At 71.6% G+C, this 56,640-nt stretch carries 53 protein-coding genes (1 of these 53 cut by a window edge); 23 read left to right on the forward strand and 30 right to left on the reverse strand.

What is annotated here, in order from left to right:
- The 7 genes from AB0L21_RS19675 to AB0L21_RS19705 form a co-directional block, all read left to right on the forward strand.
- On the forward strand, nt 1–101 hold the final stretch of the coding sequence (locus tag AB0L21_RS19675) for an extracellular solute-binding protein (RefSeq protein ID WP_365785345.1). Its footprint begins 1,168 nt before the window's first position; only the last 101 of its 1,269 coding nucleotides appear in the window; its start codon lies beyond the left edge, outside the window; its stop codon occupies nt 99–101.
- Between the two features lie 105 nt (nt 102–206).
- The gene (locus AB0L21_RS19680) at nt 207–1,211 is read left to right on the forward strand and encodes a sugar ABC transporter permease (protein WP_365785347.1); all 1,005 of its coding nucleotides are present in this window, start codon (nt 207–209) and stop codon (nt 1,209–1,211) included.
- Between the two features lie 19 nt (nt 1,212–1,230).
- A complete protein-coding gene (locus AB0L21_RS19685) occupies nt 1,231–2,136 on the forward strand; it encodes an ABC transporter permease subunit (protein WP_365785348.1) in 906 nt (301 codons plus the stop codon).
- Between the two features lie 151 nt (nt 2,137–2,287).
- Entirely contained in the window at nt 2,288–3,955 is a 1,668-nt protein-coding gene (locus AB0L21_RS19690; RefSeq protein ID WP_365698540.1) for an alpha-amylase family glycosyl hydrolase, read from the forward strand.
- Nucleotides 3,956–4,132: 177 nt separating this feature from the next.
- Complete coding sequence (locus AB0L21_RS19695; RefSeq protein ID WP_365698541.1) at nt 4,133–5,509, forward strand: alpha-amylase family protein; 1,377 nt, start codon at nt 4,133–4,135, stop codon at nt 5,507–5,509.
- Nucleotides 5,510–5,600: 91 nt separating this feature from the next.
- Entirely contained in the window at nt 5,601–11,000 is a 5,400-nt protein-coding gene (pulA, locus tag AB0L21_RS19700; protein ID WP_365785350.1) for a pullulanase-type alpha-1,6-glucosidase, read from the forward strand.
- A gap of 32 nt (nt 11,001–11,032) precedes the next feature.
- The gene (locus AB0L21_RS19705) at nt 11,033–11,395 is read left to right on the forward strand and encodes an isomerase (protein ID WP_365698543.1); all 363 of its coding nucleotides are present in this window, start codon (nt 11,033–11,035) and stop codon (nt 11,393–11,395) included.
- 1 nt (nt 11,396) lies between these two features.
- Here the strand turns inward: AB0L21_RS19705 and AB0L21_RS19710 are convergent, their stop codons facing one another.
- From AB0L21_RS19710 to AB0L21_RS19720, 3 genes are all read right to left on the reverse strand, one after another.
- Entirely contained in the window at nt 11,397–12,086 is a 690-nt protein-coding gene (locus AB0L21_RS19710; protein ID WP_365698544.1) for a TetR/AcrR family transcriptional regulator, read from the reverse strand.
- Between the two features lie 106 nt (nt 12,087–12,192).
- Nucleotides 12,193–14,106: a hypothetical protein gene (locus AB0L21_RS19715; RefSeq protein WP_365785352.1), complete on the reverse strand. Its 1,914-nt coding sequence runs from the start codon at nt 14,104–14,106 to the stop codon at nt 12,193–12,195.
- Between the two features lie 46 nt (nt 14,107–14,152).
- Entirely contained in the window at nt 14,153–14,671 is a 519-nt protein-coding gene (locus tag AB0L21_RS19720) for a tetratricopeptide repeat protein (protein WP_365785420.1), read from the reverse strand.
- 96 nt (nt 14,672–14,767) lie between these two features.
- On the opposite strand from AB0L21_RS19720, the gene AB0L21_RS19725 reads away from it, so the two are divergent.
- Nucleotides 14,768–15,160 (forward strand): hypothetical protein, encoded by a 393-nt coding sequence (locus tag AB0L21_RS19725; protein ID WP_365785354.1) that lies wholly within the window; start codon nt 14,768–14,770, stop codon nt 15,158–15,160.
- A gap of 99 nt (nt 15,161–15,259) precedes the next feature.
- Here AB0L21_RS19725 and AB0L21_RS19730 read toward each other — a convergent pair whose 3' ends face one another.
- From AB0L21_RS19730 to AB0L21_RS19750, 5 genes are all read right to left on the reverse strand, one after another.
- Nucleotides 15,260–16,780, reverse strand: coding sequence for a DUF1996 domain-containing protein (locus AB0L21_RS19730; RefSeq protein ID WP_365785356.1), 1,521 nt, complete (start codon nt 16,778–16,780; stop codon nt 15,260–15,262).
- A 373-nt stretch (nt 16,781–17,153) separates the two neighbouring features.
- Nucleotides 17,154–18,203, reverse strand: a complete 1,050-nt coding sequence (locus AB0L21_RS19735; protein WP_365698548.1) for an NAD-dependent epimerase/dehydratase family protein — start codon at nt 18,201–18,203, stop codon at nt 17,154–17,156.
- Between the two features lie 60 nt (nt 18,204–18,263).
- The gene (locus tag AB0L21_RS19740) at nt 18,264–18,839 is read right to left on the reverse strand and encodes a winged helix-turn-helix domain-containing protein (RefSeq protein ID WP_365698549.1); all 576 of its coding nucleotides are present in this window, start codon (nt 18,837–18,839) and stop codon (nt 18,264–18,266) included.
- A gap of 492 nt (nt 18,840–19,331) precedes the next feature.
- A complete protein-coding gene (glnII, locus tag AB0L21_RS19745; protein ID WP_365785358.1) occupies nt 19,332–20,363 on the reverse strand; it encodes a glutamine synthetase in 1,032 nt (343 codons plus the stop codon).
- Between the two features lie 135 nt (nt 20,364–20,498).
- Entirely contained in the window at nt 20,499–21,026 is a 528-nt protein-coding gene (locus tag AB0L21_RS19750) for a MarR family transcriptional regulator (protein WP_365785359.1), read from the reverse strand.
- Between the two features lie 68 nt (nt 21,027–21,094).
- Here AB0L21_RS19750 and AB0L21_RS19755 point away from each other — a divergent pair, with 68 nt between their 5' ends.
- Nucleotides 21,095–21,949 carry an alpha/beta fold hydrolase gene (locus AB0L21_RS19755; RefSeq protein ID WP_365785361.1) on the forward strand — a complete coding sequence of 285 codons (855 nt, stop codon included), beginning with the start codon at nt 21,095–21,097 and terminating at the stop codon, nt 21,947–21,949.
- A 3-nt stretch (nt 21,950–21,952) separates the two neighbouring features.
- Here AB0L21_RS19755 and AB0L21_RS19760 read toward each other — a convergent pair whose 3' ends face one another.
- Entirely contained in the window at nt 21,953–22,669 is a 717-nt protein-coding gene (locus AB0L21_RS19760; RefSeq protein ID WP_365785363.1) for a hypothetical protein, read from the reverse strand.
- A 119-nt stretch (nt 22,670–22,788) separates the two neighbouring features.
- Nucleotides 22,789–23,160 (reverse strand): arsenate reductase family protein, encoded by a 372-nt coding sequence (locus tag AB0L21_RS19765; protein ID WP_365785365.1) that lies wholly within the window; start codon nt 23,158–23,160, stop codon nt 22,789–22,791.
- A gap of 163 nt (nt 23,161–23,323) precedes the next feature.
- Here AB0L21_RS19765 and AB0L21_RS19770 point away from each other — a divergent pair, with 163 nt between their 5' ends.
- Nucleotides 23,324–23,638 (forward strand): hypothetical protein, encoded by a 315-nt coding sequence (locus AB0L21_RS19770; RefSeq protein WP_365785367.1) that lies wholly within the window; start codon nt 23,324–23,326, stop codon nt 23,636–23,638.
- Nucleotides 23,639–23,691: 53 nt separating this feature from the next.
- Here AB0L21_RS19770 and AB0L21_RS19775 read toward each other — a convergent pair whose 3' ends face one another.
- Nucleotides 23,692–24,873 carry a winged helix DNA-binding domain-containing protein gene (locus tag AB0L21_RS19775; RefSeq protein ID WP_365698556.1) on the reverse strand — a complete coding sequence of 394 codons (1,182 nt, stop codon included), beginning with the start codon at nt 24,871–24,873 and terminating at the stop codon, nt 23,692–23,694.
- Between the two features lie 338 nt (nt 24,874–25,211).
- On the opposite strand from AB0L21_RS19775, the gene AB0L21_RS19780 reads away from it, so the two are divergent.
- Entirely contained in the window at nt 25,212–25,487 is a 276-nt protein-coding gene (locus AB0L21_RS19780) for a hypothetical protein (RefSeq protein WP_365785369.1), read from the forward strand.
- A gap of 19 nt (nt 25,488–25,506) precedes the next feature.
- Here AB0L21_RS19780 and AB0L21_RS19785 read toward each other — a convergent pair whose 3' ends face one another.
- The 4 genes from AB0L21_RS19785 to AB0L21_RS19800 form a co-directional block, all read right to left on the reverse strand.
- A complete protein-coding gene (locus AB0L21_RS19785; RefSeq protein WP_365698558.1) occupies nt 25,507–26,091 on the reverse strand; it encodes a hypothetical protein in 585 nt (194 codons plus the stop codon).
- A 3-nt stretch (nt 26,092–26,094) separates the two neighbouring features.
- Nucleotides 26,095–27,015, reverse strand: coding sequence for a zinc metalloprotease HtpX (gene htpX / locus AB0L21_RS19790; RefSeq protein WP_365698559.1), 921 nt, complete (start codon nt 27,013–27,015; stop codon nt 26,095–26,097).
- Nucleotides 27,016–27,113: 98 nt separating this feature from the next.
- Nucleotides 27,114–27,368, reverse strand: a complete 255-nt coding sequence (locus tag AB0L21_RS19795) for a hypothetical protein (protein ID WP_365698560.1) — start codon at nt 27,366–27,368, stop codon at nt 27,114–27,116.
- Between the two features lie 99 nt (nt 27,369–27,467).
- A complete protein-coding gene (locus AB0L21_RS19800) occupies nt 27,468–28,457 on the reverse strand; it encodes a DJ-1/PfpI family protein (protein ID WP_365785371.1) in 990 nt (329 codons plus the stop codon).
- A 111-nt stretch (nt 28,458–28,568) separates the two neighbouring features.
- On the opposite strand from AB0L21_RS19800, the gene AB0L21_RS19805 reads away from it, so the two are divergent.
- Nucleotides 28,569–29,159 carry a cysteine hydrolase family protein gene (locus AB0L21_RS19805; protein ID WP_365785372.1) on the forward strand — a complete coding sequence of 197 codons (591 nt, stop codon included), beginning with the start codon at nt 28,569–28,571 and terminating at the stop codon, nt 29,157–29,159.
- A 147-nt stretch (nt 29,160–29,306) separates the two neighbouring features.
- Complete coding sequence (locus AB0L21_RS19810) at nt 29,307–29,930, forward strand: hypothetical protein (RefSeq protein WP_365785374.1); 624 nt, start codon at nt 29,307–29,309, stop codon at nt 29,928–29,930.
- Between the two features lie 268 nt (nt 29,931–30,198).
- Here AB0L21_RS19810 and glnA read toward each other — a convergent pair whose 3' ends face one another.
- Entirely contained in the window at nt 30,199–31,608 is a 1,410-nt protein-coding gene (glnA, locus tag AB0L21_RS19815; protein WP_361482329.1) for a type I glutamate--ammonia ligase, read from the reverse strand.
- A 210-nt stretch (nt 31,609–31,818) separates the two neighbouring features.
- Here glnA and AB0L21_RS19820 point away from each other — a divergent pair, with 210 nt between their 5' ends.
- Complete coding sequence (locus AB0L21_RS19820) at nt 31,819–32,289, forward strand: RDD family protein (RefSeq protein WP_365785376.1); 471 nt, start codon at nt 31,819–31,821, stop codon at nt 32,287–32,289.
- Between the two features lie 379 nt (nt 32,290–32,668).
- Here the strand turns inward: AB0L21_RS19820 and AB0L21_RS19825 are convergent, their stop codons facing one another.
- Nucleotides 32,669–34,327: an FAD-dependent monooxygenase gene (locus AB0L21_RS19825; protein ID WP_365698565.1), complete on the reverse strand. Its 1,659-nt coding sequence runs from the start codon at nt 34,325–34,327 to the stop codon at nt 32,669–32,671.
- A 199-nt stretch (nt 34,328–34,526) separates the two neighbouring features.
- On the opposite strand from AB0L21_RS19825, the gene AB0L21_RS19830 reads away from it, so the two are divergent.
- The 7 genes from AB0L21_RS19830 to AB0L21_RS19860 are packed head-to-tail and all read left to right on the forward strand — an operon-like array spanning nt 34,527 to nt 39,698.
- Nucleotides 34,527–35,609 (forward strand): SchA/CurD-like domain-containing protein, encoded by a 1,083-nt coding sequence (locus AB0L21_RS19830; protein ID WP_365785378.1) that lies wholly within the window; start codon nt 34,527–34,529, stop codon nt 35,607–35,609.
- 34 nt (nt 35,610–35,643) lie between these two features.
- Entirely contained in the window at nt 35,644–36,081 is a 438-nt protein-coding gene (locus AB0L21_RS19835) for a cupin domain-containing protein (protein ID WP_365698567.1), read from the forward strand.
- The gene (locus tag AB0L21_RS19840; protein WP_365698568.1) at nt 36,078–37,337 is read left to right on the forward strand and encodes a beta-ketoacyl-[acyl-carrier-protein] synthase family protein; all 1,260 of its coding nucleotides are present in this window, start codon (nt 36,078–36,080) and stop codon (nt 37,335–37,337) included. Before AB0L21_RS19835 ends, AB0L21_RS19840 begins: the two co-directional genes overlap by 4 nt.
- Before the next feature lie 7 nt (nt 37,338–37,344).
- Entirely contained in the window at nt 37,345–38,589 is a 1,245-nt protein-coding gene (locus AB0L21_RS19845) for a beta-ketoacyl synthase N-terminal-like domain-containing protein (protein WP_365698569.1), read from the forward strand.
- Nucleotides 38,590–38,611: 22 nt separating this feature from the next.
- Complete coding sequence (locus tag AB0L21_RS19850; RefSeq protein WP_030656657.1) at nt 38,612–38,866, forward strand: acyl carrier protein; 255 nt, start codon at nt 38,612–38,614, stop codon at nt 38,864–38,866.
- 1 nt (nt 38,867) lies between these two features.
- A complete protein-coding gene (locus tag AB0L21_RS19855; protein WP_365698570.1) occupies nt 38,868–39,347 on the forward strand; it encodes an SRPBCC family protein in 480 nt (159 codons plus the stop codon).
- A gap of 21 nt (nt 39,348–39,368) precedes the next feature.
- Nucleotides 39,369–39,698 (forward strand): TcmI family type II polyketide cyclase, encoded by a 330-nt coding sequence (locus AB0L21_RS19860; RefSeq protein WP_365698571.1) that lies wholly within the window; start codon nt 39,369–39,371, stop codon nt 39,696–39,698.
- Between the two features lie 62 nt (nt 39,699–39,760).
- On the opposite strand, the gene AB0L21_RS19865 is transcribed toward AB0L21_RS19860, so the two are convergent.
- The 6 genes from AB0L21_RS19865 to lipB all read right to left on the reverse strand — a co-directional run bounded on the left by AB0L21_RS19865 (nt 39,761) and on the right by lipB (nt 45,120).
- Complete coding sequence (locus AB0L21_RS19865) at nt 39,761–40,825, reverse strand: methyltransferase (protein ID WP_365785380.1); 1,065 nt, start codon at nt 40,823–40,825, stop codon at nt 39,761–39,763.
- A gap of 43 nt (nt 40,826–40,868) precedes the next feature.
- Entirely contained in the window at nt 40,869–41,957 is a 1,089-nt protein-coding gene (locus tag AB0L21_RS19870; RefSeq protein ID WP_365698573.1) for a right-handed parallel beta-helix repeat-containing protein, read from the reverse strand.
- A 77-nt stretch (nt 41,958–42,034) separates the two neighbouring features.
- Nucleotides 42,035–42,736: a DUF4191 domain-containing protein gene (locus AB0L21_RS19875; RefSeq protein ID WP_103817970.1), complete on the reverse strand. Its 702-nt coding sequence runs from the start codon at nt 42,734–42,736 to the stop codon at nt 42,035–42,037.
- Between the two features lie 77 nt (nt 42,737–42,813).
- Nucleotides 42,814–43,011 carry a hypothetical protein gene (locus tag AB0L21_RS19880; RefSeq protein ID WP_365698574.1) on the reverse strand — a complete coding sequence of 66 codons (198 nt, stop codon included), beginning with the start codon at nt 43,009–43,011 and terminating at the stop codon, nt 42,814–42,816.
- A gap of 229 nt (nt 43,012–43,240) precedes the next feature.
- Nucleotides 43,241–44,206, reverse strand: a complete 966-nt coding sequence (lipA, locus tag AB0L21_RS19885) for a lipoyl synthase (RefSeq protein WP_030656676.1) — start codon at nt 44,204–44,206, stop codon at nt 43,241–43,243.
- 116 nt (nt 44,207–44,322) lie between these two features.
- Nucleotides 44,323–45,120 carry a lipoyl(octanoyl) transferase LipB gene (lipB, locus tag AB0L21_RS19890; RefSeq protein WP_365785382.1) on the reverse strand — a complete coding sequence of 266 codons (798 nt, stop codon included), beginning with the start codon at nt 45,118–45,120 and terminating at the stop codon, nt 44,323–44,325.
- Nucleotides 45,121–45,360: 240 nt separating this feature from the next.
- On the opposite strand from lipB, the gene AB0L21_RS19895 reads away from it, so the two are divergent.
- The gene (locus AB0L21_RS19895; protein WP_365698576.1) at nt 45,361–46,827 is read left to right on the forward strand and encodes a regulator; all 1,467 of its coding nucleotides are present in this window, start codon (nt 45,361–45,363) and stop codon (nt 46,825–46,827) included.
- 31 nt (nt 46,828–46,858) lie between these two features.
- Here AB0L21_RS19895 and AB0L21_RS19900 read toward each other — a convergent pair whose 3' ends face one another.
- Both AB0L21_RS19900 and AB0L21_RS19905 read right to left on the reverse strand, forming a co-directional pair.
- A complete protein-coding gene (locus tag AB0L21_RS19900; protein WP_365698577.1) occupies nt 46,859–48,223 on the reverse strand; it encodes an NAD(P)/FAD-dependent oxidoreductase in 1,365 nt (454 codons plus the stop codon).
- A gap of 207 nt (nt 48,224–48,430) precedes the next feature.
- Nucleotides 48,431–49,324, reverse strand: a complete 894-nt coding sequence (locus tag AB0L21_RS19905; protein WP_365785384.1) for a TIGR01777 family oxidoreductase — start codon at nt 49,322–49,324, stop codon at nt 48,431–48,433.
- Nucleotides 49,325–49,398: 74 nt separating this feature from the next.
- Between AB0L21_RS19905 and AB0L21_RS19910 the strand changes: the two genes are divergently transcribed.
- Nucleotides 49,399–49,887: a GNAT family N-acetyltransferase gene (locus AB0L21_RS19910; protein ID WP_365785386.1), complete on the forward strand. Its 489-nt coding sequence runs from the start codon at nt 49,399–49,401 to the stop codon at nt 49,885–49,887.
- A gap of 12 nt (nt 49,888–49,899) precedes the next feature.
- On the opposite strand, the gene AB0L21_RS19915 is transcribed toward AB0L21_RS19910, so the two are convergent.
- The 5 genes from AB0L21_RS19915 to AB0L21_RS19935 form a co-directional block, all read right to left on the reverse strand.
- Nucleotides 49,900–51,084, reverse strand: a complete 1,185-nt coding sequence (locus AB0L21_RS19915; protein ID WP_365785388.1) for a MarP family serine protease — start codon at nt 51,082–51,084, stop codon at nt 49,900–49,902.
- Nucleotides 51,085–51,324: 240 nt separating this feature from the next.
- The gene (locus tag AB0L21_RS19920) at nt 51,325–51,843 is read right to left on the reverse strand and encodes a DUF4240 domain-containing protein (protein WP_365785422.1); all 519 of its coding nucleotides are present in this window, start codon (nt 51,841–51,843) and stop codon (nt 51,325–51,327) included.
- Between the two features lie 59 nt (nt 51,844–51,902).
- The gene (locus AB0L21_RS19925) at nt 51,903–52,886 is read right to left on the reverse strand and encodes a YafY family protein (protein ID WP_365785390.1); all 984 of its coding nucleotides are present in this window, start codon (nt 52,884–52,886) and stop codon (nt 51,903–51,905) included.
- Nucleotides 52,887–52,969: 83 nt separating this feature from the next.
- Complete coding sequence (gene aceE / locus AB0L21_RS19930; RefSeq protein ID WP_365785392.1) at nt 52,970–55,672, reverse strand: pyruvate dehydrogenase (acetyl-transferring), homodimeric type; 2,703 nt, start codon at nt 55,670–55,672, stop codon at nt 52,970–52,972.
- A gap of 260 nt (nt 55,673–55,932) precedes the next feature.
- The gene (locus AB0L21_RS19935; protein ID WP_030656699.1) at nt 55,933–56,556 is read right to left on the reverse strand and encodes a GntR family transcriptional regulator; all 624 of its coding nucleotides are present in this window, start codon (nt 56,554–56,556) and stop codon (nt 55,933–55,935) included.
- Between the last annotated feature and the right edge of the window lie 84 nt (nt 56,557–56,640).

Here is a 56,640-nt window from a genome sequence, read left to right on the forward strand (position 1 = left end):
CCGAGCTGCCCAAGGTCGCCAGCGGCAAGGAGTCGCTGGACAAGGGCCTGGGCAACGCCGAGCTGGCCATCTCCAAGCTGGTGAACGGCTTCAGCAAGTAAGCCCGCGTGGCCGTCGGATCCTTCCCGCGAGAACGGGGGGGAAGGATCCGACGGCCACCGCCCTGTGCCCGGCCCAACCCCTTGATCTTTTGAAGGTGTCGAACCATGACAGTCGCCATCGACCGCGCGACCGGCAAGCGCCGCGGTGACCGCGCGCCGCGGCCCGGGCTGGGGCAGCGCGTCAGGAACGGTTTCCAGAAGTACTGGTACGCCTACGCGATGATCGCACCGGTGGTCGTCGTGCTCGGCGTCCTCGTGGGCTACCCGCTGGTCCGGGGCTTCTACCTCACCCTCACCGACGCCAACAGCCTGAACTCGGCGCGCACGATCGGCGTCAACCACATCGACGCCACCTACAAGTTCATCGGCCTGGACAACTACCAGGACATCCTGTTCGGCCCGACGGCGTACGACCGGTTCTGGTCGCACTTCCTGTGGACCGTGTTCTGGACGGCCGCCTGCGTGGCCCTGCACTACGGCATCGGTCTCGGCCTCGCGCTCATGCTCAACCAGAAGCTGCGCGGCCGTACCGTCTACCGGCTGCTGCTCGTCCTGCCCTGGGCCGTGCCGACCTTCGTCACCGTCTTCTCCTGGCGGATCATGCTCGCCGACTCCGGCGTGCTCAACCAGATCCTCGGCGCCCTCCACCTGCCCCAGCCTCAGTGGCTGGAGGACACCTTCTGGCAGCGGTTCGCGGCGATCATGGTCAACACCTGGTGCGGTGTGCCGTTCATGATGCTGTCCCTGCTCGGCGGCCTGCAGTCCATCGACTCCTCGCTCTACGAGGCCGCCGAGATGGACGGCGCGAGCGCCTGGCAGCGGTTCCGGCACGTCACCCTGCCAGGCCTGCGCTCGGTCAGCTCCACCGTCGTGCTGCTCGGCATCATCTGGACCTTCAACCAGTTCGTCATCATCTTCCTGCTGTTCGGCAAGAACTCCGCCCCGGACGCCCAGATCCTCGTCACCTGGGCCTACCAGCTGGGCTTCGGCCAGCAGCCGCGCGACTTCGCCCAGTCCGCCGCGTACGGCGTGCTGCTGCTGTCGATCCTGACCGTCTTCACCTCCTTCTACTTCCGCTGGCTGAAGCGCAATGACCAGCTCGCCGTCTGACGCCGCAGGAGCCGCCGCCATGAGCACCCCGACCCTGGACAAGACCGACACCGCCCCGGCCCCCGCACCCGTGCCCCGGTTCCGCGTGCGCCGGCGCGGCGAGCGCGGCCCGGCCGGCGCCGCCCTGCTGCACGGCGGCCTCGCCGTGGCGAGCCTGATCGCCCTGGCCCCGGTGGCCTGGCTGTTCTACCTGTCCCTCGGCCCGGACAAGGAGGACTACCTCCACCCGGGCGGGATCGCGGGCAAGCTGACCTTCTCGAACTACAGCTTCGTGCTGGAGCACACCGGGTTCCTCGACTGGTTCAAGTCGACGATGATCGTGGCCCTCGGCACCACCTTCATCGGTGTCCTCGTCGCCGCCACCACCGGCTACGCGGTCTCCCGCATGCGCTTCCCCGGCTACAAGCAGCTGATGTGGGTCCTGCTGCTCACCCAGGCCTTCCCGATCGCCGTCCTCATCGTGCCGATGTACGAGATCTTCAGCGAGCTCGGCCTCATCGACACCTACGGGGCGCTGATCCTCGTCAACTGCACCACCGCCGTGCCGTACAGCGCCTGGCTGCTCAAGGGGTACTTCGACACCATCCCCTTCGAGATCGACGAGGCCGGCCGCGTGGACGGGCTCAGCCCCTTCGGCACCTTCTTCCGGCTCATCCTGCCGCTGGCCCGCCCGGGCCTGGCCGTGGCCGCGTTCTACAACTTCATCACCGCCGTCGGCGAGGTCGCCTTCGCTACCACCTTCCTGCTGGACGACTCCAAATACACCTTCGCCGTCGGCCTGCAGACCTTCGTCAGCGAGCACGACGCCCAGTGGAACTACATGGCCGCCACCGCGGTGCTGATCGCGATACCCGTGACCGTGTTCTTCTACCTCGTGCAGAAGAACCTCGTCACCGGTCTCACCGCCGGTGGCACCAAGGGCTGACGCCCGCACCGACCGGGCGGCCGCGGTGCCTCCCCCAGCTCTCGGCTTCGCTCGACCCGGGGGGACCCCCAGACCCCGCTGTCACCGCGGCCCGCCTCGCCGCCGCACCCACTGACTGCCCACCATGCCCCAGTTACGTATCAAGGACGCCATGAGCCAGCAGCACCCTGCCGCACCGGCCCGCCACTTCGCCGTCACCGTCGCCGACCGCCGCGACTGGTGGCGGGACGCGGTCATCTACCAGGTCTATCCGCGCAGCTTCGCCGACAGCAACGGTGACGGCATGGGCGACCTGGAGGGCGTACGCTCCCGCCTGCCCTATCTGCGTGACCTCGGCGTCGACGCCGTGTGGCTCAGCCCCTTCTACGCCTCCCCGCAGGCCGACGCCGGCTACGACGTCGCCGACTACCGTGCCGTGGACCCGATGTTCGGCTCCCTGCTGGACGCCGACGCGCTCATCCGCGACGCCCACGAGCTGGGCCTGCGCATCATCGTGGACCTCGTCCCGAACCACTCCTCCGACCAGCACGAGTGGTTCAAGCGTGCCCTCGCCGAGGGCCCCGGCTCCCCGCTCCGCGAGCGCTACCACTTCCGTCCCGGCAAGGGCAAGAACGGCGAACTCCCGCCCAACGACTGGGAGTCCATCTTCGGCGGCCCGGCCTGGACGCGCGTGGCCGACGGGGAGTGGTACCTGCACCTCTTCGCCCCCGAGCAGCCCGACTTCAACTGGAACCACCCGGCCGTCGGCGACGAGTTCCGCTCCATCCTCCGCTTCTGGCTGGACATGGGCGTGGACGGATTCCGCATCGACGTCGCCCACGGCCTGGTCAAGGCGGACGGCCTGCCCGACCTCGGCGCCCACGACCAGCTGAAGCTGCTGGGCAACGATGTCATGCCGTTCTTCGACCAGGACGGCGTGCACGAGATCTACCGCCAGTGGCGCAAGATCCTGGACGAGTACGCGGGGGAAAGGATCTTCGTCGCCGAGGCGTGGACCCCGACCGTCGAGCGCACCGCCAACTACGTCCGCCCCGACGAGCTGCACCAGGCCTTCAACTTCCAGTACCTGAGCACGGAGTGGGACGCGCAGGAGCTGCGGACGGTCATCGACCGCACCCTGGAGGCCATGCGCCCGGTCGGCGCCCCCGCCACCTGGGTGCTGTCCAACCACGACGTCACCCGGCACGCCACCCGCTTCGCCAACCCGCCCGGCCTCGGCACTCAGATCCGCACCGCCGGGGACCGGGAGCTGGGCCTGCGCCGCGCCCGCGCGGCCACCCTCCTGATGCTCGCCCTGCCCGGCTCGGCGTACATCTACCAGGGCGAGGAACTGGGCCTCCCGGACGTCGTGGACCTGCCCGACGAGGTGCGCCAGGACCCGGCGTACTTCCGGGGTGCCGGCCAGGACGGCTTCCGCGACGGCTGCCGGGTCCCGATCCCGTGGACCCGCGAGGGCTCCTCCTACGGCTTCGGCAGCGGCGGCAGCTGGCTCCCGCAGCCCGCCGAGTGGGCCGAGCTGAGCGTGGCGGCGCAGACCGGCGTCCCCGGCTCCACGCTGGAGCTGTACCGGGCCGCGCTGCGCGCGCGCCGCGCCCACCCGGACCTCGGCGCGGGGGAAGCGGTGCAGTGGCTGCGGGCGCCCGAGGGCGTCCTGGCCTTCCGGCGCGGCGACTTCGTGTGCGTCGCGAACACCACGGGTGAGTCGGTGACGACCCCGTCGTACGGCCGGGTCCTCCTCACCAGCGGTGAGGTGACCGAGGCGGACGGCGAGACGAAGGTGCCCGCCGACACCACGGTCTGGTGGACGACCGTGGACTGACACCCGGACGCGGGGCCCGGTCTGAGGCACCGTCTGAAAGTTCTTGCATCAAGTTCACAACGGCCCGCTGCCTTTCGGCCAGCGGGCCTTTAACATCTGCGTCACCGCAAGCTTGCTGAAATATTTCAGCAAGTGTCTTCAGCGGTTCAGTTGCCTTCAACGTCGAAGGAACCCCACATGGCACGCAGAACCCTCCCCGCGGCGGTCGCCCTCACGGCCGCCGCTCTGGTTGGCATGACCCCGACGGCCGCCGAGGCCTCCCCGCCCGGCACCAAGGACGTCACCGCCGTCCTCTTCGAGTGGAACTACGCCTCGGTGGCCAAGGAGTGCACCACCGCCCTCGGTCCCGCCGGCTACGGATACGTCCAGGTCTCCCCGCCCGCCGAGCACATACAGGGGGCGCAGTGGTGGACGTCGTACCAGCCCGTGTCGTACAAGATCGCGGGCCGCCTCGGCGACCGCACGGCGTTCCGGAACATGGTGAACACCTGCCACGCGGCGGGTGTGAAGGTCGTGGTCGACACCGTCATCAACCACATGTCGGCGGGCTCCGGCACCGGCACCGGCGGCTCGTCGTACACGAAGTACGACTACCCGGGCCTGTACTCGGTCTACGACTTCGACGACTGCACCTCCCAGGTGTCGAACTACTCCGACCGCTGGAACGTGCAGCACTGCGAACTCGTCGGCCTCGCCGACCTGGACACCGGCGAGGAGTACGTCCGCAAGACCATCGCCGGCTACCTGAACGACCTCCTCACCCTGGGCGTCGACGGCTTCCGCATCGACGCGGCCAAGCACATCCCCGCCGGGGACCTGGCGAACATCAAGAGCCGCCTGACCAACCCGTCCGCCTACTGGAAGCAGGAGGTCATCTACGGCGCGGGCGAGGCCGTCCAGCCCTCCGAGTACACCGGCAACGGAGACGTCCAGGAGTTCCGCTACGCCTACGACCTCAAGCGCGTCTTCACCAGCGAGAAGCTGGCCTACCTCACCAACTACGGCGAGGGCTGGGGCTATCTGAGCAGCTCGGTCGCGGGCGTCTTCGTCGACAACCACGACACCGAGCGCAACGGCAGCACGCTGAACTACAAGAGCGGCGCCGACTACACCCTGGCCAACGTCTTCATGCTCGCCTGGCCGTACGGCGCCCCGGACATCAACTCCGGCTACGAGTGGTCCGACGCCGATGCCGGCCCGCCCAACGGCGGCCAGGTGAACGCCTGCTGGCAGAACGGCTGGAAGTGCCAGCACGCCTGGCCGGAGATCAAGTCCATGGTCGCCTTCCGCAACGCGACCCGCGGCCAGGCGGTCACCAACTGGTGGGACAACGGCAACAACGCGATCGCGTTCGGCCGGGGCAGCAAGGGCTATGTGGCGATCAACCACGAGTCCTCCTCCCTGACCCGCACCTACCAGACGTCCCTCCCGGCCGGGACGTACTGCAACGTCCAGAACAACACCCCGGTGACCGTCAACTCCAGCGGACAGTTCACCGCCACCCTCGGCTCGAACACGGCCCTGGCGCTGTACGCCGGCAAGTCGAGCTGCTGAAAACCCGTCTGACGGGGCGTGAAACCTCTTACGGGAGGTTTCACGCACCTTGCTGCAAACCCTCAGCCACCCTCGCAAGGAGTCATCCCCTGTGATACCGAGATGGCCGGCGCCGCGCAGGCGCCGTACCCCGCACCGCGGACGGGCCGCGGCCGTCACCGCCACCGCCCTCGCCGCCGCACTGCTCCAGCCCCTGGCCGCCCACGCGGCCGGCCCGCCCGCGCCCCCCTCGGACGCCTCGCTCGCCGCCGTACCCGCCCGGCACGACGACACCCGCGAGCAGTTCTACTTCGTCATGCCGGACCGCTTCGCCAACGGGGACACCTCCAACGACAAGGGCGGCCTGACCGGCTCCCGCCTGTCCACCGGGTACGACCCCACCGACAAGGGCTTCTACCAGGGCGGCGACCTCAAGGGCCTGACGAAGCGGCTGGACTACATCAAGGGGCTCGGCACGACGGCCATCTGGCTGGCGCCGATCTTCAAGAACCGCCCCGTGCAGGGCACCGGCAGCAACGCCTCCGCCGGCTACCACGGTTACTGGATCACCGACTTCACCCGGGTCGACCCGCACTTCGGCACCAACGGCGACCTCAAGTCCCTCATCTCCAAGGCCCACGCCAAGGGCATGAAGGTCTTCTTCGACGTCATCACCAACCACACCGCCGACGTCGTGGACTACGAGGAGAAGTCCTACGACTACCTGTCCAAGGGTGCCTTCCCGTACCTGACCGAGGACGGCAAGCCGTTCGACGACGCCGACTACGCCGACGGCAGCCGGAAGTTCCCGGCCGTCTCCGGCGCCTCCTTCCCGTACACCCCGAAGGTCACGAGCAGGAGCAAGGTCCCGGCCTGGCTCAACGACCCGACGATGTACCACAACCGGGGCGACTCGACGTACGCCGGCGAGTCCACCACCTACGGCGACTTCTCCGGCCTTGACGACCTGTGGACCGAGCGTCCCGAGGTCGTCCACGGCATGGAGCGGATCTACGAGCGGTGGGTGCGGGACTTCGCCGTCGACGGCTTCCGGATCGACACCGTCAAGCACGTGAACATGGAGTTCTGGACCCAGTGGGCCACCGCCCTGGACCGGTACGCGGCCGGGCGCGGGCGGAAGAACTTCTTCATGTTCGGCGAGGTCTACTCCGCCGACACCGCCGTCACCTCCCCGTACGTCACCCAGGGCCGCCTCGACGCCACCCTCGACTTCCCCTTCCAGGACGCGGCCCGCGCCTACGCCTCCCAGGGCGGCAGCGCGCGGAAACTCGCGAGCGTCTTCGGTGACGACTACACGTACACGACCGACAAGGCCAACGCGTACGAGCAGGTCACCTTCCTCGGCAACCACGACATGGGCCGCATCGGGTACTTCCTGAAGCAGGACAACCCGAAGGCGACCGACGCCGAGATCCTGAAGAAGGACAGGCTCGCCAACGAGCTGATGTTCCTCAGCCGGGGCAACCCGGTCGTCTACTACGGCGACGAGCAGGGCTTCACCGGCTCCGGCGGCGACAAGGACGCCCGCCAGACCATGTTCGCCTCCCACGTCGCCGACTACCTGGACGACGACGAGATCGGCACCGACCGCACCCACGCGAGCGCCGCCTACGACACCAAGGCCCCGCTCTACCGGCGGATCGCCGCGCTCGCGAAGCTCCGCAAGGCCAACCCGGCCCTGACCGACGGAGTGCAGACCGAGCGGTACGCGGCCGACGGGCCCGGTGTCTACGCCTTCACGCGCACCGACGCCCGGACGGGCCAGGAGTACGTCGTCGCCTTCAACAACGCCGACACCGAGAAGACGGCGACCTTCGCGACCGGCTCCGCGGACATGTCGTACCGGGGTGTCTACGGCGCCGGCGGCTCGGTGACGTCCGACGGCGACAAGAAGGTCACCGTCACCGTCCCGGCCGGCTCCGCCGTCGTGTACAAGGCGACCGGGAAGCTCGACGCCCCCGCCGGCAAGCCGTCCCTCACCCTGACGGCGCCCGCTCCCGGCGCCACCGGCACCGTGGAGCTGAACGCGGACGTCACCGGCGGACAGCTCAACCGCGTCGTCTTCGCCGCCCAGGTGGGCAACGGCCCATGGAAGACGCTCGGCTCCGCCGACCACGCCCCCTACAAGGTCACCCAGACCCTCGGCAAGGACGTGCCCGCCGGCACCGCCCTGCGCTACAAGGCCGTCGTCATCGACTCGGCCGGGCACACCGCGAGCGCCACGGCGAGCAGCACCACCGGCACCCCGCCCGCACCCGAGGTCCCCACGGCCTCCTCCCGGGACTACGCGATCGTGCACTACCAGCGCCCGGACGGGGACTACGCCGACTGGGGTCTGTACGCCTGGGGCGACCTCGCCGACGGCGAGGCCACGAACTGGCCGGCCAGCCACCCCTTCGTGGGCCGGGACGCCTACGGCGCCTTCGCCTACGTCAAGCTGAAGCCCGGCGCCTCCACCGTCGGCTTCCTGGTCATCGACAAGGACGGCACCAAGGACGTCTCCGCCGACCGGTCCATCGACGTCACCAGGACGGGTGAGGTGTGGATCGAGCAGGGCAAGGCCGAGGTACGGACCGAACGGCCGGACTATCCCGACCAGGACAGGACCAAGGCGGTCCTGCACTACCACCGCGCCGACGGGAACTACGACGGCTGGGGCCTGCACGTCTGGACGGGTGCCGCGCACCCCACCGACTGGTCGGACCCGCTGGAGCCGGTGAAGACTGATGCCTATGGCGCGGTCTTCGAGGTACCGCTCACCGAGGGTGCCACCAGCCTCAGCTACATCCTCCACAAGGGCGACGAGAAGGATCTCCCGGCCGACCAGTCCCTGGACCTCAAGGCCGCCGGCAACGAGGTCTGGCTGGTGAACGGCCAGGAGCAGTACCTGCTGCCCCAGCCGGCCGGCAGTGCCGCCGCGCTGGACCCGACCACGTCCAAGGCGGTCTGGATCGACCGGAACACCCTCGCCTGGAACGGCGTCGACGGCGCCGCCTCCACCCAGCTGCTGTACTCCCGCGACGGCTCGATCACCGTCAAGGACGGGACGCTGACCAGCGACGACGAGCGCTGGATCCGGCTGGCGAAGACGGCCCTGACCGATGCGCAGAAGGCGAAGTTCCCGCATCTGAAGGACTACACCGCCTGGTCCGTCGACCCGCGCGACCGGGACCGGGTCCGTGCGGCGGTCAGGGGCCAGCTCGTGGCCTCGCAGCGCGCCGCCAACGGTGCCGTGCTCGCGGCGACCGGCGTGCAGATCGCCGGTGTGCTGGACGACCTCTACCCCGGCGCCACCCAGGCGAAGCTCGGCCCGGTCTTCCACGACGGCAGGCCCACGCTCTCCGTCTGGGCGCCGACGGCCCGGTCCGTACGCCTGGACCTGGACGGCAAGGCCGTGCCGATGCACCGGAACGACACCACCGGCGTCTGGTCCGTCACCGGCCCCGCCTCCTGGAAGGGCAAGCCCTACCGGTACGTCGTCACGGTGTGGGCGCCCAGCGTCCGCAAGCTGGTCACCAACAAGGTCACCGACCCGTACTCGGTCGCGCTCACCGCGAACTCCGAGCGCAGCCTGGTCGTGGACCTGAACGACCCGTCCCTCGCCCCGGCCGGCTGGTCGGCGCTGCGCAAGCCCAAGGCCGTACCGCTGAAGGACGCGCAGATCCAGGAGCTGCACATCCGGGACTTCTCCGTCGAGGACCGCACCGCGCGGCACCCGGGCACCTACCTGGCCTTCACCGACAGCGGCAGCGACGGCTCGAAGCACCTGCGGGCGCTGGCCCGGGCCGGGACGTCGTACGTCCACCTGCTGCCCGCGTTCGACATCGCCACGATCCCCGAGCGGAAGGCCGACCAGGCGAGCCCGGACTGCGACCTGGCCTCCTACCCGGCCGACTCCGACCAGCAGCAGGAGTGCGTGGCGAAGACCGCCGCCAAGGACGCCTACAACTGGGGCTACGACCCGTACCACTACACGGTCCCCGAGGGCTCGTACGCCACCGACCCGGACGGCACGGCCCGTACCGTCCAGTTCCGCAAGATGGTGCAGGGGCTCAACCAGGACGGGCTCAGGGTCGTCATGGACGTCGTCTACAACCACACGGCGGCCAGTGGGCAGGCGGACACCAGCGTCCTGGACAGGATCGTGCCGGGCTACTACCAGCGGCTCCTCGCCGACGGATCGGTGGCCACCAGCACCTGCTGCGCCAACACCGCGCCCGAGAACGCGATGATGGGCAAGCTGGTGGTGGACTCGATCGTCACCTGGGCGAAGCAGTACAAGGTCGACGGGTTCCGCTTCGACCTCATGGGCCACCACCCGAAGGCCAACATCCTGGCCGTCCGCCGGGCCCTGGACGCGCTGACGACGGAGAAGGACGGCGTCGACGGCAAGAAGATCATCCTGTACGGAGAGGGCTGGAACTTCGGCGAGGTCGCGAACGACGCCCGGTTCGTGCAGGCCACGCAGGCGAACATGGCCGGCACCGGCATCGCCACCTTCTCCGACCGCGCCCGTGACGCGGTGCGCGGCGGCGGCCCCTTCGACGAGGACCCCGGCGTCCAGGGCTTCGCGTCCGGGCTCTACACCGACCCCAACGCGTCCACGGCCAACGGCACGAAGGAGGAGCAGAAGGCACGCCTGCTGCACTACCAGGACCTGATCAAGGTCGGCCTGACCGGCAACCTGGCCGGGTACCGATTCACGGACACCGACGGCAAGGAGGTGACCGGCGCCGGGGTCGACTACAACGGCGCGCCCGCCGGGTACGCGGACGCGCCCGGCGACGCACTCGCCTATGCGGACGCGCACGACAACGAGTCTCTGTTCGACGCGCTGGCCTACAAGCTGCCGAAGGACACGACCGCGTCCGACCGGGCCCGGATGCAGGTCCTCGCGATGGCCACGGCCGCCCTCTCCCAGGGACCCGCCCTCTCCCAGGCGGGCACCGACCTGCTGCGCTCGAAGTCCCTGGACCGCAACTCCTTCGACAGCGGCGACTGGTTCAACGCCATCCACTGGAACTGCGCCGACGGCAACGGCTTCGGGCGCGGGCTGCCCCCGGCGGCCGACAACCGGTCCAAGTGGGACCATGCCAGGCCGCTGCTGAGCACGGTCAAGGTCGGCTGCGAGCAGATCACCGGTGCCTCGGCCGCCTACCGGGACCTGCTGAGGATCCGTACGACAGAGAAGGCGTTCTCGCTCGGAACGGCCGCGCGGGTGCAGGAGCAGCTGTCGTTCCCGCTGTCCGGGAAGGACGAGACGCCGGGCGTGATCACCATGCGCCTCGGTGACCTGGTCGTCGTCTTCAACGCCACCCCGCAGCGGCAGGAGCAGAAGATCGGCGCCCTCGCCGGGACGCCGTACCGGCTGCACCCGGTGCAGGCGGCGGGCACCGACGAGGTGGTGAAGACCGCCGCCTACGCGGCCGGCTCGGGCACGTTCACCGTGCCCGCGCGGACCGTCGCCGTGTTCACCCGGGCGGGGAACTAGGGTGAGGCCATTGCCGTAGAACAGGAGTGCGCATGCCGCAGATCACCATCGACTACTCCGCCACCATGGAGAACGCCTTCGACCGTGCCGGCTTCGCCCGGGCATTGCACGAGGCGACCGTGAAGATCGCGGCGGCGAAGCCGGAGGCCTGCAAGACGCAGTTCCGGCCGAGCGCGTACACGGTGTTCGGGTACGAGGATCCCGAGGCGCGCGGGCACGCCGTCGTGCACGTGACGATCGGGCTCCTCGCCGGACGCGGCGACGAGACGAAAGCGAAGCTGACGGAGACGGTTCTGGAGCTGCTCCGCGCGCATGTGGCGGACGCGGCGTTCACCCTGCACGCCTCCGCCGAGATCCGTGACCTCGACCCGTCGTACCGGAAGTTCGACCGGTAGGTCAGGGCGCCAGCGACAGCAGCCGGCCGACCAGCTCCGCGAAGGGGCCGTCGGCCGGCTCGTCCCGCACCATGGTGCGGAGCAGGACGGCCACGCCCTCGTCGTAGGCGGCGCTGACGGCGGCCAGCGCGGCGAAGTCGTGCACGAGCTGTTTCTCCAGCTCGGCGCGCGGGACGCGCCGGCCGTCCAGCCAGATCAGCGCCGTGGACTCGGCGAGCGAGATCCAGGAGCGGACGACCAGCTCCAGGCGCGGGGAGGCTTCGGTGACGCCCAGATGCGACAGGATCTGGTCGTACGCGGCCTGCCGGACGGAGTCGATGAGCGCGTTGGTCGTCGTGGAGCCGACCGCCGGGCCGCCGCGCATCAAGGCCGAGAAACCCGGGCCGTGCTCGTCCACGAAGTCGAAGAAGCGGCCCATCACGCGCAGCAGCCGCGCGCCCAGCGGACCCTCGTGGGGCTCGGCGAAACGGCTCGCGAGATCCTCCGAGGCACGCTTCAACGCCGCCTCGTACAGGCTGAGTTTGCCCGGGAAGTAGTGGTAGACGAGCGGCCGTGAGATGCCCGCCGCCGAGGCTATCTCGTCGATGGAGACCTCGTCGGGAGAGCGTCGGCTGAACAGGTCGAGGGCGACGCCGATCAGCTGCTGCCGACGCTCCTCGACGCCCATCCTGCGGCGAACCCCGGTACTCATGCGAACACTTTACCGATCGGTTCCGGCCGCCCATGATCACACGTCGAGCACCAGGCGGTCACTCCGCGCCCGGGAGACACAGATCGGCGCGGATCACTCCTGCCGGCTAGCGCAGCCCGCTGATCTGCCGACCGTCCGTCAGGGTCCCCTTCAGGTCCGCCCGCGCGCCCTGCTCGGCCTTGGCGGCGAGCAGCGGCCCCTGCCCGGACGCCGTGACCCCGCCCGTCGCGGTGACCGACGACGTCCCCTCGCTGCCCGCCGCCAGCAGGTACCAGCTCCCCGCCGCCGACTTCCACAGCACCCCGGCCAGCACATGAGGATCACGCGGCCCGCAGGCCGGCACATCCGTGCCCTTGGCGACGACCGCCCCGGCCGCCCCGTCCGGCGTAGCGAACTGGGCCAGTGCGGCCGTGCCGTCGCCGCGCCAGGTCTCCGCCCGGGTGCACACCCACGCACCGAGCCCGGTGCCTTCGGGCAGCGGTTGCTCGGCGTAGCCCCAGGCGTTGACGCTCCGGATGCCCGACGAGCGCTCGGCCGCCAGGGAGCAGGCGAACGGCGCCCAGGTGCGCAAGCCGCGCGCGCCGGACGCTTCCCCGACCGAGCCGGGCCGGCCGGCCGTGAGGTGGGCCGGGACCAGCTCGCCGAGGTCGGTGGTGAGCCGGGTGCCGGAGGCGTCGGTCAGCTGGAGCACGGTCCACGAGGTGCACCTGCCGGTCCGCACGGCGGGGCTGGCCAGCGGCGCGGTGACGCCGTCGGCGAGGGTGAGCGGCGTCGCGGCCGCGTCCGGCTTCGTCAGGTCCCGCTGCGCCGCCTTCGTCACCCAAGGGGCGGTCAGGTAGCGGACGTTGCCGTCGGAACGGCCCAGCACCAGCGCGCTCGCCCCGGCGCCCGACGCGCCGTCGACCCGGGCGAAGTCCAGCGCCGCGCCCTGCGTGCCGTTCTCCGGCTCGGCGTAGCGGGCGATGCGCAGGCCGTCGTAGAGGATCACCACCCGGGCGTCGTCGACCTCGCCCGCGTACAGCAGCTGGGGCGGGCCGGCCGGGCCGCCGGTCTGGGTGCCGGGGGTCGCCGAGACGCGGACCGTCTCCCCGGGGCGGGCCCAGACGGCGAGGGCGCGGCGCAGCAGGGCCTTGTCGCCGGTGAGCGGGCCGCGCGCGGGCCACACGGAGAAGTCGGTGCGGGCCGAGGTCCGCCAGGCGGTGGGGGAGACCCTGATAAGCCTGCCGGGGTCGAGGGCGGCCTCGGCGGCCGGGTTCCCGGCGTAGGCGGGCGCGGCGGCGCCGTCGGGGCCCCAGCCGCCGTCCGGCAGTGCGACCAGCGCGCCGCACACCGCGAGCGCCGCCGCGGCGGCGAGGGCGGCCTTGGTGTGCTGGCGGCGGCGCATCAGGTCGGTGGGCCGGGCCTGGAGCGAGCAGGGGTCGAACTCGGCGGAGGAGAGCAGTCCCGGCTGCATGGGCACGCTGTTCGCCGAGGCCAGCGCGTCGCCCGGGTCGGTCACCCCCGCGGCGTCGAGGAGATCGCGGATGTCCGGGTCGGGCAGCTTCTCCAGGCCGCGCAGGACGTAGGCGGCGCGGGCCGGGCCGGGCAGGGCGGACAGCCGCTGGTCCAGGGCGAGTTCGTCGGCGCCGCCGGAGCGCGGGAACAGCTTCAGGCCCCACACCTGGGGGAGCAGCGGCGGGGTGAGCCGGGGCAGGCCCTTGCGGGGGCGGGCCGCCTCCAGGGCCGTGCGCACGACCCGCTCGCGCAGGTAGGCGTACCCGGGGTCGCCGTCCCGGCCGGAGGCCTGGGCCGGGATCACGGACGGCTGTTTGCGGCCCCGGGGCAGGGCGCGCTGGGCGAGGGCGTGTGCGGTCAGGACCCGGCGGCTGCGGCCGAGGCCCGGCGGCAGCACCAGGTAGGCGAGCCGGACCAGCCGGGGGTAGTGCTCGACGAGTGCGGCCTCGGCCTGCTCGACGTCGACCGGGCGGTTACTCCCGGCGGGGGAGGGTGCGTGACGCTGGGATACATCCTGTGACTGCACGTCCGGGAGAACGAGCGAGCCGGCGGTTGGTCACCGGACGGGTGATTCACACCCGGGGTTCGACCAGGGCGCGCGCGTAGTTCGCCATCGACCGCTGGTAGCGCGGAAGATGGGGGGCGAGCGCGCCGAGCACCAGGGACAGGCCCTCGCGGTCGCGGCCGAGGCTGGACAGGCACAGGGCGAGACAGGCCCGTACCGCGTCGTCCAACTCGTCCGACGCGGCGTCCAGTTCGGGCGTGAGCAGCGTGACGCCCTCCTTCGCCTGCCCGGTGTTCCGGAGCGAACTCGCCAGCTGGATCTTCGCCCGGCGGCCCTTGTACCCGCCCAGTCCGCGGGCCAGTGCCTCCCGGTACAGCGGCACCGCCTGGTCCGAGTGTCCCGTCGAGTCCCAGGCGCAGGCCTGCTCGAAGGGTCCGAGCGGGCTGTCGTCCGGCAGTTCGGCGACGAGGGTGTCGATCAGGGCGCGGAACTCGTGGGCGCGTTCCTCCGGATACTCGTCGAAGGCGGCCCAGGCGGCGGTCACGCGGTCTTCCCAGTTCTGGTTCACCGCGTCACCTTCGCACAGCCGTGCGCGCCCGGTCACCGGATTTGAGCGCAGCGCGCGCGGCAGCCGTATCCGAAGGCGCTGAGGCATGCTTGGCACACCAGACCGGAGGAACAGATGAGGTTGACAGGACTGCTGCTCGGCGCCGCGGCCGTACTGACGCTGGCGGGCTGCGGCTCGGGCGACAAGACGGAGGCCGTGCCGCCCACCGCGACCGGCAGCCTGGAGCATCTGGCCGCCGAGGTGAAGTGCGAGCCGAACATGCAGACCGACGCGGACGAGATCCGCCAGGCCATCTGCCGCACCGGAGAGGGCAGGTTCATCCTCGCCACCTTCGCCACCGACCGCGGCCAGCGCGAGTGGATCAACGACGCGAAGGACTACGGCGGTCACTACCTGGTCGGCCGCAAGTGGGTCGCCGTCGGCGACGACGGGGTGGTCAAGGCGCTGCGCGGCACGCTCGGCGGCGACCTGGAGGACGGCGCCGACCACCACGCGCACAGCGGCTGACGAGCGTGCCCGGGCACGACGAAGGCCGGTGACGGGAGGGGGGTTCGTCACCGGCCTTCTGTCTTGCGCCCGTTGCGGGATCACGTGCCCGTTACGGGATCACGAGCAGTTCTGACCGCGGTTGATGCAGTTGGCGATCTTGTTGGCCAGACCGTTCTTCGTGACGCTGATGAAGTCGTCGTGGTCCGTGGACGCCTTGTGCAGCTGCTCCGGGAACCCGTCCACCGCGTAGGCGTTCTTCACCTGGCCGTTCTGGATGGTGGGCGGGTTGATGTTGTAGACGAGCCGCATGGTCAGCTGCGGGATGGCCTTGAACCCGTTCGGGCAGACACCGCTCGCCGGATCGGCGAACGCCACGTGGGTGCGGTGGTTGGCGCTGTCGATGTTCTTCCCGTCCCAGCAGCTCTGGAAGGCGAACGTGCGCACCACCTTGCTGCCCTGCGGGCAGATCGGGTACTGCTGCGTCAGCTGCACCTTGTTCTCGAAGCCGGTGCAGCTCCAGTGCGCGTTGGCGTTCGCCAGACCGTTGGTGGTGGTCTTGGCGTCACCGGTGATGATGCGCAGGAACTGCGGCATCGCGACGACCTTGGCGGCCGGGCTGCCCACGTACTTGATCTCGGCCTGGGCGGGGACCAGGATGCGGCCGACGTTGCCTTCCTTGCCACCGCCGTCGGCGTTCTGGTCGAAGTCCCGGGTGCCGTCCTGGACACGGACCACCGGCCAGTAGTACGACGACAGGTCGCTGCGGTTCTGGCAGCTGGTGCCGCCCTGCAGGAACGTGTTGTTGCTGGAGAACGCGTTGACCTTCTGGTTGCCGACGTAGTCGTGCAGGTGGTGCGCGCCGTTGGCCACGCCGGGCGCCACGATCACGTTGTCGGTGTTGTGGTTCTTGTTCGCGTTCACACCGCAGCGCGTGGTGAACGTACCGGTCGAGGCGTTGCCGGTCTTGCGCGGCTTGCCCTGGACGTTCGGCGCCACCTTGGTGATGTCGACGAAGTCCGCCGCGACCGGGCCGTTGCCGGCCTGTCCGCCGATGTTGCCCTGCTGACCGTTCTGGCCCTGCTGCTGGCCGCCGTTCTGCTGTTGCCCGCCGTTCTGCTGTTGCCCGCCGTTCTGCTGCTGGCCGCCGGCGTTCGTCTGGTTGGCGGTCTGCGTCGTGCAGGCGGCGAGCTGCTTGAGCGTGTTGTCGAAGGAACCGCCGACCCGCTGGATGTCGATGCGGATCCGGTCGATCGTCGCCGCCCGCTTCTCCTTGAGAGGGCCGACGATCGCGTTCTGTACGAAGCTCGCGTCCCTCGTCTGGACGTCCCGGGTGGAGGCGAGCCGGTTGTAGGCCTCGGTGATCTGCTTGTCGAGGTTCGCCAGCTCCGTCGCCACGCCCTGACGCGCCGCGTTCGGCACGTTCGTCAGCTTCTGGCCGACGTCCGGGCAGGAGATGGTCGCGACCTGCGCCGTCGCGGCCTTCGTCTGGTTGCCTCCCCACGACTGGTTGTTCGACTCGTGAGCCGAGGCGTAGAAGTTCGCCCAGATCAGCCCGCCCCCACCGAGCGCTAGGGCCGCCGATGCGGCTATGGCCTTGGTGGCCAGCGGCGTACGGCGTTTTCGTGTGTTGCGTCCCATGGAACTCCTCTGACTTCCTTGCGGGGCAGCATCGAGGCGCCCGACAGGAGTGAAGCGGCGCCCCTACATACGGACGCCGTCCCAGAGGTGTTCACCGGTCTCCCAAATTCCTCCAGGAACAGGGGAGTTGGCAGGTCAATCCGGGCCCAGCCCGGTGAAGAGGCTGGAGTGTGCGGGGAGAGAACCAGCACCGGCAGGCCCGGCCGCGCCCGCCGGGACGCGAGCCTCCTGCGGGCGTCCGACAGAGCCGTGAGGACCGCCGGGGGTGGTGACGAGCCCGATGCCGAGCGGGACGAGCGCGACGGAGAGACGGAAGGCGGCTCTGTCTGTGCCGGTGGTCATGCCGCCGGCCCTGCCGACGGCCGCGGGCGGGTCAGTCGTCCGAGGGCCCCTCTGGGGGGATGGTGCCGGGTACGTCCCCGGTCCGCGCCAGCAGCTTCGCCTCCACCTCCGGGTCCAGGCCCTTGCGGGTCCGGTCCGGGCGCTGAGGCGCGCTGCCGCCGATCTGCGTCAGCCACCGCCAGGTGTCCGCGACGGTCTCGCCCACCGGCCGGCACACCAGCCCCGTGGCGACCGCCCGCGACACGTCCGCGCGGTGCACGGCGTCGTACATCTCGCCGCCCGGCGGCACCCACACCGGCAGCTCGGTCCACGGCTCGATCCCGGCCTCCAGGATCGGCTCCGGGTCGGTCCAGCGCAGCTCCGCGTCCGCGCCGGTGACCCGCAGGCACGCCCGGAGCAGCTCGCCCATGGTGGTGTGGCCGGGCGGGCTCACCAGGTTGTACGGCCCGGACAGCCCGCGCTCCAGCGCGCCGAGCAGCCACTCGGCGAGGTCGCGCACGTCGACGTACTGCACCGGCAGTTCGCGCGGGCCGGGGGCCAGGACCGGGCCGCCGCGGGCGATCCGGGTCAGCCACCAGGGCAGCCGGCCGACGTTCTCGTACGGGCCGAGGATCAGCCCGGCCCGGACCAGCAGCGAGTCCGCCGCGCCGAAGGCCCCGACGGCGGCCAGTTCGCCGCCGCGCTTGTCCCGCGCGTAGTCCGTCGCCCCGGCGTCCGCGGCGGCGCCCTCCACCAGCGGGGCGTCCTCCGCGCCACCGCGCGGCCAGGGCCAGGCGTACACCGACCGGCTGGAGACGTACGCGTACCGCCCGGCCCGGCCGCGCAGCAGCCGGGCCGCCTCGTGCACCGCACGCGGGGCGGCCGACCAGGTGTCCACCACGGCGTCCCAGCCCTCGCCGCCGTCCGCCGCGAGGGCGGCGAGGCCGTCGGGCGCGGTGCGGTCGCCGTGCGACGACCGTGCCCCGGGCGGGGCTTGGTGCCGTCCCCGGTGGAAGACGGTCACCTCCCAGCCGCGCCCGAGCGCGGCCTCCACCACGGCCCGTCCCACGAACTCCGTTCCGCCCAGCACAAGAAGTCTCATGCCGGGATCGTGCCCGGTCCGGGGCCGTGGCGGCGCGGGGCTCTGCCGAGGGCAGAAGGGTCAGCGGCCGGTCGGCGGGGTGTACTTGTAGCCCACCCGGCGCACCGTCTGGATGGCCTGGCGGTGCTCGGCGCCCAGCTTGCGGCGCAGCCGCGCGATGTGGACGTCGACGGTGCGGCCGTCGCCGACATGGCCGTAGCCCCACACCGTGGTGACCAGCTGGTCGCGGGTGTGCACCCGGTGCGGGTGCGCCACCAGGTGGGCCAGCAGTTCGAACTCCAGGTAGGTGAGGTCGAGTTCGCGGCCGTCGACGCTGGCGGTGCGCCGCACGGGGTCGATCCGCACCAGCGGTCCGGTGCCGGGGTCCGCCTCGGCCTCCGGCTGGTCCGGGACCGCGACCGGCAGGAACGGGGGCCGCTGGTCGGCCGGGACGAGCACCAGGTAGCCGACCATCGGCGGCTGGCCCGGCAGGGTGGGCAGGGCGTGCTGCGGCGCGGGCAGCCAGGTCGCGCCGGGCGGCAGGAAGTCCGCGACGTCCACCACCTCGTCCCGGTCGACGGCGCGCAGCCGGTGCCGGGTGCCGTTCGCGGCGGGGGCGGTCAGGGTGGCGGTGGACAGGGAACGGGAGGTCGCCATGAGAGGTCAGCTCTTTCGCGCGAGGAGTTCGTCGGGAGGTGCGGCGGCCGCGATTCGTGGTCGGGCGCGCCGGAGGACGTACGTCGTTCCGCGCTGGCCGAAGGCCGGGGTGTACGGCTTTAGAGGGCCCGCGCGTTCCTCGCGCGGCAACACACACGGTCGAAGTCGTGGTGCTGACGGGAAGGCCAGAACGGCTCGAGGTCGTGGCGACCCGTCGCGGTGATCTGCTGGAAGCTGGCCATACGCCCATTGAAGCAGAGGCGTGCGCCGGGCAGGAGCCTTCTCTCACTGCTTGGACGCTTCCTTGGCGTGAAATTGACGTTGCGTCCACCTCGAACCCCGGCTTTCCGCCCTGGTCAGCGGCCTGCCTCGGCTCCTCGGTGGCCGGTTTGCCGTCTCACTTCGCGGACAACGGCGGGGTGCGGACGGGGCGCGACGCGTGCGAGGGGCGCCCGCCGTCACGGCGGGCGCCCCTCGGGTGCGGCGGACGGATCAGACCTGGCCGGCCTTCTCCAGCGCGGTGCAGCAGGTGTCCACCAGCAGGCGGGTCACCACGTACGGGTCGACGTTGGCGTTCGGACGGCGGTCCTCGATGTAGCCCTTGCCGTCCTTCTCGACCTGCCACGGGATACGGACCGAGGCGCCGCGGTCGGAGACGCCGTAGGAGAACTTGTCCCAGGGGGCGGTCTCGTGCAGGCCCGTCAACCGCTCGTCGATGCCGGCGCCGTAGCTCTTCACGTGGTCCAGCGGCTTCGAGCCCTCGCCGAGCGACTCGCACGCGGTGATGATGGCGTCGTAGCCCTCGCGCATCGCCTTGGTGGAGAAGTTGGTGTGCGCGCCCGCGCCGTTCCAGTCGCCCTTGACCGGCTTCGGGTCCAGGGTCGCGGAGATGCCGAAGTCCTCGGCGGTGCGGTACAGCAGCCAGCGGGCCACCCACAGCTGGTCGGAGACCTCCAGCGGGGCGAGCGGGCCGACCTGGAACTCCCACTGGCCCGGCATGACCTCGGCGTTGATGCCCGAGATGCCGAGACCGGCCTTCAGGCAGTTCTCCAGGTGGGCCTCGACGATCTCGCGGCCGAAGATCTCGTCGGCGCCGACACCGCAGTAGTAGCCGCCCTGCGGGGCCGGGAAGCCGCCCTCGGGGAAGCCCAGCGGGCGGGAGCCGTCGAAGAAGGTGTACTCCTGCTCGATGCCGAAGATCGGCTCCTGGGCCGCGAACCGCTCGGCTACCTCGGCCAGCGCGGCGCGGGTGTTGGACGGGTGCGGCTTCATGTCGGTGTCCAGCACCTCGCACAGCACCAGGATGTCGTCGCCGCCGCGGATCGGGTCCGGGCAGGTGAAGACCGGCTTGAGCACGCAGTCCGAGGAGTGGCCCTCGGCCTGGTTGGTGGAGGAGCCGTCGAAGCCCCAGATCGGCAGCGCGTCGAGACCGGCCGGAGCACCCGTGATGATCTTCGTCTTGGAACGCAGCTTGGCCGTCGGCTCGGTGCCGTCGATCCAGATGTACTCAGCCTTGAAGGTCACGGGGCCACATCCTTCGGGGGTGGGTCGGGTGCACGGGCGGGTGCTGCGGCGCTGCGGCACCGGTGCGCCGCTCGATCTGCCGGGCAGCCTGTCAACAGGCCGTTTCCCGGCCATTGCTCGTTTGTGAACCCCGTGTTACCTGGTCTTTCTGCGGCTGGGCTCACCTGGTGAGGTCGCGCCGGGTGATGTACGGGCCGCACCCTCCGCTGTGGCGGCGGCCTCCCGTACGCCGGTGAGGAAGCCCCGGATCGCCGCCAGCTGGTGGTCGTCGTAGCCGCGCAGCAGCTCCACCGACCGCTCGATGAGCGGCCCGAAGAAGGCCCAGCCGAGCTCCACCGCCCGCTCCTCCACCTCGATCACGACCCTGCGCCGGTCCCGCTCCCCGCGCACCCGGCGCGCCAGCCCGGCCCGCTCCAGCCGGTCGACGAGCGCGGTCGTACCCGCCGAGTTGAGCCCGAGCACGCCGCCGAGCCGCCCCGCGGTCATCTCCTCGCCCGCGCGCCGCACGTCCATGAGCGCGATCAGGGCGCGTACGTCCGTGGGGTGCATGCCGTTGCGGTGCGCGAACCGGGCGCTGTGCAGGCCGAGTTCGACGGAGGCGGCGCGCAGCAGGTGGACGATCTCCAGCTCGGGCCCCGGGGCGGGGCCGGGCGGGGTGGACACGTGGAGCCTCCCGGCTATCATCTCGCTCGGCGAATATCTTGCTGAGCGAGATGATAGGGGGTGGCGCCATGGCCGGATACGACCGTGCGGCGTACCGGGTTGCGTACGACAAGGTCATGGCGAAGTGGCCGGCCGACCGCGAGGCGCTGACGGTCGCCACGCCCTTCGGAGAGACCCACGTCAACGTCTGCGGCCCGCGCGACGCGCCGCCGCTGCTCCTGCTGCCGGGCGGCGGCGGAGCGACCTCCGCCTCCTGGTACGCGCAGGCCGCCGGACTCGCCCGGATCCGCCGGGTGCACGCCGTGGACCTGCCCGGCGCGCCCGGACTGAGCCGGGCCGGCGACCGCCACCCCCGTACGGTCGCCGACCTGGCCGACTGGCTGGACGCCGTCCTGGACGGCCTCGGCGTCACCGTGACCGACATCGGCGGCCACTCCTACGGCGGCTGGATCGCCCTGCACCACGCGCTGCGCGCGCGTACCCGGGTGCGCCGTCTGTTCCTCCTGGACCCGACCCAGTGCTTCGCCGGGTTCAAGACGGCGTACCTGCTGCACGCGCTGCCGATGCTGCTGCGGCCCGCACCCCGCCGGGTCCGCGCCTTCCTGGAGTGGGAGACCGGGGGAGCGGCGCCGGACCCCGACTGGCTGGCGCTCCAGGAGGCCGCCGCGGGCTTCCCGGCCGCGAAGCCGGTGACCGGCCCCCGGCCGGCGCCGGACGCGCTGCGCGCCCTCGGGGTGCCGGTCCTGCTGCTCGTGGCCGCGAACAGCAGGACCCATGACCCGCATGAGGTGGTGACGCGGGCCGGTGCGCTGCTGCCGCACGTGGAGACGGCCGTGCTGCCGGACGTCTCCCACCACGCGCTGCCGCAGACGGCACCGCCGGCCCTGATCCGCCACCTCACCGGTTTCCTGTCGGCTCCCTGAGCCTCACCCCACCTTCTCGATCACCGCGCGCCGGATGAGGAACTTGCCCGGTTCCCGGACCTGTTCGAAGGCGGCGTTGTTGAGAAGGACACAACTGCCGGAGACGGACGTCACCTTCACCGTGGTGGACTTGTTGTTGTCCAGGTTGGTGACCTTCAGGGTGGTCCCCGCCGGGAACTGGCTGCTGGACGCGGCAGGGGCGCCGCCCTCGCCGGAGAGCGTCACGGTGGAGCCCTTGCAGACCTGCTCACCGGCCGCCTGCTGACCGCCGCCCTGCTGGGCGTCCCCGGCCTGCTGACCGGCGCCCTGCTGGGCACCACCGGCCTGCTGGCCGCCGCCCTGCTGCTGGCCCGCGCCCTGCCCGGCGTCCCCGCCCTGCGCCGCCTGGGAGCCCTGAGCCGACTCCCCAACGGTGCAACCGGACGCCTTCTGCTGGACCTTGATCTGCTCGATGACCGCCTGCCGGTTGGCGATCCGGGCCGCCGACTGCGCGTCCGGTTTGGCCTTCTGGTCCGCGATGAACTTCTCGTTGTTGCCGAGGGCCGTGGCCAGCCCCTGGCAGACGGTCGAGTCCCCGGCGGACAGCGTCTTGGCGTTCTGCGGGCTCTGCGCGGCGTTCGAGGTGGACGCCAGGGCGAAGGCCCCGCCGCCCGCCACCGCCGCGGCGCTGACGAGCAGCGCGAGCTTCTTCTTCGTACCGAGAGTTCTCCTGCGCGACATGCGCGCCTCCTGAAGAGGTAGGGGAGCGTACGCCGCTATGTACGAGATACCGAACGGGGTTACTCAACGGTCACGGGAGTCAGTGAAGTGACCTGCGTCACGCCGGAACTGACCGGTCGTCAGCCCTTGCCGCTGTGGGAGATGGCCTCCCGTACGGCCTCCTCGCTGCGGGCCACCAGTGCCGTACCGTCGTCCGCGGTGATGATCGGGCGCTGGATCAGCTTGGGGTGCTCGGCGAGCGCCGTGATCCACCGGTCCCGCGTGCTCGCGTCCCGCGGCCACTCCTTGAGCCCCAGCTCCTTGGCGACCGGCTCCTGGGTGCGGGTGATGTCCCACGGTTCGAGGTGCAGCCGGTCGAGTACGGCCCTGATCTCGTCGGTGCTCGGCACGTCCTCCAGGTAACGCCGGACGGTGTACTCGGCCCCCTCGGCGTCGAGCAGGCTGATCGCGCTACGGCACTTGGAACAGGCGGGATTGATCCAGATCTCCATGCCGCACACGGTACGCGAAAACCGTTCTGCACCCCCGTCACTGGAGCCCCGAAAACCCTTGTGGCCAGGGGCTTTTGTCAGTGGTGGCCCGTAGAATAGAAGCAGTGTTCGAGGGTGCGCGCCGGACCCCGGTGTGTGCCCTGACCGCGACAGGAGGATGCCTGTGCCCGCTGCCGCCCTGAAGCCGAAGCCGTTGCCGACCCAGTCCACCGCCAAGCGTTCCGTGCTGTTCGACTCGCCCTACGAGCCCGTGGCGAAGCGACCGCTGCCGGCCGGACGGCCGCGCGAGTGGTACGTCACGCACAACCGGCGTCTGAAGGCCATGCGCCTGGCCATAGCCCTGCTCGACTCCGGGGTGTACCTGCCGGACCAGGCCCGGAACGAGACGATCCGCAGCACGGCGGAGCGGATCGGGACGCGCCCGCCGTCCGACACCACGTGCCACATGGTGCGGGCGCTGATGCGGTACTCGCGCTGAGCCGGCCGTGATCCCGGGTGCCCCGCGTCACCGGCGCGGGGCACCCGGCACCGTCACACCGTCAGCTCCCGCTCCAGCGGCGTCCTGAAGCGCGGGGTGATCCGGGCCGCGCCCAGCCAGTCACGCAGGCGTTCCGCCTCCGCCGTGACCTCCGCCGCGGCCTCCCGGCGGACGCCCTCCCCGGGGATCCGCCAGACGATCTCGCCGTCCGCGCGCTGGGCCCAGCCGCCCACCACGCGGCCGTTCCACCACACCGTCGGGCCCACGTTGCCGCTGCGGTCGAAGAGCAGGGGGCGCAGCGCCGGGTCCAGATACCAGTCGCGCTGCTGCCAGGCCATGGCCGTGGGGTCGAGGGCCGGCAGCAGCGCCGCCCAGGGCGCGCCGGGACCCGCCACCGGCTCCGCGTCCCCGGCACCGACGTACCCCGTGCCCTCGTCCAGGGAGACCTCCTCGGCGCCGATCGCCGCCAGCGCGCGGCGGACCTCCCTCACCGGCCAGCCCGTCCACCACTTCAGGTCCGCCTCGGTCGCCGGGCCGCACGCCCGTAGCCAGCGGCGCAGCAGGGCCGCCTGCGCCTCGGCCGCGTCCAGCTCGGGGTGGGGCGGCGCCGGCGCCCAGCGGAACTGGCTGGACGTCCAGGAGCCGAGCGGCCGGCCCCGGACCACCTTGCCCTCCACGCCCAGCACGCGCAGCAGGCGGGTCGAGACCGTGTGGACGCCCTCGTAGCTCTTCCCGGCCGAGTGGACGAACCGCTCGCGCAGACGGGGCTCGTCCGCCGCCAGCTCCGCCGCCGTCGCCTGGCCGCGCCGGGCCAGCGCGGCGAGCGTGGCCTCCTCGACCTCCGCCAGCCAGGCCGCGTCCGGGGCGCCCGCGCTCGCCATGTCCCGCAGCAGGGCCGCGCGCTCCCGGGCGGCCACCGTGAGGCCCGTCGAGGCGTGGACGACGGCCGTCAGGTCCGCCGGGAACACGAACACCGTGTGGCGCATGCCGTGCATCCGCACCAGCGTGCGGTCCTCGTACAACGCCCGCTCCGTCTCCGGCACCGCCTTCGCGGGGTCGGTCAGCCGGGCGGCCACCGCCAGGTGCACGGTCGCCGGGTCCGAGCCGTGCAGGGCGGTCAGCGAGGCCGCGACCTCCTCGGGCGTCGCCGCCCGTGCCGTCCCGGCCAGCCGATGCCGCACGGCCAGCCGGGCCCGCCGCTCCGCCACGCCGATGTACCGCCGTTCCTCCGCCATGCCGGCCTCCCCTTCGGCTCATGATGCGTTGTCGCCATGGTCGCCGGTGCCACTGACAATGCGCGCGGGGGAGCGAGGCCCGGTCGTCCGGTGCGCGTCGTCGAGGCTGGTCGCGCCCACGCGGTGGAGCCGCGTGCCGATACCGCCCCACGCCCCTCGGGGCGCCGCACCCGAGACCCAGCACATGGCCGGCGTCGGGGAGTTCGACCGTCGGCGGGACGACCGTGTCCGGGCCCGGGACCGCCGGCACCCGGAAAACGGGGTGCACCGGCCGTCACGGCCTCCCTACGCTGAGCAAACGGAAGCAATCCCCTCGACTCACCCCACGGAGGTCCGTCATGCGTGGCATTCTCGCGACCGGGACCGTCGTCCTGGTGATCCTCGGAAGCGGGAACCATCTCTGGTGGCTCGCCGCCGTCGCCCTGCTGTATCTGTACGCGACGCACGGCCGTGGCTCGCCCCGCACCACCCCGCAGGCCGGCACCGGCGCCCTGCCCGACAGCTACCGGGCGTACCGGGACCGCCGGGACCGGCAGGCCAAGTGGGAGCGCCGCTACCGCCGTGAGCGGCCCTTGGAGGCCCGGCGGCAGGAGCGGGAGAAGAGCAGGAAGTGAGCGGGGGCGCCCCCGGCCGTCAGAGGCCGGGGGCGCCCCACACCGGGAACCAGCGGCCGAGGTCCTGCTCGATCCGCAGGTCGTTCCCGAGCGTGGCCTTCAGCTGGAGTTCCAGCGCGGTGTCCCGCCGCTCGGCGGCGCCGGGCAGCGGGGCGAACGGATAGAACGTGCCGCGCTTGTAGAGGTAGACGAGCGCCAGCTTCCGGCCGGTGCCGTCCGTGAACCCGGCCAGCGAGCACAGCAGCTGCGGGCCGAAGCCGTTGACCTCCAGCGAACTGTTCACCGCGTGCAGATCGTTGACCAGCTCGGGCAGCTGGCCGGGGGAGCGCTGGGACATCAGCCAGGAGTAGCCGTAGGCGTCCCGGCGCAGCTCCACCGGCGGACCGGTCCGGCCGGTGTCCGCGTCCAGCAGCGCCTGCACCTCACGGTGCGTCTGCTCGAAGGCCGCGCCCTCCACCGTGGCGAAGCACACCGCCCCGCCCCCGGTCGGGGTGAAACCCGCCGCCGCCTCCAGCGTCACGGCCGCCGACGGCAGCGCGAACAGCCGGTCGAGATCGGGCGCGACCGGCTTCGTACGGCCCAGCAGGATGTCCAGCAGCCCCACCGGTCAGCCCGCCTTCCCCGGGGTGGCGGCCTCGCCCAGCTCCGCCGAGATCCGGCCCAGCTGCTCCAGCCGCTGCTCCAGGGTCGGGTGCGTGGAGAAGAACCGCTCGATGCCGGGCTCCCGGCCGGTCGCCGGGGTGAAGTAGAACGCGTTGAACGCCTGCGCCGTGCGCAGATCCTTGGTGGGGATCCGCGCGATCTCCCCGGAGACCTTGGTGAGCGCCGCCGCCAGCGCCGAGGGCCGGCCGGTCAGGTGTGCCGCGGCGCGGTCGGCCGCCAGCTCCCGGTACCGGGACAGCGAACGGATCAGCAGGAAGCTGATCGCGTACACGGCCGCCGAGACGCCCAGGACCGCGGCGAAGACGGCGGCGGTGTTCTGGTCCCGGCGGCCCGAGCCGAAGACCTGGGAGTAGAAGGCGAACCGCACGATCAGGCCCGCGAGCACCCCGAGGAACGACGCGATCGTGATCACGGCGACGTCCTTGTGCCGCACGTGCGACAGCTCGTGCGCGAGCACGCCCTCCAGCTCCGCCGGTTCCAGCCGGCGCAACAGCCCGGTGGTCACACAGACGACCGCGTGCTCGGGGCTGCGCCCGGTCGCGAACGCGTTCGGCATGTCCATCTGGGACACGGCGACCACCGGCTTGGGCAGGTCCGCGATCGCACACAGCCGGTCGACCACGGCGTGCAGCCCGGGATACTCCTCCCGCTCCACGACCCGCCCGCGCATGGCGAACATCGCGATCCGGTCGGAGAACCAGAACTGCGCCACGAACAGCGCCCCGATCAGGACGGCCACCAGCACCCAGGACTTCAGCAGCACGATCAGCGCTGCGACGAAGCCCACGTACAGCAGCCCGAGCAGGAACAGCGTGAGACCCATGCGCACGGTCAGCCGCCGATCGCTCCGGAACCGGCTCTGCATCTTGCATCACCCCGCAGTCAGGCACTCGTCCCGCTGTCCAGTGTGCACCTGCCGATTCCCATGAAGTGGTCCGGAACCGCCCTGGGCGGGGCAAAGGGTCAGTACGGAGAGCGCATCTGCGCGTACCCCAGCAGCACGATGACCACGGCGACGCAGCCGAGCACCACGGCGGTCGAGACCCAGGAGGACCGGCGCGGCGCCGGATCCGGGTCCGCGCGGAAGGGCGCCGGTTCCGGCGGGTTCTCCTTCCAGCGGGCGGCGAGCATCCGGGCCCGGGCGGAGGGCTCCTTGTGCTCGGCGGAGTTCGCCCAGGTGTGATCGAACTCGCGCTCCCAGTCGTTCTGTTCCGGCATCCCCGTTCAACCTCTCTCGTCCGACACGGTCCGGAGGGATGATCTCCCGACAATAGGAAGCCTGGGAAGCGGGAAAGGTTGCACGGACGCGCAAGCCGGTCAGCCGGAGCGGCGGAAGCGGCTCCGGTACTCCGTGGGTGTCGTGTCGAGCTTGCGGCGGAACGCCCGGATCAGCGTGTCGACCGAACCGAAGCCGCACGAGGAGGCTACGCGGTCCAGGGTGTCGTCCGTGGTTTCGAGCCGGTTCCGGGCCGCCTCGACGCGGGCCGCCTCGATGTAGGCGGCCGGGGTCATGCCGAGTTCCGCCTTGAAGATCCGGGCGAGCTGGCGTTCGCTGACGTGGGCGTGCCGGGCCAGGTCGGCGAGGGTCAGCGGCCCGGCGAGGTGCTCGGCGACGACATGGCGCAGCCCGGCCATGCGCGGGGTGGCCGAGACGGGCTCGACGGGCACGCTGAACTGGCTCTGCCCGCCCGGCCGTTTCAGGTACATGACCAGCTGCCGGGCGACCCGCAGGGCGACGGCCTCCCCGAAGTCCTCGGCGACCAGCGCGAGGGACAGGTCCAGGCAGGCGGTGATGCCCGCGCCGGTCCACACCCCGCCGTCGCGGATGAAGATCGGGTCGGCGTCGACCTCGACGGCGGGATGCTCCTCGGCGAGCTGCTGGGCGGTCGACCAGTGGGTGGTGGCGCGCCTGCCGTCCAGCAGACCGGCGGCGGCGAGCAGATGGGCGCCCACGCAGACGGACGCCACGCGACGGCTGCGGCCGGCGAGCGTCCGCACCCAGGCGACGACGGCGGGGTCGGTCAGGGCGCGCACCCGCCGCTCCTCGTCGACCCCGACCGAGCCGGGCACCAGCAGGGTGTCGACGGCCCTGCGGGAGGCCTCCGCGAAGGTCAGATCGGGCAGCACCCGCACCCCGGCGGCGGTGGTGACGGGATCCATGGCCTCGGCGGCCAGGACCACCTCGTAGCCGGTCTCCTCCCCGGTCTCCCGCCGGAGCAGGGCGAACACCTCCGGCGGGCCGGTGACGTCCAGCAGGTCGACGCCGTCGAACAACATGATCACGATGAACCGCCGGCCCACGCTCACACCCTCCCCCTCCGGATGTCCGGATCCGCAAGTTACCTGACATTGCTGCCATGCGGGGCCGGCTCCTAGCGTGATCGCCGTACCCACCACACCACCGAGGAGAGGGCGGTCATGCCCACCACGACGTTGCGCGAACTGAACGGCCTCGACCAGACCCCGGCCACGCTCGCCGGCTCCACGCTGATCCTGGTCGACTACCAGAACACCTACACGCGGGGCGTCATGGAGCTGGCGGGCTGGGACGCCGCCCTCGACGCCGGGGCCGGACTGCTGGCGAAGGCGCGGGCCGCGGGCACCCGGGTGATCCACGTCGTCCACGACGGCGGCCCGGGCACCCCGTACGACATCCGTGCCGAGATCGGTCACATCCACCCCCGGGTCGCCCCCGCCGACGGCGAAGCAGTCGTCGTCAAGACCGCCCCCGACGCGTTCCACGGCACCGACCTCGCCGAGCACGTGGACGCCGCCGGCCACAAGGACGTCCTGATCGCCGGCTTCATGACCCACATGTGCGTCCTGTTCACCGCCCAGGGCGCGTTCCTGCGCGGCAACCACCCCACCGTGGTGGCCGACGCCTGCGCGACCCGCCCGCTGCGCACGCCGCCGGCCGAGGTGACCGCGGACCAGCTCCACCACAGCGCCCTCGCCACCGTCGCCGACCTCTACGGCGTGGTCGTACCGTCGGCGTCCGCGCTGACCTGAGCCCGCGAACACCGAGGCCCCGCCGTTCCCGGGGGAGCGGCGGGGCCTCGGTCAGCGCTTCGGGGCGTCTTCCGATGCAGATACTGCTGCCGCTACTACTGCCGCGAACGTCGTCCGGACCGCGTGGCACGCGGGCAGAATGACCGCATGCCGGAGATCACCGCCGAGTCGCTGACCTGGGCGATCCAGAAGGCAGGCGAGTCCTTCGCCACGAACGAGTTGGCCTACCTCGCCCTCACGTCGAAGCCTGAGCACCCAGTCCGGGACCGTATGGCCTGGATCTTGCACAACGGTCTGCCCGGTTGCATAGCGGCCCGCGAGTGGAGCCCCAACGGCGACCGGGCTCGAAGCGACCTCGCCGTCCTCGATGCGAGCAGTCACAAGCCCTCGGCGGTGGTGGAACTGAAAGCCGCCTACACCTTCGACTTCGCGCACGACGGGCAACGGGCGGTCGACAAGTACGTGCGGATGGTGGGCAGCGACCTGCGTAAGGGCAGTGCCGTCGGAGGCAGTGGAACGCGAATCTTCAGTCTTCTGCTGCTGACTCATCCGATGAGTGCTCCCGTGCAGCCCACACCAGTGGTCAAGTACGGTCCCGAAATAGCCCGTTCCCTGTGCGAGCGCAGTGCTGCGGACCTGGCTCACGCCGCACGTGAGACTGCGGTCAGCCGTCTGAGCGAGATGGGTTCTGTAAGCGAGGGAACGCTTCGCGCGGGTACAGCCTTCGGCGTAGAGGTGGCCATCAAGTACTTCCTCGTCTCAGCGGACTAGAGGCGCCTGTCAAGTCGGCCTCGTCCGACGGCGAAAACCGTACGTGGACAAAAGACCAAGGCCCCGTCACTTACCGTAGTAAGCGGCGAGGCCTCGATGTGTCTGACGCCATATGGACGATCAGAATCCGGCAGCCGCACACGCGTTGCGCGTGCGGCTGCCGGACGTCGACCGACGTCCACGGCTGTTCGCGGCTGTTTCCGCAAGTCAGGGGGGCGATTCGGCGATCACTGACACAGGTCGGATTTTCACCGAATCACCCCGCCTGTCACACGTCGAAGTACAGCTCGAACTCGTGCGGGTGCGGGCGCAGCTGGAGCGGGGCGATCTCGTTGGTGCGCTTGAAGTCGATCCACGTCTCGATCAGGTCGGACGTGAACACGTCGCCCTGGAGGAGGAACTCGTGATCGGCCTCCAGCGCGTCGAGGACGGCGTTCAGCGAGGTCGGGACCTGGGCGACGTTCGCGTGCTCCTCGGGAGCCAGCTCGTACAGGTCCTTGTCGATCGGCTCGGCCGGCTCGATCTTGTTCTTGATGCCGTCCAGGCCCGCGAGGAGCAGGGCCGAGAAGGCCAGGTACGGGTTGCCGGAGGAGTCGGGCGCGCGGAACTCGACGCGCTTGGCCTTCGGGTTGGAGCCCGTGATCGGGATACGCATCGCGGCGGAGCGGTTGCGCTGCGAGTACACCAGGTTGATCGGCGCCTCGAAGCCCGGCACCAGACGGTGGTACGAGTTCACCGTCGGGTTGGTGAAGGCCAGCAGCGACGGGGCGTGCTTGAGGATGCCGCCGATGTAGTAGCGGGCGGTGTCCGACAGGCCCGCGTAACCGGCCTCGTCGTAGAACAGCGGGTCGCCGTTGCTCCACAGCGACTGGTGCACGTGCATGCCCGAGCCGTTGTCACCGAAGATCGGCTTCGGCATGAAGGTCGCGGTCTTGCCGTTGCGCCAGGCGACGTTCTTGACGATGTACTTGAAGAGCTGCAGGTCGTCGGCGGCGGCGAGCAGGGTGTTGAACTTGTAGTTGATCTCCGCCTGGCCGGCCGTGCCCACCTCGTGGTGCTGGCGCTCGACCTTCAGGCCGGACCGCTCCAGCTCCAGGGAGATCTCGGCGCGCAGGTCGGCGAAGTGGTCGACCGGGGCCACCGGGAAGTAGCCGCCCTTGTAGCGGACCTTGTAACCGCGGTTGTTCTCCACCGCACCGGTGTTCCAGGCGCCCGCCTCGGAGTCGATGTGGTAGAAGGACTCGTTCGCCGAGGTGGCGAAACGGACGCTGTCGAAGACGTAGAACTCGGCCTCGGGACCGAAGTACGCGGTGTCCGCGATCCCGGTCGACGCCAGGTACGCCTCCGCCTTCTTCGCCACGTTGCGCGGGTCACGGGAGTACTGCTCGCCCGTGATCGGGTCGTGGATGAAGAAGTTGATGTTGAGGGTCTTGTCGCGGCGGAACGGGTCCACACGGGCGGTGGACAGGTCGGCACGCAGAGCCATGTCGGACTCGTGGATGGCCTGGAAACCACGGATCGACGATCCGTCGAAGGCCAGCTCCTCGTCCGGGTCGAACGCCTCAACGGGCACCGTGAAGTGCTGCATGACGCCCGGCAGGTCGCAGAAGCGGACGTCGACGAACTTGACGTCCTCGTCCGCGATGAACTTCTTGGCCTCGTCGGCGTTCTGGAACATCCAGCTCCTCCTACTCCCGACCGTCCTCGCCGGGGTGGTAGATCGTTCGTGCGGCCAGTGCGGTGGCACACGCTGGTCTCGACCCTAGGGACGGGTGATTTCTCGGGCGTGACCCATTTGTTTCGCAGAAGTTAACCGGCCACGTGTCCACCGTAGCCCCGACGCACCCCTGTGCGTAGTGCCCGAAACCGGGCACAGTACCGTGGAGGCGTGGACAACAGGCAGGCAATCGGATCGTGGCTCTCCGGGCCGCGCGCGGCCATGGAAGAGGCGGGCGCCGACTTCGGATACCGGGGCGAACAGCTCGGTCTCCCGGAGCACGGGCCGAACTCGATCGCACGGCCCGGACGGCGCCTCGGCGCACTCGCCGTGGACTGGGCGCTGTGCGTCCTGATCGCATACGGCCTGATCACGGACGGCTACCGCGCCCCCGCCACGAGCAACTGGGCGCTCGCCGTCTTCTTCGTCCTGAGCGTCCTGACCGTCGGCACGGTCGGCTTCACCCCCGGAAAGCGCCTCTTCGGCATCCGGGTCGTGGCCCTCCGGACGGGCACGGTCCACCCGGGGCGCGCCCTGCTGCGCACCGTCCTGCTGTGCCTCGCGATCCCCGCCCTGATCTGGGACCGCGACGGCCGCGGCCTGCACGACCGGCTCGCGAAGACGGTCGAGGTACGCGTCTGACCGCGCGACCCCGGTGACCGCCGGCCACCGGGACCAGCCCCGCGCTCACCCCGTCCGCAGCACCGCCGCCAGTGCCTCCCGAGCGGTGCGCCGCGGTGGCTCTGGGCCGTGTGCCGGGTGCAGCTCGGCCGTGGCTGGTCGCGCCCCCGTGCCGGGGCGGCATCGGGACACGGCCCCGCGCCCGGCCACAGCGCCGGCCGCCGGCGGGAGCGTCCGGCGCCGTGCCTGGCAGTCACCCCCTCCGCTGCACCCGCCGTGTGCCGGGTGCAGCTCGGTCGTGGCTGGTCGCGCCCCCGTGCCGGGGCGGCATCGGGACACGGCCCCGCGCCCGGCCACAGCGCCGGGCGCCGGCGGGAGCGTCCGGCGCCGTGCCCGGCAGTCACCCCCTCCGCAGCACCGCCCCCAGCACCCGCCGCAGCTCCGCCTCCGGATCGCTCGCGGCGGCCGTCGTGCGCCAGGCCACGAAGCCGTCCGGGCGTACCAGCACCGCGCCGTCCGCCGTCGTGCCGTGGAGGGCCGCCCAGTCGGTGCCGCCTCCGGGGCCGTCCCCGTCGTAGGTGAGGTCGGCGTCCGCGCCCGCGCCGATCCGGTACGCCTCCAGTCGTACGCCGTCCGTGCGGGCGATCTGCCGGGCGGCGGCGTGCCAGGCCCCGCCCGCGGCCGACCCGGCGTCGCAGAGCAGCACCAGTGACCGCTCGTAGAGGTCGATCGTGGACAGCCGGTCGCCCGCGCGGCGCAGCCACAGGTGCGGGGCCCGGCTGCCCGGGTCCGCGGTCAGCCGCACCCCGTCGGGTACGACCGGCTGGGCGGGGTCGGCGCCGATGACGGCGCCCTCCAGGTAGCGGTAGGCGAGGACCACGGGGAGGATGCCGCTGCGCGGGCCGCCGCCGACGCCGGGCGTGGGTGCGAAGCCGGGGTGGCTGTGCTCCACCGAGCGGGCGGAGGCGCGGGCGCTGGTCGCCAGCGCGACGGGCCGGCGCTCGGTGTCGTAGGTCTCCAGCAGGCCGGGCCCGGCCCAGCCGCCGAGGACGGCGGACAGCTTCCAGGCCAGGTTGTGGGCGTCCTGGATGCCGGTGTTGGAGCCGAAGGCGCCGGTCGGGGACATCTCGTGGGCGGAGTCGCCGGCCAGCAGCACCCGGCCCGCCGTGTAGCGTTCGGCGACGCGTTCGGCGGCACGCCAGGACGCCTTGCCGGTGATCTCGACGTCCAGGTCGGGGACGCCGACGGCCAGCCGGATGTGCCGCTGCAGCCGCTCCTCGGTGAACTCCTCCAGCGTCTCGCCCTGCTCCGGGTGCCAGGGCGCGTGGAAGACCCAGTGTTCCTTGTTGTCGACCGGCAGCAGGGCGCCGTCGGCCTCCGGGTTGGTGAGGTAGCAGCAGATGAAGTGCCGGTCGCCGACCGTCTCGGCGAGCAGCTTGGACCGGAAGGTGACGCTCACGTTCGCGAAGAGGTCGCCGGGGCCGCTCTGCCCGATGCCGAGCCGCCGCCGGACGGGGCTGCGCGGGCCGTCGCACGCGACCAGGTAGTCCGCGCGGACCCTGTACAGCTCGTCGCTGTCCCGGTCCCGGACCAACGCCGTCACTCCTTCGGGGTCCTGCTCGAAGCCCTCCAACTCGTGGAAGTACCGCAGGTCCCCGCCGAGCGCGCGGGCTCCCTTCAGCAGCACCGGCTCCAGGTCGTTCTGGCTGCACAGGCACCAGGTCGTGGGACTGAACTTCGCCAGCCCGCCGCCCGGGTCGATGTGCTTGAACAGCCATTCGCCGGCGTCGCCGACCAGGGTCGGGGTCTGCAGGATGCCGTGGTTGGCCGCGAGGAGCGAGGCCGCCGCCTTGATGTCCGGCTCGATGCCGGCCACCCGGTACAGCTCCATCGTCCGCAGGTTGTTGCCGCGGCCACGCGGGTGGATCGAGGTCCCGGAGTGCCGCTCGACGAGCATGTGGGGTACGCCGAGACGGCCCAGGAACAGGGAGAGGGACAGGCCCACCAGCGAACCGCCCACGACGAGGACGGGCACCTGGTGATCGGCTTTCTGCTGCATCAAGGCTCCAGAGGCAGGGTCGGGGTGTGAGGCGCGTTGCTGTTTCTGTGCCCTCTGGGACGGCTTTCGCGTGCTCAATCACCCACGTGGTTCACGCGAGTCGCGCGTTGTGCGGGGAGCGGCACAGGATCAAGAAGCGCTGACGTCGCGTCATCGGCGGCCGGCGTTCGCCTCTGCCCCCGTGAAGGAGATGCGCAGCATGACCACCTTGTCGGAAAAGATGTCGGACCAGTCGACGCGCCAGGTGTCGAAGAGGGTCTCCCAGTCCGTGTTCGACGGCTCCCGTCTCCGGGTCGTCCTCCTCGTGGACGTCCACGACGGTGCCCAGCAGCAGTTCCTGGAGGCCTACGAGCAGCTGTGCAACCAGGTGGCGCAGGTGCCCGGCCACGTCAGCGACCAGCTGTGCCAGTCGATCGAGAACCCCTCCCAATGGCTCATCACCAGCGAGTGGGAGAGCGCCCCGCCGTTCCTCACCTGGGTGAACAGCGAGGAGCACGTGCGGATGGTGGAACCGCTGCACAGCTGCGTCCGGGACACCCGGTCGCTGCGGTTCCACATCGTCCGTGAGACCGGCAGCGAGCCGGCCGAGGCCGCGTCGCGGCGCCGGCTCCAGGCCTCCCCCCGGATCGGGGACGGCGTGATCCGGCACGCGCTGACCTTCACGGTCAAGCCGGGCAGCGAGGAGAAGGTCGCGAAGATCCTCGCGGACTACGCCTCGCCCCGGGCGCGGGTCGACGAGACCACCCGGCTGTGCCGCACCTCCCTGTTCATGCACGGCAACCGGGTCGTGCGGGCCATCGAGGTGCGCGGCGACCTGCTCGCGGCGCTGCGGCACGTCGCCCGGCAGCCCGAGGTACGGGCCGTCGAGGAGGCCATCAACCCCTACCTGGAGCAGGAGAGGGACCTCAATGACCAGGAGTCGGCTCGGGTGTTCTTCACCCGGGCGGCGCTGCCGGCCGTGCACCACGTCACCGCGGACGAACTCGCCGAGGGCGACCGGCAGGCGCTGTACTACCCGGCCCGGCCGGACTGCGGGATGCGGCTGGCGGAGCTGCTCGCCCAGCAGGACGAGGCGGCGGCGGCGGACCCGGACAGCCCGGTGCTGCGCAGCACGATCTTCCAGCGCGACGACGTCGTCGTCCGGCTGATCGACGTACGTCCCGGCGTGGGCGCCCGCGCCCTGCTGCCGGAGCCCGGCCGTCAGGCCGCGCTGAGCACCCTGCTGGACGGCGAGCCCGTCGGCATGGACCTCGTCACCGACCGCCGCTCGCCGGACGCCTGAGCCCGGCAGGCCAGCACACCAACGGAGGAATGTCGTGATCAAACCCCTTCCGAAGATCGTGGACCTCAGCGAGATCGAGCCCAACACGCGGCGCGGCGGCGATCTGCGCGCCATGCTCACCCCGGCGACGGTGGGCTCCACCAGTGGCTTCATGGGCGTGGCCATCGTGCAGCCCGGCGACCGCATCGGTGAGCACTACCACCCCTACTCCGAGGAGTTCGTCTACGTCCTGTGCGGACAGCTGGAGGTGGACCTGGACGGCGAGCCGCACCCGCTGCGGCCCGAGCAGGGGCTGATGATCCCCATGAACATGCGGCACCGCTTCCGCAACGTCGGCAACGTGGAGGCGCGGATCGTCTTCCACCTGGGCCCGCTGGCCCCCCGGCCGGCTCTCGGCCACGTCGACACCGAGGAGACGGAGGCCGTCGCCGTCGCCGCCGATCCGGCCGACCGGGCACAGGTCCGCTCATGAACCGGCGCGTGGCGGTCACCGGCATAGGCGTCGTCGCCCCGGGCGGGATCGGCGCACCGGCGTTCTGGGATCTGCTCGCCGAGGGCCGTACCGCGACGCGGGGCATCACGTTCTTCGACCCGACCGGGCTCAGGTCCCGGATCGCCGCCGAGTGCGACTTCGACCCCGCCGCGTACGGCCTGGACGCCGAGCAGGTCGAACGGGCGGACCGGTACATACAGTTCGCGCTGGTCGCCGGCGAGGAGGCGGTCCGGGACTCCGGTCTCGACCTCGGGCGGGAGAACCCCTGGCGGGTCGGTGTCTCCGTGGGCACCGCCGTCGGCGGCACCACCCGGCTGGAGCACGACTACGTCCTGGTCAGCCATCGCGGGCAGCGCTGGGACGTGGACCCCGCCGAGGCGGAGCCGCAGCTGCACCGGGCGTTCTCGCCGAGCACCGTGGCCTCCGCGGTGGCGGAACGTTTCGGCGCGCAGGGCCCCGTGCAGACCGTGTCCACCGGCTGCACCTCGGGACTCGACGCGGTCGGGTACGCCTTCCACACCGTCCAGGAAGGCCGCGCCGACATATGCATCGCGGGAGCCTCGGACTCTCCGATCTCCCCGATCACCATGGCCTGCTTCGACGCGATCAAGGCCACCTCACCGAACAACGACGACCCCGCCCACGCCTCCCGCCCCTTCGACAACAACCGTGACGGCTTCGTCATGGGCGAGGGCGGCGCGGTGCTCGTCCTGGAGGAACTGGAGCACGCCCGGGCCCGCGGTGCCCACGTGTACTGCGAGTTCGGCGGCTACGCCACCTTCGGCAACGCCTACCACATGACCGGCCTGACCAAGGAGGGCCTGGAGATGGCGCGGGCCATAGACACCGCCCTCGACCAGGCGCGTCTCGACCCCACGGCGATCGACTACGTCAACGCGCACGGCTCCGGCACCCGGCAGAACGACCGCCACGAGACGGCGGCCGTGAAGCGGGCGCTCGGCCACCACGCCTACGACACCCCGATGAGCTCCATCAAATCCATGGTGGGGCACTCCCTCGGGGCGATCGGCGCCATCGAACTCGTCGCCTGCGTGCTGGCCCTCGCCAAACAGGTCGTCCCGCCGACCGCGAACTACGAGATCCCCGACCCCGAGTGCGACCTGGACTACGTCCCGCGCGTCGCCCGCGAACGGAAGCTGACCAGCGTGCTGTCCGTGGGCAGCGGGTTCGGCGGCTTCCAGTCCGCGGTGATCCTGACCCGGCCGAGGGAGTGAGGACACGATGAGCGAACCGCAGGACCGGCACGCGGCCATCACCGGCATCGGGGTGGTCGCGCCCAACGGCACCACCACCGGCACCTTCTGGAAGGCCACCCAGGAGGGCCTCAGCGTCCTCGACCGCGTCACCCGCGAGGGCTGCGAGCACCTTCCCCTCAAGGTGGCCGGTGAGGTCCGCGCCTTCGAACCGGCCGCCACGATCGAGGAGCGCTTCCTCGTCCAGACCGACCGGTTCACGCACTACGCCATGGCCGCGGCCGACTTCGCACTGGACGACGCCCGGCTCGCGCTGGCCGACATCCCCGACGCGCCGTACTCCATCGGCGTCGTCACCGCGGCCGGATCCGGCGGCGGTGAGTTCGGCCAGCGTGAACTGCAGCAACTGTGGGGCAAGGGAAGCCGGTTCGTCGGGCCGTACCAGTCCATCGCCTGGTTCTACGCCGCGAGCACCGGCCAGGTGTCCATCCGCCGTGGCTTCAAGGGACCCTGCTCGGTCGTCGCCTCCGACGAGGCCGGCGGCCTGGACGCCCTCGCCCACGCGGCACGGGCCGTGCGGCGAGGCACCGACGTGATCGTGGCCGGCTCCACCGAGGCGCCGCTCGCGCCGTACTCGATGGTCTGCCAGCTCGGCTACGAGGAACTGAGCCGGGAGACGGACCCGTCCCGGGCCTACCGCCCGTTCACGGACGGGGCCTGCGGGTTCGTGCCCGCCGAGGGCGGCGGGATGCTCGTGATCGAGGCGGCCGGCGCAGCCCGGGCCCGCGGCGCCGACGTCAAGGCCGTGGTGGCCGGCCACGGGGCCACCTTCACCGGCGCCTCCCGCTGGGACCGGTCCCGGGAGGGGCTCGCCCAGGCCGTCCGGCACGCCCTGGCGGAGGCCGACTGCGCCCCCGAGGAGGTCGACGTCGTCTTCGCCGACGCCCTCGGGGTACCGGAGGCCGACCGGGCCGAGGCGCTGGCGATCGCCGACGCCCTCGGCGCGCACGGCACCCGGGTACCGGTCACCGCACCGAAGACCGGGATCGGCCGGGGGTACTGCGCGGCCCCCGTGCTGGACACCGCGGCGGCCGTGCTCGCGATGGAGCACGGCCTGATCCCGCCGACGCCGAACGTCTTCGACGTCTGCCACGAACTCGACCTCGTGACCGGCCGCGCCCGCGCCGCCGAACTGCGGACGGCGCTTGTCCTCAGCCGCGGACTCATGGGGTCGAACTCGGCGCTGGTGCTGCGACGCGGCACCGCGCAGTGAGTACAGAGAAGGAGGAGAGCACATGCCCCAGATCACCGTGGAAGAACTCGCCGCGCTGATGAAGAAGGCCGCCGGCGTGACCGTCAGCCCGCAGCAGCTCGCGGAGAAGCCGGACACCGGCTTCGACGTCCTCGGCGTCGACTCGCTCGGCCTGCTCGGCATCGTCGGCGAGCTGGAGAACACGCACGGCACCCCGATGCCGGTCGACGCCGAGCGCTGCAAGACACCGCAGCAGTTCCTCAACCTCGTCAACAGCACCCTGATGGCAGGAGCCTGATATGGCAGGACACACCCAGAACGAGATCACCATCGCCGCCCCGCTGGACCTGGTCTGGGACATGACCAACGACCTGGAGCGCTGGCCCCAGCTGTTCAGCGAGTACGCGTCGGTGGAGGTCCTCAAGAAGGAGGGCGACAGGACGACGTTCCGGCTCACCATGCACCCGGACGAGAACGGCACCGTCTGGAGCTGGGTCTCCGAGCGTGAGCCGGACCGCGCCACCCGCACCGTCAAGGCCCGCCGGGTGGAGACCGGGCCCTTCGCCTACATGAACATCCACTGGCGGTACGAGGAGGTCCCCGACGGCACCCGGATGGTCTGGACCCAGGACTTCGAGATGAAGCCGGACGCGCCGGTCGACGACGACTGGATGACCGACAACATCAACAAGAACTCCAAGATCCAGCTGGACCTGATCCGGCAGAAGATCGAGAAGGCGGCGGCCGGTGAGCGGCCCGCGCCGGCCCTGGCCGACTGAGCCGGACGACAGGAGACACCCGTGCACCAGGCCCTGATCGTCGCCCGCATGGCCCCGGGCTCCGCCCCCGACATCGCCAAGGTGTTCGCGGAGTCCGACCGGGGAGAGCTGCCGCACCTCGTCGGAGTCGTCCGGCGCAGCCTCTTCCAGTTCGGCGACGTGTACATGCACCTGATCGAGTCCGAGCGGGAGCCGGGACCGGCCATCGCCAAGGTCACCTCGCACCCCGAGTTCAAGGAGGTCAGCGAGCGGCTGTCGGCGTACGTCAGCGCGTACGACCCTCAGACCTGGCGGTCCCCGAAGGACGCCATGGCAGAGCGCTTCTACCTGTGGGAGCGCGACGCCGGCTGAGCGCTCCGCTGGAACAGCAGCGAGGGCAGTTCCCCGCGCCCCTTCGGGGCGCGGGGAGCCGGTCATGCGGGGACGATGCAGTCGAACGCGTGGAGATAGGGGTTGACCGGCCGGATGTCGCGGACCGCCAGGCCCGCCGCCTCCAGTCGGCCGACCATGCTGTCGGTGGTGTGCTTGGCCCCGCCGACGTTCAGGAGCAGCAGCAGGTCCATGGCCGTGCTGAACCGCATCGACGGGGTGTCGTCGACGAGGTTCTCGATCACCACCACCCGGGTGCCGGGACCGCCCGCCTGGACCACGTTGCCCAGCAGCCGGGCCGTGGACTCGTCGTCCCACTCCAGGATGTTCTTGATGATGTAGACGTCGGCCTCGACCGGGACCGCCTCCCGGACGTCCCCGGGCACGATCCGCGCGCGGTCGGCGAGGTCGCCGCCCTCGCGCAGCCGCGGCAGGGCGTTCTCCACCACCCGGGGCAGGTCGAGGAGGCTGCCGCGCATCGCCGGGTACTTGTCCAGCAGGCACGCCACCACATGCCCCTGGCCGCCGCCGATGTCCGCGACCGAGCTGCTGCCGGACAGGTCCAGCAGGGCCGCCACCTCACGCGCCGACTGCTCGCTGGAGCGGGTCATCGCGCGGTTGAAGACGTCCGCGGACTCGGGGGCGTCCTCGTTGAGGTAGCTGAAGAACTCCTTGCCGTAGAGGTCCTCCACGACGTTCCTGCCGGTGCGCACGGCCTGGTCCAGCAGCGGCCAGGCGTCCCAGGTCCACGGCTCGGTGCACCACATGGCGATGGCCCGCAGGCTGTTCGGGTCGTCCTCCCGCAGCAGCCGGGACATCTCGGTGTGGGCGAACGTCCCGTCCGGCCGCTCGGCGAAGACGCCGTAGCAGGACAGGGCGCGCAGCAGCCGGCGCAGCGGCTTCGGCTCGGCGCGCACCGCGGTGGCCAGGCTCTCCACGGTCATGGGGGCGTCCCCGAGCGCGTCGGCGACGCCGAGCCGGGCGGCGGCGCGGACCGCGGCGGCGCAGGCCGCCCCGAACACGAGCTCGCGCAGCCGCATCGACGGGGGAGGGGAGGGGGGTGCTCCCGGCTCGGGGGGAGCCGAGGGCGCGCGGGATGGTGCGGTCATGTGCCGCCTTCCTTCCTTGCGTGGATCGGGTACTTCCGTCCGGTCAGCACAGGCCCGCGGGCTTGGAGACCCGGCAGGAGTTGCCGTTGAAGGCGTTGTTCCGCTTGGCGGACTCCTGGTTGACGAGGTCCGCCGGGGAGTTGTTCCCCAGGCGGTTGTCGGTGATCCGGTTCTTCTCGCTGGCGGCGCCCACGAAGCTCTTGAACAGGACGATGCCGCCCGACAGCGGGGACTTGCCCTTGTGACCGGTGACCCTGTTCCGCGTCACCAGGGCCTTCTCGGTGCCGGTCAGCACGATGCCGGAGCCCTTCAGGTAGGGCAGCCGGGCGGTCTTCGGGCAGTACTTGTTGTTGCGCTCGACGCGGTTCTCGCTGATGGTGAGCGCACCGGCCCTCGGCTTGTTCTCGTCGCCGACGACGAAGACACCCGCGCAGTTGCCGACGGCGTAGTTGCCGGTGACGGTGAGGTTGCGCAGCCGGCGGACGGTGATGCCGATCCGGTTGTCCTCCAGATGGTTGCCCTGGATCACCGCGCCCTTGCTGTCCTTGGCGCCCTGCTCGGCCTTGACACTGTTGGCGAGGAACAGGCCCGCGTCCCCGTTGCCCCGGGCGGTGTTCTCGCGGAACACCCCGCGCGTGGAGTGCTCCTGGGCGATGCCCCACTGGCCGTTGTCGTCGGAGGTCACGTGCTCCACGGTCAGCCGGTCGGTCCCCATGGAGAACACGCCGGTCTTGGCGAAGCCGGTCACCTTCAGATCGGCGACGGTGACGTTCTTGAGGGCCTTGTTCTTGCCCCCGACCACGCAGATGCCGTTGCCGGCGGCGAGGCAGGTGACGGAGGCCTTGCCGCCGTGCGAAGCGGACCTGGTCTTCTTCGCGGGGGGCCGGATCACGGTGCGGTGGTCCACGCCGCGCAGGGTCAGGCCCGGCGTCCTCACCGTGACGCTCTCACGGTAGGTGCCGGCGAGCACGTACACGGTGTCGCCGGCCTTGGCGGCGTTGACCGCCTTCTGGATCGACTGACCCGGATGCACCACGAGGGTCCTGTGGGCAGCGGACGCCGGAGTGGCGCCGATGAACGTGCCGACGAGGGTCGTGGCGCACGCGAGGTACGCAATGTGTCGTTTTGTCACATTCCGAAGGCTAGGAGTATACGAGCCGATTACCGGCCGGATACTCCGTTCGGCGGCGTGTCAACGCGGGTGGCGGGTCAGCGCCCCCGAGGCCCGCCCTTGGGGAGCTTCATGCCCTTCGGCATGGGCCCCTTCGGCAGCGGCATGTTGCTCATCAGGTCGCCCAGCGCCCGCAGCCGGTCGTTCGTGGCCGTCACCTGGGGGCCGGTCAGCACGCGCGGCAGCTTCAGCATCGTCGTGCGGAGCTTCTTCAGCTCGACCTGGCCCTCGCCGTTGCCGACGATCAGATCGTGCACCGGTACGTCGGCGACGATGCGGTTCATCTTCTTCTTCTCGGCGGCCAGCAGGCTCTTCACCCGGTTCGGGTTGCCCTCGGCGACCAGCACGATGCCGGCCTTGCCGACGGCCCGGTGCACCACGTCCTGGCTGCGGTTCATCGCCACCGCCGGCGTCGTCGTCCAGCCCCGGCCGATGTTGTCCAGCACGGCCGCGGCGGCGCCCGGCTGACCCTCCATCTGGCCGAACGCGGCCCGCTCGGCCCGGCGGCCGAACACGATCGCGGTCGCCAGCAGGGCGATCAGCAGGCCGAAGATGCCCAGGTAGACCGGGTGCCCGATCAGGAAGCCGATCGCGAGGAAGACACCGAGGGTGCCGATGCCGACGGCCGCGAGTACAAGACCGATCTTCTTGTCGGCCTTGCGGGTCATCTTGTACGTGAGGGCGATCTGCTTCAGTCGCCCTGCGTTCGCGGCGTCCGCCGCGGTTTCCTTCCTCGCCATGCCACGAAGTCTACGTGCCCCCGGGAGTGCGGACGACGGCAGTGCCCGGCGGGCGGGACGGGCCCGCCCGGGGCGAGTCAGGAGTGGCCGGCGGCCTGGTCCAGGAACCGCTGGGCCTCGACCCGGTCCTTGGCGCGGCGGCGGTCCTCCAGGACGGAGGTCCAGGCGTTGCGGCGGGCGGTGCGCTGACCGCCGCTCATGAGCAGGGACTCGACGGCGCGGAGGGCGTCGGTGACGGACGGGATGGCGGTGGCGCGTACGGGTGCGGCCTGCATGATCGAGGTCCCCCCTCTGAGCGATGGAGATACGGGGCGTGATATCAGGGTCACTGATTGGTGTTACCAGGACGTGACCGGCCGGTCAAACACGCATGAAGCCTTGATGTGACGAGCTGAAACGCCGACGCGGCCCCGGCGGCGTCCTCATCAGCGAGGACGGCCGGGACCGCGTCGTCTCGGCCATTACTGGCCAGTAAGAACTTGTGCGCGAATTCACACGCGCGGCTCACACCGCCTGGGCGGCGACGTACGTCCCACGCTTCTCCACGGCCATCTGGTACAGCCGTCCGGCGCGGTAGGAGGAGCGCACCAGCGGGCCGGACATCACACCGGAGAAGCCGATCTGCTCGGCCTCCTCCTTCAGCTCCACGAACTCCTGCGGCTTCACCCAGCGCTCCACCGGGTGGTGGCGCACCGACGGGCGCAGGTACTGGGTGATGGTGACCAGCTCGCAGCCCGCGTCGTGCAGCTGCTTCAGCGCCTCGCTGACCTCCTCGCGGGTCTCGCCCATGCCGAGGATCAGGTTCGACTTGGTCACCAGGCCGTAGTCGCGGGCCTCGGTGATGACCTTCAGGGAGCGCTCGTAGCGGAAGCCGGGGCGGATGCGCTTGAAGATCCGGGGGACCGTCTCGACGTTGTGCGCGAAGACCTCGGGGCGGGACGCGAACACCTCGGCGAGCTGCTCGGGGACCGCGTTGAAGTCCGGGGCCAGCAGCTCCACCTTCGTCCGGCCGCCCTCGCGGTCCGCCGTCTGCTGGTGGATCTGGCGCACGGTCTCGGCGTACAGCCAGGCGCCGCCGTCCTCCAGGTCGTCGCGGGCGACACCGGTGATGGTGGCGTAGTTCAGGTCCATGGTGACCACGGACTCGCCCACGCGGCGCGGCTCGTCGCGGTCCAGCGCCTCGGGCTTGCCGGTGTCGATCTGGCAGAAGTCACAGCGCCGGGTGCACTGGTCGCCGCCGATGAGGAAGGTCGCCTCGCGGTCCTCCCAGCACTCGTAGATGTTCGGACAGCCGGCTTCCTGGCACACCGTGTGCAGCCCCTCGCTCTTCACGAGGTTCTGCATCTTCGTGTATTCGGGGCCCATTTTCGCCCGGGTCTTGATCCACTCGGGCTTGCGCTCGATGGGGGTCTGGCTGTTGCGGACCTCCAGGCGCAGCATCTTGCGTCCGTCGGGTGCGACTGCGGACACGACCGGCTCCCTGTGACTTCGATTCTTCGGCGTACCCCAGAGTACGCCCGTACTGTGTGCGCCCTGCCGCTCGGGCCAACCCCGCTGTCGCAGGGCGCATTCCCCCGCAGGGACGATCAGGCGGACGCCTTCTCGATCGCCCGCGGCTTCAGGTCCGCGTTCTCCAGGACGTCCCGCAGGTGCTTCTCGACCACCGGCAGGACCTCCTCGACGGTGATGTCCCGGCCCAGCTCGCCCGCGAGGGAGGTGACGCCCGCGTCCCGGATGCCGCACGGGATGATCCGGTCGAACCAGGCGTTGTCCGGGTTCACGTTGAAGGAGAAGCCGTGCATCGTGACGCCCTTGGCGACCCGGATGCCGATCGCGGCGATCTTGCGGTCCTCACGCCGCTGGCCCGCGTTGGAGGGGGCGTACTCCGGGCCGTTCAACCGGGGGTCGAACTCCTCGTCGGTCAGCCGCGGGTCGAAGTCCAGGGAAAGCCCCCCGAGGGCCGGCCGCTGCTCGACCGGGTCGCCGAGCACCCACACGCCGCTACGGCCCTCCACCCGGGTCGTCTCCAGGCCGAACTCGGCGCAGGTGCGGATGAGAGCCTCCTCCAGCCGCCGTACGTGCGCGACCACGTCCACCGGGCGGGGCAGCTTCTGGATCGGGTAGCCCACCAGCTGGCCCGGGCCGTGCCAGGTGATCTTGCCGCCGCGGTCCACGTCGATGACCGGGGTGCCGTCCAGCGGGCGCTCGCTGTCCTCCGTGCGCCGGCCGGCCGTGTACACCGGGGGGTGCTCCAGGAGGATCACGGTGTCCGGGACCTCGTCGGCGAACCGGGCCGCGTGCACCCGGCGCTGCTCGTCCCAGGCCTCCTGGTAATCGACGGCATCCGCACCGAACCCCATGCGGACGAACCGCAACTCACTCACGGCAAGCGCCTCCCTCAGCGACCGGTGTGTCAGGCACGTGACGCGCCCTCGCCACTGTACGTCCGACCGGAGTACGTCAGCCCTGCGGGCGTTCCTCACACGATCGGATGAATGCACGGCGAAGTGTGCGATCGTCTGCTCACTCTCCGCTACATTCGCGCCGTTCGTGAGGCCATAAGGGCTGCTCAGAGGCAATCCGGGCACATCGACCGGCCCGGAAGGCAGGAGACCGCACCGCAGATGACGGACCGACCCGCGCAGCGCACCCCCAACCGCCAGCTCGCCGCGCTCATCGCAGAAGCGGGGTTCTCCAACGCGGGTCTGGCCCGTCGCGTCGACCAGCTCGGCCTGGAGCACGGGCTGGATCTCAGATACGACAAGACCTCGGTCACCCGCTGGCTGCGCGGCCAGCAGCCACGCGGTGCGACCCCCGCCCTCATCGCCGAGGTCTTCACGCGCCGGCTCGGGCGCCGGCTCACCGCCCAGGATCTCGGCCTGGACGCGTGCGCGCCGGTGTACGCCGGGCTGGAGTTCGCGGCCACCCCCGAGGAGGCCGTCGACATCGTCAGCGGGCTGTGGCGCAAGGACTCCGGCAGCCACGCCGAACTGCGCAAGATCGCCTTCACCCCGGCGGGGCTCGTGGTGCCCAGCCGGGACTGGCTGATCGGCAAGGCCGACGACCGGGTGGCCCGCGAGCCGGCGCCCCGGGTGCCGCCGCAGGGCCGGCCCGGCGCGGCCAGAGGGCCACAGCCGGGGCCCCTGGTCCCGCCGCGACTGCGGGCGCACGCCGAGCGCGCCCCCGGCCACAAGGTCACCGGCGGTGACATCGCCGCGCTGCACTCGGTGGGCGAGCTGTTCCGCACCCTCGACGACCGGTTCGGCGGAGGCCACGCCCGGCAGGCGCTGGTGCGCTATCTGGAGCACGAGTGCGAGCCGATGCTGCGCGGCACTTACGACGAGCAGACCGGCCGCCGCCTGTTCGCCGCCGCCGCCGATCTGACCCGGCTCGCGGGCTGGACGTCGTACGACATCGCCGCGCACGGGCTCGCCCAGCGGTACTTCGTGCAGGCCCTGCGGCTCGCCCAGGCCGCCGGCGACCGGGCCTACGGCTCCTACGTCCTGGTCACCATGAGCCGCCAGGCCGTCTACCTCGGCCACGGCAGGGAGGCCGTGCAACTGGCCCGGGTCGCCCAGCAGGGGGTCGGCACGGGCGCCCCGCCGGTCGTCCAGGCGCTGCTGCACGCGTCCGAGGCGCGGGCGCACGGCGTGCTGGGGGAGGTGCGGGCGTGCACCGCCGCGCTCGTGCGGGCCGAGCGCGCCCTGGACGCGGCCCGCCCCGGGGACGACGTGCCCTACTGGGCCGCGTTCTTCGACGAGGCGCAGCTCGCCGACGAGTTCGGGCACTGCCACCGGGATCTCCAGCAGTTCCGGGCCGCCGCGCAGCACGCCGAGCGGTCCCTCCGGCTACGGGCGCCCGCCTACGCCCGCAGCCGCCTGTTCTGCCGGGTCGTCCTCGCCACCGCCCACCTCGGCCTCGGCGAACTGGACCAGGCGTGCGCGATCGCCGCGGAGGCGGCGGGGCAGGCCGCGGAGATGCGGTCGGCTCGCGCCGTGGAGTACGTGAAGGATTTCGAGCGCCGGCTGGAGCCCTATCGGGATGCGGCCCCGGTGAGGGTGTACCGGGAGAAGGTGGCGGCATTGGGGTAGGCGCGGTCGGCCGCGCGGTTCCGCGGCGCGTTCACGCCGCCCTCGGCAGGGTCCGGACCGGGTCCGCGCTGTGCATCGAACCCGTCGCGCCCAGGTCCGTCAGGATCGCGGACGCGGCGCGGTGCGCCGAGTGCAGGGCGCCCTGCACCGTGCTGGTGTCCCGGTGGTCGCCGCAGACGTAGAGGCCGGCCAGGAGGCGTACCGGGCGGCGCAGGTCGTGCGGCGGGCGCATGGACGGGACCGCTTCCGGCGTGTGGTGCACGGCCAGCGTCTCCCAGCGGCGCGTGGAGGTGCCGTAGAGGCGGGAGAGGTGGATGCGGACGGCGGTGTCGACGCCCTCCGGTGGGGTGCCCAGCACCGTCGAGGAGATCAGCACCCGGCCGGCCGGTGCCCGGCTCGGGTCCACGTTGCTGAGGACCGCCGTGTGCGCCACCGGCCCGCCCCGGTCGGCGTCCAGCAGCAGCGAGGTGCCCGTCGAGAACGCCGCCGCCGGTTCGTCCGTGGTGTGGTGGACGACCGTCACCGGGTGGAAGTCCGGCACCCTGAGCCCCGGCAGCAGCTCGGCCGCGGCGCGCGCGTCCGTCGCCAGCAGCACCGCCCGGCAGCGGATCTCCCCGTGCTCGGCGGTCGCCACCGAGGTCGTGGACACCGAGGTGACCCGCACCCCGGTGTGCACAGTGCCCGGCGGCAGCCCCCCGGCCAGCAGCTCCGGCAGCACTTCGGCGCCGCCCTCCGGCACGCACAGCCGCCCGCTCGCGAAGGCGCGCAGCGCCAGGTCGGCGCACCTGCTGGAGGTGGTCAGCTCGGGGTCGCACAGCAGCGTGGCGAGCAGCGGGCGCAGGAAGCCGTCGATGGTGCGCGCCGGGACCCCGCGCTGGGCGAGGGCGAGGGCGGCCGGCATCTCGGGGCGGGCCAGGATGCGTTCGACGGGGGTCGCGGCGATCCGGCCGAGCGCCGCGCCCAGCCGGGCCTGGTCCACCGCGCCGCCCACCGGCGCGCCGGGCGGGAGCGCCGTACCCCTGGGGGCGTTGGCGAGGGCGCGCACCACATGGAGTGCGCCCCGTGCGCCCCGCGCGCTCCCACCGCCCGCCGGCGCGCCCGCGCGATGGGTGCGGCCGTCGCGGTGCAGCAGCACGCCCGGCGCGAAACGGCGCACGGTCAGGGCGTCCAGGCCCGGACTCAGGCGGAGTTCGGGATAGGACGTGGACAGCAGCTGTCCGATGCGGTCGAGCCGGAAGCCGTCGACCTTCTCGGTCGACATGCGGCCGCCGACGTACGGGGCGGCCTCCAGGACCGCGGTCGTGATTCCTGCGCTGGTCAGCCGATGAGCCGCCGAGAGACCGGCGATTCCGGCTCCCACGATGACGACGTCCACCTGGTACGCGGGCTCAAGCACGAGGCCCCTCCTGTGGTTGCGCGACCGGTGGAGACGTCATGCCCCCAACAGGCGCAAGGGATACCCGAGTTCGGGTCGAGGGTAGGGGCGTGATCGGTCAGGGACAGTCGCGCATCAACAGGGCACGGTCGCATGGAGGTCGCATACGGTCACTTTCGTTCTCCGGTGTTACCGGTCGGCTCACCCCGCCGCGCGCATCCCATCCGCTCACGCCGCGCGGATCGCCTCGTCGATGCCCGGGAACGCGAACCGGAACCCCGACTCCAGCAACCGTCTCGGCACCACCCGCTGACTGCCCAGCACATCCCCGGCCATCTCCCCGAGCACCGCCCGCAGCACCGGGGCGGGCACCGCGAACACCGCCGGCCGGTGCAGCACCCGCGCCATCGCCTCCGTGATCTCACGGTTCGTCAGCGGCTGGGGCGCCGTCAGGTTGAACGGCCCGGACAGGCCGTCGCCCTCGATGAGATGCCGGATCGCGGCGACCTCGTCGTGCAGCGCGATGTACGACCAGTACTGCCGTCCGTCGCCCAGCCGCCCCCCGAGCCCCGCCCGGAACAGCGGGAACAGCCGCCCCCAGGCCCCGCCGCCCCGGGCCACCACCAGACCCGTGCGCAGGAACACCGTCCGCACCCCCGCCTCCGACACGGGCGCCGCCGCCTCCTCCCACTCCACGCACAGCGCGGACAGGAAACCGTCGCCCGGCGGCGTGCCCTCGTCCACCACCCGGTCGCCGGTGTCGCCGTAGAAGCCGATCGCGCTGCCGTTCACGAACACCCGCGGCGGACGCGGCAGCGAGGCCGCCGCCTCCGCCAGCGCGGCCGTGCCCAGCACCCGGCTGTCCCGCAGCAGCCGCTTGTACTCCGGCGTCCAGCGCCGCTCGCCCACCCCGGCCCCCGCCAGGTTGACCACCACGTCGCACCCCGTCAGCCCGGCCGCGTCGACGTAACTCCGCTCGGGGTCCCAGCGGACCTCGTCCGCGCCCCGGGGCTCCCGGCGCACCAGCCGGACCACCTCGTGCCCGTCCGCGGTCAGGGACCGCACCAGAGCGCTGCCGATGAGACCGGACGCGCCGGCCACCGCGATACGTGAACGTTCCATGGCCCCAGCATGACCGCACCGCCCGCCGGAAACCCGTTGAGGCCGCCCGCACCGCCCGCCGTAGGGTGACCGTCATGCCGGAGCCGCACATACGCCACGCCCATGCCGCCGACGAGGAGCCGCTGGCCGTCCTCGACCGGGCCACCTGGTCCCCCCTGCACGCGGTGATGCCCCCGCCGCAGCCGCCGTACCCGCCCTTCTTCGACGAGCGGCACCCGCCGGAGGAGTTCCTCGTCGCCGAGGCCGACGGGCGCGTCCTGGGCTACATCCGGCTCACCCGCCCGACCCCGCTCGCCTCCAACGCGCACGTCCTCGCCATCCAGGGCTTCGCCGTCGCCGACGAGGCGCGCGGGCGGGGCGTCGGACGCGCGCTGATCCGGGCCGCCGTCGCGGAGGCGCGGCGGCGCGGCGCACGGCGCCTCACCCTGCGGGTGCTGGGGCACAACACCCCGGCCCGGGCGCTGTACGAGTCCGAGGGCTTCGCCGTCGAGGGCGTGCTGCCCGGGGAGTTCCTCATCGACGGCGCGTACGTCGACGACGTCTGCATTGGCCGCGCCCTGTGAGCCCCGCGGTGCCTACGAACTGACCAGCTCGCCCGTGTCCACCGGCGTCGTCGCCGTGGCCGCGCGCCGGGCGTCGCCCGCCACCTCGGCCGCCGTCAGTACGTAGCCCGTCTCGGCGTCCGAGGTGGAGCGGGCGAAGACCACCCCGAACACCCGGCCGTCCGTGGTCAGCAGCGGGCCGCCGGAGTTGCCCGGCCGGACCGTGGAGCGGATCGCGTAGATCTCCCGGGTGACCGTGCGGTCGTTGTAGATGTTCTGGCCGGTCGCCCGGACCCGGTTCCCGACCGTCGCCGCCTGCAGGTTCAGGCTTCCGTCCTGCGGATAGCCCGCCACCACCGCCGAGTCCCCGCGCACGGCACTCCCGTCGAACCGCAGCACCGGGGCGCGCAGATCCGGCACGTACAGCACCGCCACGTCCCGGTCCGGGTCGAACAGCACCACCCGGGCCGCGTACGACGGCCCGACCCCGCCGACCCGCACGCTCGGACGGTCGATGCCGGCCACCACGTGCGCGTTGGTCATCACCCGCCGGGGCGCGTACACGAACCCGCTGCCCTCGCGGCCCTCGGTGCCCACGGCGCCCTCGATCTTCACCGTGCTCAGCCTGGCGGCGTTCGTCGCGGCCGGGGTGACGCTGTCACCGGTCGGCCGGGCCACCCGGGCCGTCGACTCGTTCTCGAAGGGGTTGAACACCTGCGGGAAGCCCGCCTCGGTCAGCGCGGACGTGGCCCGCGAGAACCAGGCGGGTGTGGTCTGCGGCATCGCCTCCTGCACCGCGCCCAGCAACGTAGAGTTCCGTATCGCCGTGGTCAGGGCCTGCGACGGGGCCGCGCTCAGCACGCTCGCCGCCACCCAGGCCACGATCAGCACCGCGACCGAGTTCGCCGCCGCGCCCCCTATCCCGTCCGCCACCCGCAGCGGCCCCCGGTCCAGCTCCCCGCGCAGCCGCAGCGCCAGCCGGCCCGCCAGCTCGTGCCCCACCACCGCCGGCACCAGCACCGTCAGCACCGCGAGCACCGTCGTCGTCGCCGTGCCCCGCTCCACCTGGCCCGTCACCCACGGCAGCACCCACACACCGACGGCCGCGCCGCCCACGAACCCGGCCAGCGAGACACATCCGGCCACGAGTCCGCGGCGATATCCGGACACCGCGTAGACGACGATCACCAGTACGAGCACCAGGTCGAGCAGGTCCACCGAGCCGCCTTTCTCTCCACCCCTCACTACGGACGGGACCGGTCCGCTGATCAGCCACGCGCACGCGAGGCGGCCACCGGGCGGCGGAACCGGCCACGTACGTCTGTACCCCCAGAAACGACCCGGACCTGGACGATGGTTCCACCGGGTGGCACAGCGCGCATCGCGGGCACGCACAGCGGTCCGGGAGCGCGGTCGCGCCGAGGCACAGGCAGGCCACAGCCGCGGCCGAAGGCGCCCTCACCCCCTGAACCGCTGCCACAGGCGGGGATACCGCTGCGCGAGCACCCGGTCGTCCTCCAGGTCCAGGGGGGTGCCCTCCGGCTCGGCCGGCGCCGGGGCGATGCCCAGGTCGGGCGCGACGGTGCCGGTCAGCTGCTCGTACGCCTCGTCCGCCGCGTACCCCAGCTCCTCGCCGTCGCCGTCGATCTCCTCGTCGAAGTCGTCCAGCAGATCGGCCAGCGCGTCCGGCTCGTGCAGGGCGCCCTCGAAGACCTCCCGGCCCTGGCCGATCAGCCAGCACCGGAAGAAGTCGAACGCGTCGTCGCTGCACCCGTCCAGCAGCAGCCAGGCGGCGCCCCACAGGTCCCAGCGGTAGGCGCGGTTGTAGCGGGCCTCGAAGTGACGCGCGAAGTCCAGGACGAGGTCGGGTTCCAGCTGGAGCAGCCGCTCCACGAGCGCGTCGGCCTGCTCCTCGGGATCGCCCCCGGCGGCCTCGCGGGTGGCGTCGATCAGCTCCCAGAACTCCGTCTCGTCCATCACGCCACCAGCATCGGGCCTCGGCCGGTGGGGCGCACGCGGAGTACGGCGAGCCGTCGTCAGCCGTCGTCACGGCGGTACAGCGCGGCGAGCCGGGCCGCGTCCGCCGCGCAGCGCTCCCGCAGGCTCGCCGGAGCCAGCACCTCCGCATCCGGCCCCAGCGCGGTCAGCTGGCTGTGCGCGACCTCCTCCGACTCCACGGGCAGCGTCACCGTCACCCAGCCCTCGGCATCCGGGGCGCCCGCGCCCGCCAGCGCCTCCCGCGCGCCGAGCGGATCCACGGCGTGCGGCAGCCGGCGCACGCCGTCCGGGGACAGCCGTACGACCACCTCCGCGCGCAGGATCGACCGGGCGAACCGCTCGGCCTGCTCCGCCCAGAAGCCGGGCAGGTCGAACCCGGGATCGCGGTCGAACCGCTCGTCGAGCGCGGCCACCGCGGCGAACCGGTCGATCCGGTACGTCCGGAAGGCGCCGGCCCCGGCCACCCGCGCGCACAGGTACCAGACCCCCGCCTTCAGCACGAGCCCGTACGGCTCCAGCCGCCGCTCGACGGTCCCGTCCCCGCGCCGGTAGCCGCCGTCGATCCGCCGGTCCTCCCAGACCGCCTCGGCGATCACGGGCAGCCACGCGGGTGTCTCGGGCTCGCGGAACCAGGCCGGGGCGTCCAGGTGGAAGCGCTGCGCGGCGGTGTCCGGCGCGTCCCGCAGCGCGGGGAGCAGCGCCGCCGACACCTTCAGCCGGGCCGCCGAGGCCGCGTCCTGAAGCCCCATCTCGCGCAGCGCCCCCGGCACCCCGCTCAGGAACAGCGCCTCCGCCTCGCTCCGCGCCAGCCCCGTCAGCCGGGTCCGGTACCCGCCGACCAGCCGGTACCCGCCGGCCCGGCCCCGGTCGGCGTACACCGGCACGCCCGCCTCCGACAGCGCCTGCGCGTCCCGCGTCACGGTCCGCTCCGACACCTCCAGCTCGCGCGCGAGTTCGGCGGCGGTCATGGCGGGCCGGGACTGGAGCAGGAGGACCATCTTGATCAGACGTGCGGCACGCATGCGCTCATCATGCCGGGGACCACTGACACAGATGCCGAAGAAGGGGTACGACCGCAGCCGTACCCCTTCCAGGACCTCGGTGATTACAGCCCGTACTTCTCCCGGGCCTCCTTGACCGCCGTGGCCTTCACCTCGCCGCGCTTGGCGAGCTGGGCCAGGGACGCGACGACGATCGACTGGGCGTCGACGCCGAAGTGGCGGCGGGCGGCCTCACGGGTGTCCGACAGACCGAAGCCGTCGGCGCCCAGCGAGGACCAGTCCTGCTCCACCCACTGCGCGATCTGGTCCGGGACCTGGCGCATGTAGTCGGACACGGCCAGCACCGGGCCCTCGGCACCCTGGAGCGCCTGGCGGACGTACGGGACCCGCTCCTCGCCCCGCAGCAGCGCCGCGTCGGCCTCCATGGCGTCCCGGCGCAGCTCCGACCAGGAGGTCGCCGACCACACGTCCGCGGCCACGCCCCACTCCTCGGCCAGCAGCTTCTGCGCCTGGAGGGCCCAGTGGATCGCCGTACCCGAGCCCAGCAGCTGGATGCGCGGGGCGTTGGCGGGCACGGACACACCCGCGGACTCGGCCGTGTTGAAGCGGTACAGGCCCTTGACGATGCCCTCGTCGATGCCGAGCCCCTGCGGCTTGGCCGGCTGCGGCAGCGGCTCGTTGTAGACCGTCAGGTAGTAGAAGACGTCCTGGTCCTCGCCCGGCTTGGCCTCGCCGTACATCCGGCGCAGACCCTCACGGACGATCACCGCGATCTCGTAGGCGAACGCGGGGTCGTACGTCAGCGCGGCCGGGTTGGTCGCGGCGATGACCGGGGAGTGGCCGTCGGCGTGCTGGAGGCCCTCACCGGTGAGGGTCGTACGGCCCGCCGTCGCGCCGACGAGGAAGCCGCGGCCGAGCTGGTCGCCGAGCTGCCACATCTGGTCGGCGGTGCGCTGCCAGCCGAACATCGAGTAGAAGATGTAGAAGGGGATCATCGCCTCGCCGTGCGTCGCGTACGCGGTGGACGCGGCGATGAAGTCGGCCATCGAACCGGCCTCGGTGATCCCCTCGTTGAGGATCTGGCCGTTCTTGGCCTCCTTGTAGTACATCAGCTGGTCACGGTCGACCGGCTCGTACGTCTGGCCCTTCGGCGAGTAGATCCCGAGGGACGGGAACAGGCTCTCCATGCCGAAGGTGCGCGCCTCGTCGGGGACGATCGGCACCCAGCGCCTGCCCGTCTCCTTGTCGCGGACCAGGTCCTTGATCAGGCGGACGAAGGCCATGGTGGTGGCCACGTTCTGCGAGCCGGAGCCCTTGTCGAAGGAGGCGAAGGCCTTCTCCGCCGGCGCGGGCAGCGCGGGCAGCGCGTGCGTACGGCGGGCCGGGGCCGGGCCGCCGAGGGCCGCGCGGCGCTCCTGGAGGTAGCGGACCTCGGGGGAGTCGGCGCCCGGGTGGCCGTAGGGGACCACGCCGTCGACGAAGTCGCTGTCCTTGATCGGCAGGCCGAGGCGGTCGCGCATCGCCTTGAACTCGTCCACCGTCAGCTTCTTCATCTGGTGGTTGGCGTTCTTCGACGCGAAGCCCTCACCGAGGGTGTGGCCCTTGACCGTCTGGGCCAGGATCACGGTCGGCGCGCCCTTGTGCTCGACGGCGGCCTTGTACGCGGCGTAGACCTTGCGCGGCTCGTGACCACCGCGGGAGAAGTGGAAGCAGTCGAGGATCTTGTCGTCGCTCAGCAGCTTCGCCATCTCGGCCAGCGCCGGCTCCTTGCCGAAGAAGTCCTCGCGGATGTAGGCGGCGTCGCGGGTCTGGTACGTCTGGACCTGCGCGTCCGGTACCTCACGCAGCCGGCGTACCAGCGCGCCCGTGGTGTCGAGCTGGAACAGCTCGTCCCAGGCCGAGCCCCACAGCGTCTTGACGACGTTCCAGCCGGCGCCGCGGAACTGGGCCTCCAGCTCCTGCACGATCTTGAAGTTGGCGCGGACCGGGCCGTCCAGGCGCTGCAGGTTGCAGTTGATGACGAAGGTGAGGTTGTCCAGCTCCTCACGCGCGGCCAGCGCGAGGGCCGCCGTCGACTCCGGCTCGTCCATCTCGCCGTCGCCGAGGAACGCCCACACGTGGGACGCGGAGACGTCCTTGATGCCGCGGTTGGTGAGGTAGCGGTTGAAGCGCGCCTGGTAGATGGCGGAGAGCGGGCCGAGGCCCATGGACACCGTCGGGAACTCCCACAGCCAGGGCAGACGGCGCGGGTGCGGGTACGACGGCAGGCCGTTGCCGCCGGCTTCCTGACGGAAGTTGTCCAGGTGGGCCTCGGTGAGGCGGCCGTCCAGGAAGGCGCGGGCGTAGATGCCGGGGGAGGCGTGGCCCTGGATGTACAGCTGGTCGCCGGAGCCGTCGCCCTCCTTGCCCTTGAAGAAGTGGTTGAAGCCGGTCTCGTACAGCCAGGCGGCGGAGGCGAAGGTGGCGATGTGGCCGCCGACGCCGTATTTCGAGCCGCGGGTCACCATGGCGGCCGCGTTCCAGCGGTTCCACGCGGTGATCCGGGCCTCCATCTCCGGGTCGCCGGGCAGCGCCGGCTCCGCGGAGGTGGGGATGGTGTTGACGTAGTCGGTTTCGAGGAGCTTCGGCAGCGCGATGCCGCCCGCCTCGGCGCGCTCCAGCGTGCGGCGCATCAGGTACGCGGCGCGGTGCGGCCCGGCCTCCCTGGCGACGGCGTCGAGGGAGGCCTGCCACTCGGCGGTCTCCTCCGGGTCGCGGTCCGGGAGCTGGTCGAGCGCGCTCGGCTGGATGGCGTTGGGGTCGGTCATGTCGCCGCCTTCCTCAGTCGAAGGGGGTTCCCTCATCGGTAAGGGTTCGGGGGTGCCCTTGGTCTTTGGCAGGACAGGGCAGGCGGACCTCGGTGGAAGTCCGTCGGCGACTGTAACTCCCTGATCGATGATCGATCAAAGGGTTGAGGGCGAAAACCTCTCGATTTGGAGAAAGTCGGCACGCGGTGCCTTCGGTAATGGCACCCGGTGACGCTGAAATGCCACGTTTTCGCAGGTGAGCGTGGAGATGCTCGACTGGGTCACGCGCGCGGAGCGCACCCGAGCACGTGTGCCTTCACCAGCTCGGCGATCCGGGGATCCCGGCGCTTGAACGCCTGGACCAGCTCCTCGTGCTCCTCCGCGTACGACTGCTGGACCGTGCCCAGCCAGCGGATCGACAGCGCCGTGAACACCTCGATGCCGAGGCCCTCCCAGGTGTGCAGCAGCACCGAGTTGCGGGCCGCGCGGACCAGCTCCCGGTGGAAGCCGACCGTGTGCCGCACCTGAGCCGTGCCGTCCGCCTTCCGGTCGGCCTCGTACAGCGCCAGGACGTGCGGCTCCAGCGCCGAGCAGTCCTCCGCCAGGCGGTCGGCCGCCAGCTCCGCCGCGATGGCCTCCAGGCCGGCCCGGACCGGGTAACTCTCCTCCAGGTCGGCCGCCGTCAGATTCCGTACCCGGACGCCCTTGTTGGGAGCCGACTCGATCAGGCGCAGCGACTCCAGCTCGCGCAGGGCCTCGCGGACCGGGGTCTGGCTGACCTCCAGCTCGGTGGCGATCCGGCGCTCCACGATGCGCTCACCCGGCTGCCAGCGCCCGCTGACGATCCCCTCCACGATGTGCTCGCGGATCTGCTCGCGCAGCGAGTGGACGACGGGCGCGGTCATGAGGGCTCCTTAGGGAGGGCTGACGTTTAGACAATAAGGCCGGTTCGCTCCGCGGGTAGGGCGCCTCGGGGTGCTTTGGTGCAG

It is taken from the genome of Streptomyces sp. NPDC052721, assembly GCF_040678315.1.
Lineage (GTDB): Bacteria > Actinomycetota > Actinomycetes > Streptomycetales > Streptomycetaceae > Streptomyces.

Bases quoted from the DNA above. Each gene is read 5' to 3' on its own strand.
- AB0L21_RS19680 (WP_365785347.1), top strand. From the start codon at position 207: ATGACAGTCGCCATCGACCGCGCGACCGGCAAGCGCCGCGGTGACCGC.
- AB0L21_RS19685 (WP_365785348.1), top strand. From the start codon at position 1,231: ATGAGCACCCCGACCCTGGACAAGACCGACACCGCCCCGGCCCCCGCA.
- AB0L21_RS19690 (WP_365698540.1), top strand. From the start codon at position 2,288: ATGAGCCAGCAGCACCCTGCCGCACCGGCCCGCCACTTCGCCGTCACC.
- AB0L21_RS19695 (WP_365698541.1), top strand. From the start codon at position 4,133: ATGGCACGCAGAACCCTCCCCGCGGCGGTCGCCCTCACGGCCGCCGCT.
- AB0L21_RS19705 (WP_365698543.1), top strand. From the start codon at position 11,033: ATGCCGCAGATCACCATCGACTACTCCGCCACCATGGAGAACGCCTTC.
- AB0L21_RS19710 (WP_365698544.1), bottom strand. From the start codon at position 12,086: ATGAGTACCGGGGTTCGCCGCAGGATGGGCGTCGAGGAGCGTCGGCAG.
- AB0L21_RS19725 (WP_365785354.1), top strand. From the start codon at position 14,768: ATGAGGTTGACAGGACTGCTGCTCGGCGCCGCGGCCGTACTGACGCTG.
- AB0L21_RS19730 (WP_365785356.1), bottom strand. From the start codon at position 16,780: ATGGGACGCAACACACGAAAACGCCGTACGCCGCTGGCCACCAAGGCC.
- AB0L21_RS19735 (WP_365698548.1), bottom strand. From the start codon at position 18,203: ATGAGACTTCTTGTGCTGGGCGGAACGGAGTTCGTGGGACGGGCCGTG.
- AB0L21_RS19740 (WP_365698549.1), bottom strand. From the start codon at position 18,839: ATGGCGACCTCCCGTTCCCTGTCCACCGCCACCCTGACCGCCCCCGCC.
- AB0L21_RS19755 (WP_365785361.1), top strand. From the start codon at position 21,095: ATGGCCGGATACGACCGTGCGGCGTACCGGGTTGCGTACGACAAGGTC.
- AB0L21_RS19760 (WP_365785363.1), bottom strand. From the start codon at position 22,669: ATGTCGCGCAGGAGAACTCTCGGTACGAAGAAGAAGCTCGCGCTGCTC.
- AB0L21_RS19765 (WP_365785365.1), bottom strand. From the start codon at position 23,160: ATGGAGATCTGGATCAATCCCGCCTGTTCCAAGTGCCGTAGCGCGATC.
- AB0L21_RS19775 (WP_365698556.1), bottom strand. From the start codon at position 24,873: ATGGCGGAGGAACGGCGGTACATCGGCGTGGCGGAGCGGCGGGCCCGG.
- AB0L21_RS19780 (WP_365785369.1), top strand. From the start codon at position 25,212: ATGCGTGGCATTCTCGCGACCGGGACCGTCGTCCTGGTGATCCTCGGA.
- htpX (WP_365698559.1), bottom strand. From the start codon at position 27,015: ATGCAGAGCCGGTTCCGGAGCGATCGGCGGCTGACCGTGCGCATGGGT.
- AB0L21_RS19795 (WP_365698560.1), bottom strand. From the start codon at position 27,368: ATGCCGGAACAGAACGACTGGGAGCGCGAGTTCGATCACACCTGGGCG.
- AB0L21_RS19805 (WP_365785372.1), top strand. From the start codon at position 28,569: ATGCCCACCACGACGTTGCGCGAACTGAACGGCCTCGACCAGACCCCG.
- AB0L21_RS19810 (WP_365785374.1), top strand. From the start codon at position 29,307: ATGCCGGAGATCACCGCCGAGTCGCTGACCTGGGCGATCCAGAAGGCA.
- glnA (WP_361482329.1), bottom strand. From the start codon at position 31,608: ATGTTCCAGAACGCCGACGAGGCCAAGAAGTTCATCGCGGACGAGGAC.
- AB0L21_RS19825 (WP_365698565.1), bottom strand. From the start codon at position 34,327: ATGCAGCAGAAAGCCGATCACCAGGTGCCCGTCCTCGTCGTGGGCGGT.
- AB0L21_RS19830 (WP_365785378.1), top strand. From the start codon at position 34,527: ATGACCACCTTGTCGGAAAAGATGTCGGACCAGTCGACGCGCCAGGTG.
- AB0L21_RS19840 (WP_365698568.1), top strand. From the start codon at position 36,078: ATGAACCGGCGCGTGGCGGTCACCGGCATAGGCGTCGTCGCCCCGGGC.
- AB0L21_RS19845 (WP_365698569.1), top strand. From the start codon at position 37,345: ATGAGCGAACCGCAGGACCGGCACGCGGCCATCACCGGCATCGGGGTG.
- AB0L21_RS19850 (WP_030656657.1), top strand. From the start codon at position 38,612: ATGCCCCAGATCACCGTGGAAGAACTCGCCGCGCTGATGAAGAAGGCC.
- AB0L21_RS19855 (WP_365698570.1), top strand. From the start codon at position 38,868: ATGGCAGGACACACCCAGAACGAGATCACCATCGCCGCCCCGCTGGAC.
- AB0L21_RS19865 (WP_365785380.1), bottom strand. From the start codon at position 40,825: ATGACCGCACCATCCCGCGCGCCCTCGGCTCCCCCCGAGCCGGGAGCA.
- AB0L21_RS19875 (WP_103817970.1), bottom strand. From the start codon at position 42,736: ATGGCGAGGAAGGAAACCGCGGCGGACGCCGCGAACGCAGGGCGACTG.
- AB0L21_RS19880 (WP_365698574.1), bottom strand. From the start codon at position 43,011: ATGCAGGCCGCACCCGTACGCGCCACCGCCATCCCGTCCGTCACCGAC.
- AB0L21_RS19895 (WP_365698576.1), top strand. From the start codon at position 45,361: ATGACGGACCGACCCGCGCAGCGCACCCCCAACCGCCAGCTCGCCGCG.
- AB0L21_RS19905 (WP_365785384.1), bottom strand. From the start codon at position 49,324: ATGGAACGTTCACGTATCGCGGTGGCCGGCGCGTCCGGTCTCATCGGC.
- AB0L21_RS19910 (WP_365785386.1), top strand. From the start codon at position 49,399: ATGCCGGAGCCGCACATACGCCACGCCCATGCCGCCGACGAGGAGCCG.
- AB0L21_RS19920 (WP_365785422.1), bottom strand. From the start codon at position 51,843: ATGGACGAGACGGAGTTCTGGGAGCTGATCGACGCCACCCGCGAGGCC.
- AB0L21_RS19925 (WP_365785390.1), bottom strand. From the start codon at position 52,886: ATGCGTGCCGCACGTCTGATCAAGATGGTCCTCCTGCTCCAGTCCCGG.
- aceE (WP_365785392.1), bottom strand. From the start codon at position 55,672: ATGACCGACCCCAACGCCATCCAGCCGAGCGCGCTCGACCAGCTCCCG.
- AB0L21_RS19935 (WP_030656699.1), bottom strand. From the start codon at position 56,556: ATGACCGCGCCCGTCGTCCACTCGCTGCGCGAGCAGATCCGCGAGCAC.